This window comes from Phenylobacterium sp. (assembly GCF_965284355.1).
Lineage (GTDB): Bacteria > Pseudomonadota > Alphaproteobacteria > Caulobacterales > Caulobacteraceae > Phenylobacterium.
Genome location: NZ_OZ260078.1, coordinates 830839 through 880000 on the forward strand (window position 1 = coordinate 830839; position 49162 = coordinate 880000).

41 protein-coding genes and 1 pseudogene (2 of these 42 running past the window's edge) are annotated in these 49162 nt (G+C 68.8%); 21 read left to right on the top strand and 21 right to left on the bottom strand.

The genetic code is table 11. From position 1 onward, the window contains the following. Positions 1-519, top strand: partial view of an SDR family oxidoreductase gene (locus ACQ66R_RS04155; RefSeq protein WP_430419495.1) — the 3' portion only. Its footprint begins 570 nt before the window's first position; 519 of the gene's 1089 nt are visible here — the last part of the coding sequence; its start codon lies beyond the left edge, outside the window; its stop codon occupies positions 517-519. Here the strand turns inward: ACQ66R_RS04155 and ppk2 are convergent. Next, positions 510-1604, bottom strand: a complete 1095-nt coding sequence (ppk2, locus tag ACQ66R_RS04160; RefSeq protein WP_430419497.1) for a polyphosphate kinase 2 — start codon at positions 1602-1604, stop codon at positions 510-512. The two genes, ACQ66R_RS04155 and ppk2, sit on opposite strands and share 10 nt — an antisense overlap. Before the next feature lie 161 nt (positions 1605-1765). Between ppk2 and ACQ66R_RS04165 the strand changes: the two genes are divergently transcribed. Continuing rightward, the gene (locus ACQ66R_RS04165; protein WP_430419499.1) at positions 1766-2578 is read left to right on the top strand and encodes an enoyl-CoA hydratase/isomerase family protein; all 813 of its coding nucleotides are present in this window, start codon (positions 1766-1768) and stop codon (positions 2576-2578) included. Between the two features lie 5 nt (positions 2579-2583). After that, complete coding sequence (locus tag ACQ66R_RS04170) at positions 2584-3348, top strand: SDR family NAD(P)-dependent oxidoreductase (protein ID WP_430419501.1); 765 nt, start codon at positions 2584-2586, stop codon at positions 3346-3348. Positions 3349-3359: 11 nt separating this feature from the next. Here the strand turns inward: ACQ66R_RS04170 and ACQ66R_RS04175 are convergent, their stop codons facing one another. Further along, a complete protein-coding gene (locus tag ACQ66R_RS04175) occupies positions 3360-4151 on the bottom strand; it encodes a PEPxxWA-CTERM sorting domain-containing protein (RefSeq protein ID WP_430419503.1) in 792 nt (263 codons plus the stop codon). A gap of 225 nt (positions 4152-4376) precedes the next feature. Here ACQ66R_RS04175 and ACQ66R_RS04180 point away from each other — a divergent pair, with 225 nt between their 5' ends. Genes ACQ66R_RS04180 through ACQ66R_RS04190 form a run of 3 tightly spaced genes read left to right on the top strand, consistent with a single transcriptional unit; the run spans position 4377 to position 7717 of the window. Further along, positions 4377-6071 carry a sensor histidine kinase gene (locus ACQ66R_RS04180; protein WP_430419505.1) on the top strand — a complete coding sequence of 565 codons (1695 nt, stop codon included), beginning with the start codon at positions 4377-4379 and terminating at the stop codon, positions 6069-6071. Then, complete coding sequence (locus ACQ66R_RS04185; RefSeq protein ID WP_430419507.1) at positions 6068-6685, top strand: LuxR C-terminal-related transcriptional regulator; 618 nt, start codon at positions 6068-6070, stop codon at positions 6683-6685. The genes ACQ66R_RS04180 and ACQ66R_RS04185 overlap by 4 nt, the downstream gene beginning before the upstream one ends. A 39-nt stretch (positions 6686-6724) precedes the next feature. After that, positions 6725-7717 (top strand): hypothetical protein, encoded by a 993-nt coding sequence (locus tag ACQ66R_RS04190; protein ID WP_430419508.1) that lies wholly within the window; start codon positions 6725-6727, stop codon positions 7715-7717. Here the strand turns inward: ACQ66R_RS04190 and ACQ66R_RS04195 are convergent. From ACQ66R_RS04195 to ACQ66R_RS04215, 5 genes are all read right to left on the bottom strand, one after another. Next, a complete protein-coding gene (locus ACQ66R_RS04195) occupies positions 7714-8208 on the bottom strand; it encodes a GNAT family N-acetyltransferase (RefSeq protein WP_430419509.1) in 495 nt (164 codons plus the stop codon). The genes ACQ66R_RS04190 and ACQ66R_RS04195 overlap by 4 nt on opposite strands. Next, on the bottom strand, positions 8208-9017 hold the full coding sequence (locus ACQ66R_RS04200; RefSeq protein ID WP_430419511.1) for an enoyl-CoA hydratase/isomerase family protein: 810 nt from the start codon (positions 9015-9017) through the stop codon (positions 8208-8210). The genes ACQ66R_RS04195 and ACQ66R_RS04200 overlap by 1 nt, the downstream gene beginning before the upstream one ends. Positions 9018-9281: 264 nt before the next feature. Next, positions 9282-9893: a hypothetical protein gene (locus tag ACQ66R_RS04205; protein WP_430419513.1), complete on the bottom strand. Its 612-nt coding sequence runs from the start codon at positions 9891-9893 to the stop codon at positions 9282-9284. Positions 9894-10086: 193 nt separating this feature from the next. After that, positions 10087-12738: a phosphoenolpyruvate carboxylase gene (gene ppc, locus ACQ66R_RS04210; protein WP_430419515.1), complete on the bottom strand. Its 2652-nt coding sequence runs from the start codon at positions 12736-12738 to the stop codon at positions 10087-10089. Next, positions 12738-13724 (bottom strand): DUF885 family protein, encoded by a 987-nt coding sequence (locus tag ACQ66R_RS04215; RefSeq protein ID WP_430419516.1) that lies wholly within the window; start codon positions 13722-13724, stop codon positions 12738-12740. Before ACQ66R_RS04215 ends, ppc begins: the two co-directional genes overlap by 1 nt. A gap of 47 nt (positions 13725-13771) precedes the next feature. Between ACQ66R_RS04215 and ACQ66R_RS04220 the strand changes: the two genes are divergently transcribed. Continuing rightward, on the top strand, positions 13772-14746 hold the full coding sequence (locus ACQ66R_RS04220) for an alpha/beta hydrolase (protein ID WP_430419518.1): 975 nt from the start codon (positions 13772-13774) through the stop codon (positions 14744-14746). Here ACQ66R_RS04220 and ACQ66R_RS04225 read toward each other — a convergent pair. The 3 genes from ACQ66R_RS04225 to ACQ66R_RS04235 all read right to left on the bottom strand — a co-directional run bounded on the left by ACQ66R_RS04225 (position 14733) and on the right by ACQ66R_RS04235 (position 17717). Further along, positions 14733-15446, bottom strand: a complete 714-nt coding sequence (locus ACQ66R_RS04225) for a class I SAM-dependent methyltransferase (RefSeq protein WP_430419519.1) — start codon at positions 15444-15446, stop codon at positions 14733-14735. The genes ACQ66R_RS04220 and ACQ66R_RS04225 overlap by 14 nt on opposite strands. A gap of 24 nt (positions 15447-15470) precedes the next feature. Next, positions 15471-15896 (bottom strand): hypothetical protein, encoded by a 426-nt coding sequence (locus tag ACQ66R_RS04230; protein WP_430419520.1) that lies wholly within the window; start codon positions 15894-15896, stop codon positions 15471-15473. Positions 15897-16094: 198 nt separating this feature from the next. Beyond that, positions 16095-17717, bottom strand: coding sequence for a pectate lyase (locus ACQ66R_RS04235; RefSeq protein WP_430419522.1), 1623 nt, complete (start codon positions 17715-17717; stop codon positions 16095-16097). Between the two features lie 117 nt (positions 17718-17834). Between ACQ66R_RS04235 and ACQ66R_RS04240 the strand changes: the two genes are divergently transcribed. The 4 genes from ACQ66R_RS04240 (at position 17835) to ACQ66R_RS04255 (ending at position 21266) form a co-directional block, all read left to right on the top strand. Next, the gene (locus ACQ66R_RS04240; RefSeq protein WP_430419524.1) at positions 17835-19373 is read left to right on the top strand and encodes a carboxylesterase/lipase family protein; all 1539 of its coding nucleotides are present in this window, start codon (positions 17835-17837) and stop codon (positions 19371-19373) included. 253 nt (positions 19374-19626) lie between these two features. After that, positions 19627-19794, top strand: coding sequence for a YdcH family protein (locus tag ACQ66R_RS04245; protein WP_430419526.1), 168 nt, complete (start codon positions 19627-19629; stop codon positions 19792-19794). Between the two features lie 299 nt (positions 19795-20093). Beyond that, the gene (locus ACQ66R_RS04250) at positions 20094-20597 is read left to right on the top strand and encodes a hypothetical protein (RefSeq protein WP_430419528.1); all 504 of its coding nucleotides are present in this window, start codon (positions 20094-20096) and stop codon (positions 20595-20597) included. Positions 20598-20804: 207 nt separating this feature from the next. Further along, on the top strand, positions 20805-21266 hold the full coding sequence (locus ACQ66R_RS04255) for a hypothetical protein (RefSeq protein ID WP_430419530.1): 462 nt from the start codon (positions 20805-20807) through the stop codon (positions 21264-21266). A gap of 57 nt (positions 21267-21323) precedes the next feature. Here ACQ66R_RS04255 and ACQ66R_RS04260 read toward each other — a convergent pair whose 3' ends face one another. From ACQ66R_RS04260 to uxaC, 5 genes are read right to left on the bottom strand one after another with little or no spacing between them, the layout of a single operon-like run. Continuing rightward, complete coding sequence (locus tag ACQ66R_RS04260; RefSeq protein ID WP_430419532.1) at positions 21324-22436, bottom strand: PfkB family carbohydrate kinase; 1113 nt, start codon at positions 22434-22436, stop codon at positions 21324-21326. A gap of 5 nt (positions 22437-22441) precedes the next feature. Further along, complete coding sequence (locus ACQ66R_RS04265) at positions 22442-23113, bottom strand: bifunctional 4-hydroxy-2-oxoglutarate aldolase/2-dehydro-3-deoxy-phosphogluconate aldolase (protein ID WP_430419534.1); 672 nt, start codon at positions 23111-23113, stop codon at positions 22442-22444. A 33-nt stretch (positions 23114-23146) separates the two neighbouring features. Continuing rightward, complete coding sequence (gene kduD / locus ACQ66R_RS04270; RefSeq protein ID WP_430419536.1) at positions 23147-23905, bottom strand: 2-dehydro-3-deoxy-D-gluconate 5-dehydrogenase KduD; 759 nt, start codon at positions 23903-23905, stop codon at positions 23147-23149. Beyond that, the gene (kduI, locus tag ACQ66R_RS04275; protein ID WP_293365117.1) at positions 23906-24742 is read right to left on the bottom strand and encodes a 5-dehydro-4-deoxy-D-glucuronate isomerase; all 837 of its coding nucleotides are present in this window, start codon (positions 24740-24742) and stop codon (positions 23906-23908) included. It lies immediately after the preceding gene. 13 nt (positions 24743-24755) lie between these two features. Further along, positions 24756-26204 (bottom strand): glucuronate isomerase, encoded by a 1449-nt coding sequence (gene uxaC / locus ACQ66R_RS04280; protein WP_430419538.1) that lies wholly within the window; start codon positions 26202-26204, stop codon positions 24756-24758. A 225-nt stretch (positions 26205-26429) separates the two neighbouring features. Between uxaC and ACQ66R_RS04285 the strand changes: the two genes are divergently transcribed. Both ACQ66R_RS04285 and ACQ66R_RS04290 read left to right on the top strand, forming a co-directional pair. Then, a complete protein-coding gene (locus ACQ66R_RS04285) occupies positions 26430-27272 on the top strand; it encodes a 2-keto-4-pentenoate hydratase (protein WP_430419540.1) in 843 nt (280 codons plus the stop codon). A gap of 6 nt (positions 27273-27278) precedes the next feature. Further along, positions 27279-28559 (top strand): MFS transporter, encoded by a 1281-nt coding sequence (locus tag ACQ66R_RS04290; RefSeq protein WP_430419541.1) that lies wholly within the window; start codon positions 27279-27281, stop codon positions 28557-28559. Between the two features lie 154 nt (positions 28560-28713). Here ACQ66R_RS04290 and ACQ66R_RS04295 read toward each other — a convergent pair whose 3' ends face one another. Then, positions 28714-30723 carry a hypothetical protein gene (locus tag ACQ66R_RS04295; protein WP_430419543.1) on the bottom strand — a complete coding sequence of 670 codons (2010 nt, stop codon included), beginning with the start codon at positions 30721-30723 and terminating at the stop codon, positions 28714-28716. Positions 30724-30855: 132 nt separating this feature from the next. On the opposite strand from ACQ66R_RS04295, the gene ACQ66R_RS04300 reads away from it, so the two are divergent. After that, the gene (locus tag ACQ66R_RS04300; protein WP_430419545.1) at positions 30856-31446 is read left to right on the top strand and encodes a TetR/AcrR family transcriptional regulator; all 591 of its coding nucleotides are present in this window, start codon (positions 30856-30858) and stop codon (positions 31444-31446) included. 4 nt (positions 31447-31450) lie between these two features. Here the strand turns inward: ACQ66R_RS04300 and ACQ66R_RS04305 are convergent, their stop codons facing one another. After that, positions 31451-32506, bottom strand: coding sequence for a LacI family DNA-binding transcriptional regulator (locus tag ACQ66R_RS04305; RefSeq protein WP_430419547.1), 1056 nt, complete (start codon positions 32504-32506; stop codon positions 31451-31453). A gap of 156 nt (positions 32507-32662) precedes the next feature. On the opposite strand from ACQ66R_RS04305, the gene ACQ66R_RS04310 reads away from it, so the two are divergent. Then, positions 32663-34102 carry a mannitol dehydrogenase family protein gene (locus ACQ66R_RS04310; protein ID WP_430419549.1) on the top strand — a complete coding sequence of 480 codons (1440 nt, stop codon included), beginning with the start codon at positions 32663-32665 and terminating at the stop codon, positions 34100-34102. 77 nt (positions 34103-34179) lie between these two features. Beyond that, positions 34180-34934 (top strand): annotated as a pseudogene (locus ACQ66R_RS04315) (IS5 family transposase). A gap of 56 nt (positions 34935-34990) precedes the next feature. On the opposite strand, the gene ACQ66R_RS04320 reads toward ACQ66R_RS04315, so the two are convergent. After that, complete coding sequence (locus ACQ66R_RS04320; RefSeq protein ID WP_430419551.1) at positions 34991-35311, bottom strand: helix-turn-helix domain-containing protein; 321 nt, start codon at positions 35309-35311, stop codon at positions 34991-34993. 132 nt (positions 35312-35443) lie between these two features. Here ACQ66R_RS04320 and ACQ66R_RS04325 point away from each other — a divergent pair, with 132 nt between their 5' ends. The 4 genes from ACQ66R_RS04325 to ACQ66R_RS04340 all read left to right on the top strand — a co-directional run bounded on the left by ACQ66R_RS04325 (position 35444) and on the right by ACQ66R_RS04340 (position 44489). Beyond that, entirely contained in the window at positions 35444-38239 is a 2796-nt protein-coding gene (locus ACQ66R_RS04325; protein WP_430419553.1) for a TonB-dependent receptor, read from the top strand. Positions 38240-38244: 5 nt separating this feature from the next. Next, positions 38245-39828, top strand: coding sequence for a family 43 glycosylhydrolase (locus ACQ66R_RS04330; protein ID WP_430419555.1), 1584 nt, complete (start codon positions 38245-38247; stop codon positions 39826-39828). Positions 39829-40006: 178 nt separating this feature from the next. Further along, the gene (locus ACQ66R_RS04335; RefSeq protein ID WP_430419557.1) at positions 40007-42985 is read left to right on the top strand and encodes a TonB-dependent receptor; all 2979 of its coding nucleotides are present in this window, start codon (positions 40007-40009) and stop codon (positions 42983-42985) included. 82 nt (positions 42986-43067) lie between these two features. Then, on the top strand, positions 43068-44489 hold the full coding sequence (locus tag ACQ66R_RS04340) for a glycoside hydrolase family 28 protein (RefSeq protein ID WP_430419559.1): 1422 nt from the start codon (positions 43068-43070) through the stop codon (positions 44487-44489). On the opposite strand, the gene ACQ66R_RS04345 is transcribed toward ACQ66R_RS04340, so the two are convergent. The 3 genes from ACQ66R_RS04345 to ACQ66R_RS04355 all read right to left on the bottom strand — a co-directional run bounded on the left by ACQ66R_RS04345 (position 44486) and on the right by ACQ66R_RS04355 (position 48066). Further along, entirely contained in the window at positions 44486-45670 is a 1185-nt protein-coding gene (locus ACQ66R_RS04345; protein WP_430419560.1) for a CaiB/BaiF CoA transferase family protein, read from the bottom strand. The genes ACQ66R_RS04340 and ACQ66R_RS04345 overlap by 4 nt on opposite strands. A 105-nt stretch (positions 45671-45775) precedes the next feature. Further along, positions 45776-47590: a transglycosylase domain-containing protein gene (locus ACQ66R_RS04350; RefSeq protein WP_430419561.1), complete on the bottom strand. Its 1815-nt coding sequence runs from the start codon at positions 47588-47590 to the stop codon at positions 45776-45778. A gap of 122 nt (positions 47591-47712) precedes the next feature. Then, positions 47713-48066 (bottom strand): DUF1428 domain-containing protein, encoded by a 354-nt coding sequence (locus tag ACQ66R_RS04355; RefSeq protein ID WP_430419563.1) that lies wholly within the window; start codon positions 48064-48066, stop codon positions 47713-47715. Positions 48067-48239: 173 nt separating this feature from the next. Between ACQ66R_RS04355 and pyk the strand changes: the two genes are divergently transcribed. Then, on the top strand, positions 48240-49162 hold the 5' portion of the coding sequence (pyk, locus tag ACQ66R_RS04360; RefSeq protein ID WP_430419564.1) for a pyruvate kinase. The gene runs 505 nt beyond the window's last position; the window shows 923 of its 1428 coding nt (coding positions 1-923); the start codon lies at positions 48240-48242; its stop codon lies beyond the right edge, outside the window.

Consider the following 49162-nt stretch of genomic DNA (forward strand, 5'->3'; position numbering starts at 1 on the left):
GCCGCCGTGCGCCGGGAGCAGGGCCTCCCGCTCCCCTACCCCGGCGGCGCGCCGCAGGTAATGGAGCTGGTCGATCCTCGCCTCCTGGGCGAAGCTTTCCTCTGGGCCGCCGAAGCCCCGACGGCTGCGAACGAGACGTTCAACATCACCAACGGCGACGTGTTCGCGTGGCCCGAAGTGTGGCCCGCCATCGTCGACGCGCTGGGGATGGAACCCGGCCCGGCCGAACCCATGCGCCTCGCGCCCATCCTGGCGGAGAGCGCCGACGACTGGACCCGTCTCGCCGCGAAGCACGCTCTGCGCCCCATCCCGCTGCCGGCGCTGCTGGGCGAGAGCCACCACTACGCCGATGCGCTGTTGCGGCCCGGCGTCGAAGCCATCGCCCTGCCGATCCTGGTCAGCACCGTGAAGCTGCGGCAGGCCGGTTTCGCCGCCTGCTACGACAGCGAGGACACCCTGCGTCACTGGCTGCAGGTCATGGTCGAGCGGCAGCTGCTTCCGCCGTCAGATCAAACGTAGCGCCCCGACTTGAGGTCGTGCTCGCCGCGTTCGTGGATGATGTTGGCGCGCCCCACCAGAAGGTCGTCGACCGGTCCGATCCGGTCGGCATCCTTGCCCGCGTAGGGCAGCGAGTGCAGCACGTAGCGCATGGCGTTCAGCCGGGCGCGCTTCTTGTCGTCCGACTTCACCACCGTCCAGGGCGAGTCCGCGGTGTCGGTGTGGAAGAACATCGCTTCCTTGGCGCGCGTGTAATCGTCCCACTTGTCGAGTGAGGCCAGGTCGACCGGCGACAGCTTCCACTGCTTCAGCGGGTGCACCTGGCGTTCCTTAAAGCGCCGACGCTGCTCGTCCCGGCTGACCGAGAACCAGAACTTGATCAGGTGGATCCCGCTGCGCACCAGGTTGCGCTCGAACTCCGGCGCCTGGCGCAGAAACTCGTCGTACTCGGCCGGCGTGCAGAAGCCCATGACGCGCTCGACGCCGGCGCGGTTGTACCAACTGCGGTCGAACAGCACGATCTCGCCGGCCGTCGGCAGGTGCTGCACGTAGCGCTGGAAGTACCACTGGCCGCGCTCGACCTCGCTGGGCTTTTCGAGGGCCACCACGCGCGCGCCACGCGGGTTGAGATGCTCCATCACGCGCTTGATCGCGCCGCCTTTCCCCGCCGCGTCGCGGCCCTCGAACAGGATCACCACCCGCTGGCGCGACGTCTTCACCCAGGCCTGCAGCTTGAGGAGTTCGGTCTGGAGAACGAACTTCTGCTCCTCGTAGTCCCGGCGCAGCATCTTGTATTTGTAGGGATAACCCCCGCGCCGCCAATCCTCGGCCAGGTCGTCGCGGGTGCTGCGCGGGACCTTGGCCTTCGCCGGCAGGTCCAGCGCCCTGCGCAGCTTCGCCGCATCGTCCGGCGAGTCGCCGTCCAGGATCGACGCGACAGCGTCGCCGGCCGCGCCGATCGATCGCAGCGCCACAAGCTCGGCCTCCTGTGCGGCGTCGACCGCCTCGGACACCGTGATCCGGGCCACGTCGTCCGCGGTGAGCTCCGCCACCGGCGCGATGTGGGTCGGCGACCCGCCTGCAACGGCTCTCCGAGTGCTGGTCATTGATGCGGCCCTCCTCGCTCCCGAATGAACTCGTTTGCCGTCCTGCGAGCCTGGCTTCCTTGATCTGGATCATGATCCGGACGCCCGGCGGTGACGGGGCGTCACCGTTGACCTGCTCCTCCCCCAGGCGAACAGTCGCCGCCCAAAAGGGAGGAGCGCCCATGGTCTCGCTGGCCGAAAAGAGCGCCGCGTTCGAACACACGCTGGTGACGGTGGAGGACCACGTCGCCACCATCACGCTGAACCGGCCACACCGTCGCAACGCGTTGAACTACCCGGCTTACGACGAGCTGGAACAGAGCCTGCGGACGGCCGCCGCCGACCCCGACGTGCGCTGCGTGATCCTCACCGGCGCCGACCCCGCCTTCTGCTCGGGCGACGACGTCGGCGAGATCATGGCCGGTCCCAAGCCCGTGTCGCGCGCCCCGATGCCGGTGACCTTCAGCGCCACGCCCGCGGCGATCGCGGCCCTGGAGTGCGACAAGCCGATCATCGCCGCGGTCAACGGCGCGGCCGTCGGCTGGGGCATGGAGCTGGCGCTGTTCGCCGACATCCGCCTGGCGTCCGAGAAGGCGAAGTTCGGCGAGCTGTTCGTCAAGCGCGGCCTGGTCTGCGACGTGGGCGGCTTCTACCGGCTGCCGGCCATTGTGGGCCCCGCCAAGGCCGCCGAACTCCTGTTCACCGGCGATATCTTCGACGCCGCCGAGGCGCTGCGCATCGGCCTCGTCAGCCAGGTGACCGCCCACGGCGACCTGTTGCCCAAGGCCCGCGATCTGGCCGGCCGTATCGCCGCCAATCCGCCGCTGGCCGTACGCCACCTGAAGGCGGGCCTCAGCAAGTACGCCTACGGCGACCCGCGCGAGATCGGGGCCTGGGCCATCGAGAAGATCCGCCTCCTGATGCAGACCGAAGACCACAAGGAAGGCGTCGCCAGCTTCCTCGAGAAGCGCCAACCCGTGTTCCAGGGACGTTGAAGATCATGACCACCCGATCCGTCGCCGGCTCCGTCGTCCTGGTCACCGGGGCCGCCTCCGGCATGGGCCGCGCCACCGCCGAGGTGTTCGCCGCCGAAGGGGCGCATGTGGCCGTGACCGACCTCAAGCTCGAGACCTGCGGCCCCGTCGCCGAGGCCATCCGCCAGTCCGGCGGCAGCGCCGAGGCGTGGGCGCTGGATGTCTCGGACCCCCAGGCGATCCAGGACGTCGTCGACTCCGTCGCCCTGAAGTTCGGCCGCCTCGACGCCATCGTGAACAACGCCGGCATTTCCGCCTTTTCGCCCATCGATTCAGAGAATTACGACGAGGTCTGGAGCCGCGCCATGAGCGTGCTGGTGACCTCGCACCAGCGGATCATCCGCGCCGCGTTGCCCTACCTGCGCCAGTCGCCGGCCGGCCGCATCGTCAACATCGCCTCGACCGAAGCCCTGGGCGCCACCAGCCGCGACAGCCCGTATTCGGCGGCCAAGGCGGCAGTCACCGGCCTCACGCGGGCGCTGGCGGTCGAGTTGGGCCCGGAGGGGATCACGGTGAACTGCATCTGCCCGGGTCCGATCCTCACCGGGATGACCGACGCCATCCCCGACGCCGACAAGCAGACCTACGCGCGGCGGCGCACCGCCATGCGCCGCTACGGCCGACCCGAGGAGGTCGCGCACATGACGCTCAGCCTGTGCCTGCCCGCGGCGTCCTACATCACCGGCGTCACGATCCCGGTGGACGGCGGCCTGATGGCGCGGAACGCCTGAGGTCGCGCCCCTTACGCCGCGGCGAGGGCGCCGCGGCGACGCAGGATCGCGCCGGCCGCGCCGAAGCCCACGATCATCAGCGCCCAGCTGGTCGGCTCCGGCACCGCCGTGGCCGAGAAGTTGGCGCCGGAAGAGGCGCGGAAGTCCCGCAGCTGGCGCGTGCCGTTCGATCCGGTGATCGCCGCTTGCTGCGACAGGCCCGAGAACGAGAAGCCCAGGTCCCCGTCGATCAGCTTGTTCATCGGGATGACGCTGGACGCCAGCGTCACGGTCCCGCCGGTCAGGCCGTACGAGTCGGCGAAGCCGCCCGAAGAGCCGCCCACCGAGAGCCAGCCGTTCGTAAACGTCCCGCTCAGCAGATTCGCGCCGGTATTGAACGTGGTCCCGTAGGCCGTCACCGGGCCGGCGCCGGTGTACTTGAAGGCGAACGAACCGTTCAGACCGCTCTGGCGGATCGGAACGCTGGCGGTCAGTTGCGTCGCCGGGCCCGTGGGCGCCGTCGCGTTGAACAGCAGCTGCCCCTGAAGGCCCATGACGCCGGCGTCGTTGAAATTGAAGATGACGTTGACCCACTGGGCGCTGGCCGCGCCGATCTGCGCGGCCGAGGCGTTGGCCGCTAGGGTCGAGTTCGTGAACAGCCGGCCGCCATTCCCGCCGACGCCGTCCCAGGCGAAGGTCTTGCCGCCGCCCACCTGCGTGTAGCTCGCGATCTGGACCACCGTCGCGGCGTTCGCGCCCGCTGCGAAACCGCCAACCGAAGCCAGCACCGCGGCGGCGACCATCGCCTTCATCATCGCACCCATCACTAACCCCTTTCGGCCGCTAAGGGCCGTGAAACTGTCAGGAGACGGGTGCGCTCCCGGGGCCGTTCGCCACGGGACAGAACGCCGCCTCCCCTTGGTTGCGAGTATGTGCGACGCAGCAAAGCGAACAATCTGGCGTGACGGTGGGGGCCGACCCCTAACTTTCGATCAGGATGGGCACGCCGCGGCGCCTGCTCCAGACTGCGCCCGAACGAGGGGACAGGCTTGAGCGGCAGGGGACTCTTCTACGTCAGAAGCACGCGGCTGGTGGCCGGCGCCCGCGCCGTCCTGGTGGGGTTCCTGGCCGTGGGCGTCATGTTCGGCCCAGACGCGCCCAGCCTTGAAGGCGACCTGGTGCGCCCCCTCATCGGCGGATACCTCGCCTATAGCCTCATCGTGCTGGCCGTCTCGCGCAGCCGGCGCTTCGCCTACCGGGTCCTGCGCCAGCCCCTGATCCCGACCGTGATCGACCTGGGGGTCTTCACCGCGCTCTTCTACATGACGACCGGCGCGGAGAGCCCGTTCTTCAGCCCGCTGGTCTTTCTGATCGTCAGCGCCACGATCCAGTGGGGGTCGCGCGGCGCGCTGTTGATGAGCCTGACGATCCTGGCAGTGTTCCTGCCGGCCGGTTGGTCGGCGGCTCTGGGCGCGAACCACGACGACGCCGCCGCCCTCTCATGGATCGTCCGGCTCGGCTACATCGTGATGGTGACGGTCCTCCTCACCGGCTTCGGCCATCACTTCGAACGATTGGTCGAAGAGCTCTCGCGCATGGCCAATCCGGTGGACACAGGCTTCGACGAGGCCGGGCCGCCCACCCGAGAGGCGCTGGACCATGCGCTCGATCTCTTCCGCACCCGCCGCGGCATGGTCCTGTGGACCGAAGGCGACGAGCCCTATCTGAACGTGATCGAGGCCGATGCCGGCCAGTACGCCAAACGTGTCCTGCCGCCCGGGGGCGACGACTGGCTGGTGGCGCCGCGGCTGGAGGGCTCGGTGTTCCTTTATGATCGCGCCAGCGACATGGCGATCACCCGGCCGGACGGCCGATCCCGCATCGTGAGGGGCCCGCCGGTCGCGCCGTCGCTACTGGAGACCCTGTCGTTCGAGAGGATGCTGGTGCTGCCGATCCGCGCCGATCCGATCGACGGCGTGATCCTGGTGCTGGACCAGGAAGAACCGGCCACCGAGGACCTGGCGTTCGGCACGATGGTCAGCGCCCAGATCTCGGTCGGCCTACAGCGCTGGCACGCCCAGATGACCCATCGCGCCACCGCCGCCAACGCCGAGCGGGTGCGACTGTCGCGCGACCTGCATGATGGCGTGCTCCAGTTCCTCGCGGGGGCCGCGCTGCAGCTCGAGGGCCTGCTGCGCGCCGGCAACCTTCCGGTGGCGGCCAAGGTACGGCTGCTGGGCCTGCGACAGGCCCTGACCGAGGAACAGCGCGAGCTACGGACCTTCATCACCGCCATGCGCCCGGCCCGGTCCGGAGAGCCGCCGAAGCCGATCGACCTGCGGGAGGAGCTGGAGGAACTGGCCGATCATCTCTCGCGCTACTGGAACATCTGCGTGCTGGCTGAACTGGCGTCGGATAGCCCGATGGTGTCGACCCAGGTCGCGTACGACATCGGCCGCATCGTTCGCGAGGCGGTGGCCAACGCCGTGCGCCACGGACTGGCCCGCAACGTCACGATCAAGACCAAGACCGCGCACGGCCGCCTCGATCTGGAGATCATCGACGACGGTCAGGGCTTCGGGTTCCAGGGCGAGATGATGGACGAGGATCTCAGGAAAGCCGCCGTCGGGCCGCGTTCGCTCCAGGAGCGCGCCAGGGCCATGGGCGGGCGCGTGCGGTTGGCCAGCACCCCGCGCGGCGCCCGCGTCGGCATCGACCTGCCGCTGGAGAAGATGGCCGCATGACCACCCTGCTGATCGCCGACGATCACCCCCTGATGCGCGACGCCGTGGCAGGTCTCTTCGGTGCGCCCTACGAGGTCGTGGAGCGCTGCTCGGACGGGCTTCAGGCTCAGGCGGCGATCCTGGCCCTGCAACCCGATGTCGCGATCCTGGACGTCCAGATGCCGGCGCTCACCGGCTTGGACCTGTTGCGCCAGGCCCGGGCCGAGGGTTGGCGCTGCAAGATCATCCTCCTCACCGCCGGGCTCGAGCCCAAGCCCCTGGTCGAAGCGGTGAAACTGAAGGTCGATGGCCTGGTCCTGAAGGACGCCGGGGGCGAGATGCTGCTGCGCTGCGTCGAGGCCGTGCTCGGCGGCGGCCAGTGGATCGACAAGGAGGCCATGAAGCAGGTGATGACCATGCTCGCGCAGTCGCCGGCGCCGACCGCCGACCTGACCCCCCGCGAGCGCGATGTGGTGCGCCAGGTGGCCCAGGGTCAGCGGAACAAGGAGATCGCCCGTAGCCTGGGGATCTCGGAGGGCACCGTGAAGATGCACCTGCATAACCTCTACGAGAAGCTGGGGGTGTCCTCCCGCACCGAGCTCGCGCTTCTGGCCAAGGAGCAGGGCCTCGATTGAGCCGTTGACGGCCACGCTGCGTCGCGTAACGCGTTAGCCATGCTGCGTCTCGCCCCCCTCACGGTCTGCCTCGTCCTGGCCCTGGCGTCATCGGCCTGCGCTCAGACCTACAAGACGCCCCGCACCGCCCTGGGCCAGCCCGACCTCCAGGGACTGTGGGACAACGACAGCATGACCCGGCTGCAGCGGCCCAAGGCGTTCAAGGCCCTCGTCGCCACGCCGGATGAGGTCGCCGCGTTCGAGGGCAAGGGCTTCGCGCGCTTCGACAAGGTGATCGCCCCCGTCAGCCCCGACGAACCGCCTCCACCGCCGGACGGCGTCACCGACGACGACCGCTTCGAGCGCCCGCAGGGGCTGGCCCGCGTGCGCGGCGAGGCGCGCAGCTCGCAGATCGTCGACCCCGCCGACGGCCGCCTGCCCTACACGCCCGCCGCCAAGGCCGCCGCCGACAAGGCGCTGGCCGACGAGGAAGTCTACGATCACCCCGAGGCGCGGCCCTTCGACGAGCGCTGCCTGCTGGGCGGCGGCGGCGGGGTCGCGGCCCCGATCATCAACCGCCATCACATCCTGATCGTGCAGACCGCCGAGCACGTCGTGCTGTTCGGCGAGCAGAACCACGAGGCCCGCATCGTGCGGATGATGGACCGCAAGCCGCTGCCCGCCGCCATGGCCCCCTGGATGGGCGATTCCGTGGGCCGCTGGGACGGCGACACCCTGGTGGTGGAAACGACGGGTCTCAGCCCCAACGACCGCTGGCGCTGGAATTCGGGCGACTGGATCATGCTGACGACCCGCGCGAAGATCGTCGAGCGCTTCCGGCGCATCGCCCCGGACGAGATCCTCTACACCTTCGAGGTCGACGATCCCGGCGCCTACACCCAGGTCTGGCGCGGCGAGCACCCTATGCGCGCCACCAGCGTCCCGATCTTCGAGTACGCCTGCCACGAGGGGAACTACGCGCTCACCAACATCCTGGCGGGCGGCCGCGTGAAGGACCGCGAGGCCGCGGCCACGCCGGCCGCCGCCCGTTAGGCGTCCAGGCGGAAATAGACGCTGTCGCACCATTCTCCGCCGACGCACCACGTCCGCTGTGCCCGACCCGTCTCTCGGAACCCCGCCCCCGCCAACAGCGCCAGGCTGGCCGTGTTGCGCGGATCGACGTCGGCGGTGAGGTGGTCGGTCCGGTTCGCGAAGGCGTAGCTCACGAACGCCCCCAGGGCCTCGCGCGCATAGCCCTGGCCCCAGTGCGGGCGGCCGATCAGATAGCCGATCTCGGGCAGCCGCCAGGCCCCTAGCTTGCCGATGGCCTCGCCGTCCTTCTCGACGATGAAGTCGTCGCTGGTCTCGGGCGGCGCGGCGATCATGCCGTCGAGCCAGTCACGGGTGGTCGCCAGGTCCGCGTGCGGCGGCGTGGACCAGAACCGCATGGTCTCAGCGTCCGACATCATGGCGTGCAGGGCCGCCAGGTCGTCGGGCCGCGCCTTGCGCAGCACCAGCCGCTCGGTGCGCAGGACGACGCTCATCAGCTCCCCGTGAACTTGCCCGGCCGCTTCTCGCGGAAGGCGGCGAGGCCCTCACGGTAGTCCTGGCTGGACGTCGCCAGCAGGAACTGGTCGCGGTCCATGTAGATCGAGGCCTGGGCGGTGGCCTGGGTGATTGCGTTGACCGCCTCCTTGGTCATCCGGATCGGCAGGGGCGGCAGGGCGGCCACCTTGTCGGCCCAGCGGCGGGCGGCCACGACGGCCTCGCCCTTCCCCACGCCCTCGTCGGCGAAACCCCAGTTCAGGCAGGTCGCGGTGTCCACCGCCTCGCCGAACATCACGAACTGCTTGGCCCGTGACGGCCCCACCAGCGCCGCGATCTTGGGGATGGAGCGCCAGCTCATGTTCATGCCCAGCGGCACCTCCGGCAGACGCAGGTACGCGCCCTCGCCCATCACCCGGAAGTCGCAGCTGATCACCAGCGCCGCCCCGCCGCCGATGCAGTAGCCCTCGATGGCCGCGATGGTCACCGCCTCGATCTCGCTCCACGCGCGGCACATGTCGGGCCCGGCCATCACCGCGCGGCGGCTTTCGATCAGGCTCAGCGACGTCCGCTGCTGGCTGGCGTTGAGGTCGGCGCCGGCCGAGAAGTAGTTGTCGGCGCCCTTCAGGATCACCGCCCGTACGTCGGTCCGCAGCCGCAGCAGCCCCGCCGCCTCGGTCAGCTCCTCCATGAGCTCGCCGTTCAGGGCGTTGCGCGCCTCGGGGCGGTTCAGGGCCACCTCGACGATGTGCTCCCGCCGCTCGACGCGGATCGTCCGCCACGGATGATCGAACAGCCTGTCGGTCACACTCGCCTCCCTCGATTTGGCCCCATCTTGGAACGGAGCCGCCCCTGGGCGGTAGCCCCAATGACCAGGGCCTGACGCGCGATCTCGGGCGCCCCATCAACTGGAACGTCATGGCCGGGCTTGTCCCGGCCACCCAGAAGCGCCGTCGTCTGCCAGGAAAGCGACGGCGGCCAGGCCGAACAACCCTGCTGCAAGCGCCTCGTATCTGGGTGGCCGGGACAAGCCCGGCCATGACGTTCGAGAAAGAATGAGAGACGGGAAAGCTCAGTCCTTCTTCCCCAGCCCCAGACGGCTGCGGAGGCTCTTCTTCGTCTTCTTCGGCGGAGGCGGGTCGAGGGTGGCGATGTCGGACCGGGTCGCTTCGGCCTTCGGCGCCTCGGCTGCCGTCTCGGTCCCCGGCGTCGGAGCGTTGGCCGCGATCTGCTGGACGCCCAGGTCGCGATCACAGCGCTGGTCGCGCGCCTTGGCCTCGAACACGGTCGCGGTCAGCACCGGCTGGCGTCCCGGCTTCGACGTGCTCACGAACACCGCCAGCGCGCGACGGCCCGGGATGTTGCAATAGGTCTCGCGCGTCGCCCACTCGCCCGGCGTCCAGGCGCTCCTGGCCAGGGAGAAGATCTCGGCGCGACGCTTCATCGCCACCTGCACCGCGTCTCGGATGAGAACCGGTTCGCCCGCCGTGACCCGCACCGTGCAGCTGACCGGATCCTGGCCGCGCCGGATCGAAACGTCGTCGCCGTCGATGTCCTCCACCGGCGCCCCGTCGATCACCGCCGCCAGACAGGCCGCCGTCGCCGACCGCGCCTCCTGCACCGGGTCGGCATGGGCCGCGGCGGCGGGAAGGGTCAGGAAAGCGGCGAGGATCAGTGTGCGCATGGCGCCCCGTTCGCCCAGCAAGTGGGCGGCGATATGGCAATCAAACCCAACGCCCCCTCCACCACTTCGTGGTCCCCCTCCCCCATTGGCATGGGGGAGGAACTTGTGCGGATCGATTGGCCCCAGTTCCTCACCCGCTTGCGGGGGAGGGGGACCGCGAAGCGGTGGAGGGGGCGCTGCCACAGCACAGCGCTCACCCCGTGTTCCGCAGGCCCGACGCCACGCCTGCCACCGTCAGCTGGATGGCCAGCTTCAGCTGCGGGTCGTCATCGCCCGCCCTCCGCCGCGCCAGCAGCTCGACCTGCAGGTGGTTCAGCGGATCCACCACCTCGGCGGCCAGGGCCACGGACTCGGCCATCTCCAGGTGATTGTCCAACAGCCGCGTCCCGCCGCGGATCGCCAGCACCAGCTCGATCGCCGCGTCATGCTCGGCGCGGATCTTCTCGAAGATCGGCTTACCCCGGGGATGCAGCGCCGCGTACTTGGCCGCGATCGCCATGTCGGACTGCGCCAGCGCCACTTCCATGTTCGAGACCATGGTGGCGAACACGTTGTCCTCGGCCAGGGCTTTCAGGTCGGCCGCCGTTAGACCCGCCCTCGCCGCCCCACCGGCGAAGCCGAACCAGGCCGGCAGCATGAAGCGCGCCTGCGACCACGAGAACACCCACGGGATCGCCCGCAGATCCTCGATCCGACGGCTGGGCGTGCGTGAAGCCGGGCGGCTGCCGATGTTCAGCCCGACGATCTCGGAAATCGGCGTGGCGTTCCAGAAGAAGTCCTCGAACCCCGGATCGTCGTAGACCAGCGCCCGATAGGCCGCGAACGAGGCCGCCGACAGCGTCTCCAGCATCGGCGAGGCCGGCGCGCCCTCGTCGGGCCGCGCGCTTGCCATCAGCACCGAGGCCGCCAGGCTCTCCAGGTTACGCCGCGCCGTCGGCTGGTCGCCGAACCGCCGCGAGATCATCTCGCCCTGTTCGGTCAGGCGCAGGCGGCCCTTCACCGTGCCCGGAGGCTGCGCCAGCACGGCCTGGGCCGCCGGCCCGCCGCCCCGGCCCACCGAGCCGCCACGGCCGTGGAAGTACCAGAGGTCGTAGCCCTCGGTCCGCGCCTGGGCCGACAGCGTCTGGGCCGCCTTGGCCACATTGTGCCGCGAGGCCACGTAGCCGCCGTCCTTGTTGGAGTCGGAATAGCCCAGCATCACCTCGCGCCAGCCGGCCTCGCCGAACAGCGCCGGCGGCAGGTCCAGCGCCAGCCACTGGCGCAGCAGTTCGGGTCCGAACTCGAGGTCGCCGATGGTCTCCAGCAGCGGCGTGATGCGGATCGCGCTGCGGCCCTTGTCGCCGCCCTGCACCAGCCCCGCCTGCTTCAGCAGCACCAGCGGCTCCAGCACGTCGGACAGCGTGGCGGTCTTCGAGATGATGTAGCTGGACAGCGCCTTCTCGCCGTACAGCCGAACGACCTCGGCCGCCGCGTCCAGCGTGCCCAGCTCGCGCATGGTCTCTTCGGAATAGTCCAGGAACGGCGAGCGCAGCGGCCGGTCGTGGCTGAGTTCCTTGGTGAGCACCCGCACCCGCTCGGCCTCGTCCGAACCCAGGTAGTCGATATTCACCGATGCGCGGACGTACAGCTCGTGGATGATCCGCTCGTGCACGTCGGCGTTCTGGCGCAGGTCCAGCGACAGCAGGTGGAAGCCGCACGCGCGCGCCACCGCGATGAGGGTGCGCAGCCGCGCCCCGATCACCCGATCGCCCAGGTGCTTGCGGATCGATTGGCGGATGGTCTCCAGGTCGGCCACGAACTCCGCCGCGCTGGCGTAGGGCGCCGAGCGGCTGCCCCAGTTGGTGTCGGCCAGCTTGTCGGTCGTGGCCGAGAGGCGGTTCGAGATTTCCTGCAGCGCCTGGCGGTACGGCTCGTCCTGGCGATGCACCGAGTGGTCGGTCGACGCCCCCGCCAGCGCCAGCACGCCCAGACTAGCCGGCGCCAGGTCGGACGTGACGGCCAGGTCGAACCACAGCTTCCGGACCTCGTCGAAATAGTGGTTCAGGATCAGCCGCGCCTGCGAGCGCAGGGCCAGCTTGAGGGTCTCGCCGCTGACGCCGGGGTGCCCGTCCCGGTCGCCGCCCAGCCACGACCCCAGCGTCAGCGGGGTCGCCGTCTCGAACCGCTCGCTCCAGCCGTCGTACAGCTCGACCAGCGCCGGCAGGATCGAGCGGCGCACGATGGCCAGCGAGTTGCGGATCTCGTCGGCGGGCGTCAGCCGCTCGGGCCGATGCATCCGCGCCTTCCACAGCAAGGCCACCTCGCGGAACAGGTCCTCGCGCAGGCGCTTCTCCACGTGCGGCGGCAGCCGATGGGTGCGCAGCGACATCAGCCGCGAGATCTCGGCCTCGCGCTCCACCACCGCGCGGCGGCGCACCTCGGTGGGGTGCGCTGTCAGCACGGGCGCCACGGCCATGCGCGGGATCAGTCGGCCCGCGGCGCGCTCGCCCACCCGATCGGCGGCCTCTGCCAGGGTGCGCGGCAGTTCGCCCGGCAGTTCCTCGGCCTCGATCAGCCGCCGACGACCGGCGACGTCCTCGCCCAGGTTCGACAGCATCGAGGCGCAGGTGAAGGCCCGCGCCAGGTACACCGCCTGATCCGGCCGCAGGCTGGAAAACAGCGCCTCCAGCGCCTCCTCGTCGTCCTGGCGCGCCACGTCGCGGGCGCGTTTGACCAGGGCCGCGGCCTCGTCGCCGTCGAGATAGTCGATCACCTCCTCGAGGACGTCCTCGAGATAGTGGACCGCCTCGCCCGCGCCGCGCGGCAGGGCCTGACCCAACTGAGGGGGCGCCAACTTCATATCCATCAGCGACTCCAACCCTTCGCAACGGCAGCAAGCATAGCGCACGGCCAGGGACCGTCAGCCAGGATCGCGCGATGGAACGCCGGCCAGCGCGCGGTGTCCCGCGGCCGAAGCCGGGCGATCTCCAGGGCCCCCAGACCTTGCGCGGCGAACACGCCCGGCTGGGCCCGCATCCGCGCCGCATCGGCCGCGATGGCGGCGAACGCGATGTCGCGGCCCTGCAGCTCACGCATCTCGACCGCCGCCCGCTCGACACTCCAGCCCAGAGCCCCCTGCCCCGTGTCGGCGATCACCCGGGCCAGCCGGAATAGCCGCCAGTGCAGCGACCCGATCTCGCCCCGCGGATCGTCGGCATAGACGCCCAGGTCCGCCGCCAGTTGCTCGGCATAGGTCGCCCAGGCCTCGGAATAGACGCCGAACCACCGCTGCCGGGCCGGATCGGCCGACTGCAGCGACGCCTGCAGCGCATGGCCGGGCGCGGTCTCGTGGAACGCGACGCTGGGCAGGGTCCAGGACGGCCGCTCGCGGATCGCTTTCAGATCGACATAGTAGGCCGGCGGCTCGCGATACCCGCCCCGGCCCTTGGCCTCGTCGTCGCGCGACATCCGGCGCACCTCAGCGGGCGGGATCGCCAGGCCACCGAACGCGATGGCCAGCCTGGGCCGCAACGTCGCCAGGCTGCGGTTCATGTCGGCCACCGCCCGGTCGCGGCCGGCGTCGTCGTCCGGGTAGAGGTCGCGCGGGTCCGCCGCCAGTTCGCGCAGGCGTTCGGCGACCGTTCCGCGCCTCAGGCCTTCCCGGCGCAGCAGCACGTCCGCGCTGCGTTGCAGCCGAACCGCCTCCGCCTTTGCCCGAGCGTGCGCCTCCAGGGGATCCAGCGACCCGCCCCACGCCTCGGACAGCGCCTTGGCGTAGCCGCCATCGGCCTTCGCCGTACCCGTGGCGGTCAGCGCGGCAGCGGAGGCGATCACGGTTCGACGGCTCAGCATCACGCTCCATCTAGCCCCCTGAAATCACGAATGCTACCGGTGTCATTATGCAAATCGACCGCAGATCGCTGATTTCGCTCGCCTCGGCGGCCGCCGCGACGCCCGCGCTGGCGCAGACCTCGGACCCCACCGAGATCGTGAAGCTGTGGCCGCGTCGCCCGCCCGGCGCGCCCCCCGTCCTGCCCGTCACAAAGATCACCGATCGCATCGCGACCACCGGCTGGCAGGACCGCTACGCCACCGACATCGGCGAGCCGCTGATGACCGTCTTCCGCCCCGCCCGGCCCAACGGCGCGGCCGCCCTGATCGCCCCCGGCGGCGGCTACATCCGCGTGGTGATCGACAAGGAGGGCTTCGAGGTCGCCCGCCGCCTCGCCGAAGCCGGGGTCACCTGCTTCGTCCTGCGCTACCGGCTGCCGAAGGAAGGCTGGGTCGACGCCTCCGACGCGCCCCTCCAGGACGCCCAGCGCGCCATCCGCCTCATCCGAGCCCAAAGCTTCAGGCGTGTTCTGGCCCTCGGCTGCTCGGCCGGCGGCCACGTCGCCGCCTCGCTGGCCACCGGGTTCGCCCGCCCCGTCTACGCCCCCATCGACGCCGCCGACGGCCAGTCGGCGCGGCCCGACCTCTCGGCGCTGCTCTACCCCGTGATCGACATGGCGAGGCCCTTCGCGCACGTCGGCTCCCGCGCGGCGCTGCTGGGCCCCTCCCCCACCCCCGAAGCCGAAGCGAAGTACTCACCGCACCGCCAAGTGACGGCCGAGACCCCGCCCACGTTCCTGGTCCACGCCGCTGACGACACATCCGTGCCCGTCGAGAACGCGCTCAACTACCTGGCGGCGCTTCGGACGGCCAAGGTCCGCGCCGAGGCCCACATCTTCGAGGAAGGCGGCCACGGCTTCGGCATCCGCCTGGCCCAGGGCAGACCCGCGGCCGCCTGGCCCGACCTGCTGGTGAGCTGGCTCGGGCGGCGGGGATTCCTCTGGCGCGCGGTCGCTGACGCCCCGGGCGTCACCCCGGCTTGACCGCAAGATAGACGTGCAGAGACGGCGGCATCGCCATGCCGTCGTAGCCGGGCAGTTCCTCCACGCGGAACCCGCAGGAGACCAGCTGCGTCATCACCTCCGCCACCGGCCACAATCGCAGGCGATGCTCTTCATATGAGCGGCTCCAGACGCCGTCGCCGGCGTCCCGGAACGTGGTGATCTTCCGCACCAGTTCGTCGCCGCTTTCCTCGGCGATGAGGCCGACGGCCCAGGACGCCGCTTCCGTGAAGCCCCTTCCCGCGCCCACGCGCCCGGGCCCAGCCAGGTCGAAGAGGAACACGCCCTCGGGCTCCAACGCGTCGAACACCCGCCGAAACACGCGAGACAACCCGTCGGCCTGCCGCGCGGTCGCATAGTTGAACACTTCGCCCGCCGCGGCGACCGCCACAGCCTGCGGAAACTCCGCCTCAAGCACGGAGCCACAGTGGAACTCGGCCTGTGGCATCCGCTTGCGCGCCAACGCGATCAAGGCCGGCGACAGGTCAAGCCCCCAGGTGGAGAATCCCCTGGCTCCGAGCCGCTGGCTCAGCGGGCCCGCGCCGCAGCCGAGATCGAGAACCCGCTTCGAGGGCGCGCCTACGGGCAGGACCTTCAACAAGGTCTCAGACGCCGCTGCGGCGAGCGCCTCGAAGGCGTCCGCGTGGATGTCGGCGAGGTCTTGTTCGTAGAAGCCGTTCATGCAGGCCGTCGGGCGATCAAGGGGCTACTGCGGCCTAGGAACCGGCGGGATGTAGGTCTTGTGGCAGCCGTTGCAGCTGTCGTAGAGCCGCCCGCCGATCTCGAACGCCTTCTCGGCGTCCTTGGCTCTGGCCGCGGCCTCGCCTTCCTTCGACACGTCGATCATCATCTGGGCGAACTCGTTCCATCGGCCCGGCCGGCTGTACTGCTTCAGCGCCTCGCCCTGCGCCTGCATGACCTGAGCGCCCTTGACCGCCTCGTCCCAGCGGGCGGCGGCCTCGGCCTTGCTCTCGTTCTCGGGCGGATCGTTGCCCCCGGCCCAGAACGCCAGCGCCCCGGGGTTCACCGCCGTCGCCATGATCGCCTGTACCGGCAGGTCGTGGTTCATCACCTGGGCCACAGCCGCGCCGCCGAACAGGGCCAGGCCGAGAGCGATCAATCGGACGCGCATGTTGGAATCTCCGGTACGGCCCGGAAGGTAGTCGGAACACCCCCCACCTTAAAGCTCGTCATGGCCGGGCATGTCCCGGCCACCCAGATACGAGGCGATGGCAGCAGGGCGCACGGCATGGCCGCCGCGCTCCATCACAAACGGCGGCGCTTCTGGGTGGCCGGGACAAGCCCGGCCATGACGTTCAGGGGGTAGGCCCTACTTCGCCCGGTCCAGCCAGTCGATCAGCGTGGTCATGTTCTGGATGTACGCCCCGGTCGAGATCCCCATCGCCGGCTTGTCGGTCGGATACGGCGAGGTGTCGGTCGCGTCGCCCACATGGGTCGTCGCATAGTCCCCATCGTGCGTCGCCGGCGGCTTGGCGCCCGTGTAGGGGTTGCTCGTCGCCATCAGCGGGGTCGGCCAGTAGCCCTCGCGGTTCAGCCCGCTCACCAGCTTCTGCGCCTGCCCGCCGTCGACCGTCTTGCCGGCCGGCGCCTTCAGGTTCAGGTCTGAGGTCTCCAGGTCCCGCGTCGCGAAAAACTTCGGCAGCGGAACGAGATTGCGCGCCATCAGCGGCGAGTCCTTCGTCACCTTCGCCGGGTCCGACGCGCGCAGCTTCTCCAGCCGCGCCCGCATCTTCGCCACGTCGATCTTCCGGTAGGCGCCGTAGTGCGCCAGCGTCCGCTCGCGGCTGTAGTCGACGTAGTATTCCCCGTTCTCCACGTTCGACCCCCGCCGGTGCACGTAGAGCGGCCGATCGGTCCCGATCTCTATGAAGGTGGGGTGCGTGCGCCCGTCCGCCGTCGGCTGGTCCAGCTTCACCTTCTCCAGCCAGTCCAGCCCCTCGCCCACACGGGCCAGATACTTCGTCTCGCCGGTCAACTCGTAGAAGGTCATCAGCTGGCTGAGGTTGTTGGCGGTCGTGTGCGTCGCGAACGCCTTGGGCTCATAGCTGCGCGCCGCCGCCGGCTTCAGGTCGTCCACCGTGTGCTGCAGGCCCCACGCCGGCTGCGGTTGGCCCTGCTGGGTCACCAGGAAGCTGCCCATCGCCCGGCTCACCGCCGCCAGGGCCCGGGCATCGCCCAGCGCCTGATACACCATCACCAGGAACTTGATGTTCTCGCCGGCCACGTCGTCGTTGAAGGTGATGTAGCTGGTGTAGTCCGCCCGCCCGTGGTGCACGAACTCGTGCTGCAGGGGATAGCGCTGGGGCCAACCGCCCACCGGGTACTGGCTCTTCAGGACGAAATCGATCGCCTTCTCCAGCGCCGGACGCCACTTGGGATCACGCTTCTCCACATAGAGCCGCAGCAGGAACTGCATCGCCTCCGACGTGCCCGCGTCGTCGAAGGTGGCGTTGCCCCAGTAGTGCTGGAATTCCTCCATCCGCCAGGCGTTGCGGCCATAGGTGGCGTACCAGTCCTTCATCGAGGCCTCGCCGCCGAAGTCGATCATGTAGTGCCAGCCGCCGCTCGCATGCTGACCCCAGATCAGCGCCTCGGCGGCCTTTTCGGCGGCGCGGTAGTAATACTCGTCCCCCGTGGCGTGATAGGCGTCGAGGAAGACATGGCCCATCGTGCCGGTCCCCGGCGGCTGCACCCAGATCATGCTGGGCTTGGCTTCCAGCTCGCCCCAGCGGCGCGACAGGTCTGCCGTGTACGACCACACATAGCCGCCGTTCGTGGACACCTTCTCGACCATGAAGGTGGTCGCCGTCTTCATGGCCGCCAGCGTCTGGGCCCGGCCGGGCGCGCCCTTTGCCGGCGATTGCGCCACGGCCGACCCGGCCAGAACCATTGCCACGGCGCCGATTACGCCGGCCAGCACGCTCCGCAACATACGCGTTTCCTTCCGCTTTGATTGCGGTGTAGCGCGAATTGCTACCGGTGTCATAGTGTCGGAACAGCAGAAAACAGAGCGGATTCCATGGCAGCCGAGCTTACCCGGCGAAACGCGATGGCGGCAGGGGTTGGTCTGGCCAGCCTGTCCTGGAGCGCCCGCGCCGCCCAGCCACAGGCCTCGCCGGTCGCCGCCACCGCCCATGGCCGTGTGCGGGGTTACATCGACGACGGGGTCCTGGCGTTCCGCGGCGTGCGCTACGGCGCCGACACCGGCCCGCGCCGCTTCCAGCCCCCCGCCCCGCCCGCGCCTTGGAAGGGTGTGCTCGAGACCACCGCCTATGGCGCAGCCTCTCCCCAACGTGGCCGCAGCGACGAGCCACGCAGCGAGGACTGCCTGTTCCTCAACGTCTGGACGCCGGCCCTGACCGGCGCGCGCCCGGTCATGGTCTACGTCCACGGCGGCGCCTACTCCTCAGGCTCGGGCTCGGCCCCGCTCTACGACGGCGTGCGGCTTTGCAGGCGCGGCGACGTGGTGGTGGTGACCGTGAACCACCGCCTGAACGCCTTCGGCTACGCCTACCTCGCCCGCCTGGTCCCCGAGCTGGCCGACAGCGGCAACGCGGGCCAGCTCGACCTGATCCTCGCCCTCGACTGGGTGAAGGCGAACATCGCCAACTTCGGGGGTGACCCGTCCAAGGTCATGGTGTTCGGCCAGTCGGGCGGCGGCGCCAAGATCGCCACCCTCATGGCCACGCCCAAGGCCGCCGGTCTCTTCCACCGCGCCGCCACCATGAGCGGCCAGCAGGTCACCGCGTCAGGCCCCGGCAACGCGCACCGCCGCACCCTGGCCCTCCTCGACGCGCTGAAGCTCAAGCCCGAGCAGGCGGGCGAACTCGCCGCTCTCCCCGCCGAACGCGTTGTGGAAGGCCTCGCCGCCGAGGATCCCGTCCTGGGCTTCGGCGGCCTCTACTTCGGCCCCGTGCTCGACGAGCGCAGCCTGAAGCGCCACCCCTTCTACCCGGACGCCCCCGCCCAATCGGCGGCGATCCCCATGATCATCGGCAACACCCACGACGAGACCCGCGCCTTCCTCGGCGGCGACCACGGCAACTTCACCGTCGGCTGGGACGGCCTGCCCGCCAAGCTCACCCAGGCCAACATGCGCGTCGATATCGACCCGGCCACGGTGATCGCCGCGTACCGACGCCTCTACCCCGACTATTCGCCCAGCGACGTCCTGTTCGCCGCCACCACCGCCGCCCGCTCGTGGCGCGCCGCGATCATCGAGGCCGAGGAGCGCGCCAGGGCCGGGACTCCGGCCTTCGTCTACCAGTTCGACTACCCCGCGAACGGCGAGCGCCTGCGCGCCGGCCACGCCAGCGACATCCAGATGGTCTTCGACAATCTGGCCAAACCCGGCGCGACCGCGAAGGGCCCCGACGCCCAGGCCATGGCGGACCAGATGAGCGACGCCTTCCTGGCCTTCGCAAAGGCCGGCGACCCGAACTGCCCGGCGATCCCGACGTGGGAGCCCTACGATCTCCAGCGCCGCCAAACGATGGTGTTCAACACGCCCTCCGCGCTCGCCGACGATCCGCGCGGCGCCGAGCGAAAGCTGTTCGAAAAGGTCCCGTTCGTCCAAGCCGGAACCTAACTCCCCCTCCGCACCCGCAGGGGGAGGGGGACCGCCCGAAGGGCGGTGGAGGGGGAGCGATGTCAGACTCCGAGCTTGGGCGCACCGCGTCCACCATGCTGCGCATGGTCCCCCTCCCCCTACGGGTGAGGAGAACGGGCAGCCTCTGCGAGCACATTCCCGTGATCTTTACCAATGCCTCGGGAATCCCTGCCCAAATGCATGAGACCGGCGTCCGCGACACTGCCGTCGCGCTCCGGCGAGGACATCGCGCATGAGCCGCCAACACCTGCTGCAGCTGACCCGCAAGCATCAGGACCTGGACGCTAAGATCTCCCTCGAAGCCCGCAGCCCGAGCTCCGACGATCTCGCCGTCCGCGCGCTCAAGCGACAGAAACTCAGGCTCAAGGAACAAATCGTCCAGGCCGAGCAGGCGCTGTAGCCGACCGCGGCCCCCACCGAGAAAGCCCTCTCCCCCTTGCGGGGAGAGGGTTGGGAGTGGGGGTGTCAGCTTTCAGCCCGAAATTTCGCACCCTCACCGCCGCCCCCTCACCGCGAGGGTGTTCGACCTACGCGCCCAAAATCATCACACTCGACCTGTCACGGATGTCTCCGAACACCCGTCACGGATCTCTCCGGCCTGAACAAGGAGGGAGGGGCAAATGGCACGAGCCATATCCAATGGCCCTGTAACGGGCGCGAGGCTTGACTTCCCCTACGATCTATGTTCTTATTTTGTTCATGGGCGCCGCCGCCGACACCTCCGCCGAACAGGCCCTCCTCCTGGAGCTCGCCCAGCTCGGCCTGGACATGGCTCGCCAGGTGCATGCCGCCGCGCTCGCCACCACCGACACCGAACCCCTCGTCGCCCTGGCCCGTGCCTACACGAAGATCGGCCGCGGGATCCGCCAGTCGCTGGCGCTCCGCGCTCGCTTCGCCGCCGGAACCGTCGCGCCTGAACGCCCGGCGCGCGCCCCATCCACTGACGTCCGCGCGCCCCGTCACGACGACGAACGCGCCGACTGGACCGAACGACCCGACTGGAACGAGCGCTTCGCCACCGGCGTCGAGCGCCTCCACGACGACCCCCAGGTCTGCAAGGCCCGTATCGCCCGCGACCTCACCGTCGTCTCCCGAACGCCGGCCCTGGCCGCCATCCCGGCCCTCCAGGCCCCCGCCGCGCACCTCGCCGGCCGCGCCGCCCTCCTCACCGGCGCCACGCTCCGCGTCGTCAACACGTCCTGAGGCCCGTCATCCCGGGCGCAGCGCTCGCAGAGCGCGCAGACCCGGGACCCAGCCACGCCGGCCTCAGAGCGCCCTCCGACACGAATGACTTGCTCGAACCTCCCCCCGCGATGCGGTGGGAGGACAAGGCGCGTGGCAACGTCGCCCCTGAGGCGACGTTTGGCCCTACCGCTTGTGCTTCGTCCCCTGACCTGTGAAATCCGCCAGATGGTTCTCCACGATGCGCCATCGGAAGCGCTGTTCGCCGCGGCTTTCGACGCAGGTAGATTTCCGTACGACGATGCGGCGGCCGCCTCCGCGCTGATCGAACGCGGATGGTCGATCTCTCTCAACGCGGCTTGCTGCGTGTTGAACGAGATATGCAGACCACCGTTCGTGGATGACCGTCCCAGGGAAGGTCGGCTCCGCGAGCTTCTGGCGGAGTGGTGTGCGGGTCCGAACCACCCGTTGAAACCTGCTCTCATCCAATGTGCCGAAGCACTCATTGCCGATGCCCCTCTTGCCTGGGAAGAAGGCTTGCGACTGATGTGGACGATCAGTGCGTATGAGGCCCAACGCGCGGCGCTGCTGCTTGCCTACTCTGCCTCCGACTGCTCGGACGATGATGCAGACGCCCTTGAGGCGGCGCGGCAGAAGATCGAGGGCGCGTGGGCGAAGGCGCACGTCTAACCAACGTCCGCCACCAACCGCTCAGCGAACCGCAGGACGTTCGCTCGGCGCCACCGCCTACCGGATGACCCGCGCGCCCTTCGACTTGATCGCGGTCTCCACCTCGGCCGCCCGCACCATCGACGTATCCCCCGGCGTCGTCATAGCCAGCGCCCCGTGCGCCGCGCCGTACTCCACAGCCATCTGCGGGCCCAGGCCCTCCAGGAACCCATAGGCCAGGCCCGAGGCGAAGCCGTCGCCGCCGCCGACGCGGTCGTAGATCTCGAGGTTCTCGCGGGTGCGCGACTGGTAGAACTCGCCGCCCGCCCAGATCACCGCCGACCAGTCGTTGACGCTGGCGGTCTTGGCGTTGCGCAGCGTGGTCGCCGCCACCTTGAAGTTGGTGAAGTGGTTCGTGCAGGCCCGGATCATCGCCTTGAAGTTGGCCGGGTCGATGTCGCTGATGTGCTCGTCCAGCCCCTCGACCTCGAAGCCCAGGCAGGCAGTGAAATCCTCTTCGTTGCCGATCATCACGTCGACGTACTGGGCGATGTGGCGGTTGACCTTCTGGGCCGCCTCCTTGCCGCCCTGGCTCTTCCAGAGCGAGGCGCGATAGTTCAGGTCGTAGGACACGATCGTCCCGTACTTCCGCGCGACCTCGACCGCCTCGATCACCGCCTCGGCCGTGTTCGACGCCAGCGCCGCGAAGATGCCGCCCGTGTGGAACCAGCGCACGCCCTCCTCGCCGAACAGCCTCTCCCAGTTCACCTCGCCGGGGCGGATCTGCGACGCCGCCGAGTGGCCGCGGTCCGACGTGCCCAGCGCCGGCCGGATGCCGAAGCCCTTCTCGGTGAAGTTCAGGCCAACGCGGGTGTTGCGGCCGATGCCGTCGAAGTCGCGCCAGATCAGGTGCGACTGGTCCACGCCGCCCTGCATCATCAGGTCCTCGACCAGCCAGCCGAGGTCGTTGTTCGGCAGCGCCGTGACGTGGGTGGCGCGCTTGCCCCAGCACTTGCGCATGGCGCGGGCCACGTTGTACTCGCCGCCGCCTTCCCAGACCTGGAACTGGCGGGCGTTGCGCACACGGCCGTGGCCCGGATCGAAGCGCAGCATGACCTCGCCGAACGCGGCGCAGTCCCACTTGCACTCGTCAGCCGACCGGATGTTCAGCACGTCGCCCGCAGTCGCCATGGTCCTCAGTTCCCCTTGATCTTCCTGATGAGCTGCACCGTCTCGCGCACGCGCGTCTCGATGCCGTCGTAGTCCTGCGCGTCGAGCAGGGCCTTGGTGATGAGGTTCGAGCCGATGCCGCAGGCGACGATGCCCGCGCCGAACCAGGCCTTCAGCGACTCCTCGGTCGCCTCGACCCCGCCCGTCGGCATGATCTTGGTCCAGGGCATGGGGCCCAGGACGTTCTTCACGAACTCGGGCCCGCCGACCGACCCGCCCGGGAACACCTTGACGATCTCGACGCCCAGCTCCTGGGCCTCGCTGATCTCGGTGGCCGAGCCGCAGCCGGGCGAGTACGCGATGCCCCGGCGGTTGCAGAGCCGCGCCACCTCGGCGTTGGTCATCGGGCCCACGACGAAGTTCGCGCCGTTGGCGATGTAGATCCCGGCGGTCGGCGCATCGACGATCGAGCCCACGCCCATGATCACGCTGGGGTCGGCCTTGGCGAAGTGGCGGGTGACCTCCAGGAACACGTGGGCGGCGAAGTCGCCGCGATTGGTGAACTCGATGCACTTGGCCCCGCCGTTGGCGCAGGCCTGGATCACCTTCGAGCAGACCTCCACGTCCGGGTGGTAGAAGACCGGGATCACCCCCTGGTCGATCATCGCGGACAGGACTTTCAGGCGGTCACGAGCCATCAGGCGTACTCCTTGAGATGCGCGGGCCGCGCGTCAGCGCGCCAGCCAGCCGCCGTCCACGGGGACGATGGCGCCGTGCATGTAATCCGCCGCCCGGCTCGCCAGGAAGACCGCAGCGCCGGCCAGGTCCTCGGGCGTGCCCCAGCGGCCCGCCGGGATGCGCTCCAGGATCTGCCGGTTGCGCACCTCGTCGGCCTGCAGCTGGGCGGTGTTGTTGGTGGCGAAGTAGCCGGGGGCCAGGCCGTTGACGTTGATGCCCTTGGCCGCCCACTCGTTGCACAGCGTCTTGGTGATCCCCGCCAGCCCGCTCTTCGAGGCCGTGTACGAGGGCACCCGCAGCCCGCCCTGGAAGCTCAGCATCGAGACGACGTTGATGATCTTGCCGCCGCGGTTGTCCGCGACCCAACGCCTCGCCACCGCCTGGCTGAGGAAGAACACCGTCTTGAGGTTGGTGTTCACCACCGCGTCCCAGTCCTCTTCGGTGAAATCCAGGCTGTCGGCTCGGCGGATGATGCCGGCGTTGTTGACCAGGATGTCCAGGCGGCCCGCCGCGGCATAGGCCTCGAACACGACCCGCTCGATCGGCTCGGTCGTCGAGAGGTCGGCCTTCACCTGGAACAGCCTGCGGCCCGCGGCTTCCACCAGGGTCGCCGTCTCGTCCGACGCGCTGCGCCCCACGGCCACGATATCCGCGCCCGCCTGCGCCAGACCGACGGCGATCGCCTGACCCAGGCCCGTGTTGGCGCCGGTGACCAGAGCGACCTGGCCGGTGAGATCGAAAGGGCTGGTCATCTACTTCAGCTGGCAGATGTCGAGGACGTTCATGTCGGTGTAGTCGAGGTTCTCGCCGCCCATGGCCCAGATGAAGGCGTAGTTCGACGTGCCCGAGCCCATGTGGATCGACCACGGCGGCGACATCACCGCCTCCTCGTTGGCCATGACGATGTGTCGCGCGTTGTCCGGCTCGCCCATGAAGTGGAAGACCCGGTCGTTCTCGCCCAGCCCGAAGTAGAAGTAGATCTCGCTGCGACGGTCATGCAGGTGCGGCGGCATGGTGTTCCACACGCTGCCGGTGTTGAGGATCGTGAGCCCCAGCAGCAGCTGCGCCGACTTGCAGGTCTGCGGCACCACCAGCTGATAGATCGTCCGCTCGTTGGACGTCTCCAGCGCGCCGCGCTCCAGCGGCACCGCATCGGCCAGCGCCAGCTTCTTGGTCTCGAACGCCGCATGCGCCGGCGTCGACACCAGGTAGAAGCGCGCGCCCTCGCCCTCGAAGGTCACGTCCTTGGCGCCCATGGTCACATACAGGCAGTCGCGCGGCGCCAGCGCGTGCGCCGTCCCGTCGACCGTCACCACGCCAGCGACGTCCGAGACGTTGATAATCCCCATCTCACGGCGTTCCAGGAACGGATGGCCCTTGGCGCTCTCGGGCTCGGTCTGGTCGGGCAGCTTGATGGCGGTCTTCGCCGGGGCGGCGCCGCCGATCACGAAGCGCTCGTAGTGGGTGTAGTTCAGCACCACCTCGCCGGCGGTGAACAGGTCCTGCACCAGGTAGCGCTGGCGGAGGGTCTCGTTGTCAACGCCCTCCATCATGTCCGGATGGGTCGCGTGGTAGATGCGCTTGAACAAGGTCGTCCTCCCGTCAGACCAGCTCTGAGGCGGGCTTGGCCGCCGGCTCGTCGAGTTTGTAGGCCCGCTTGGGCAGGTTGTAGGCGAGGTCGACGACGGTCTCGGCCGCGTCGTCCTCAGAGATGCGATGCTCGACGACGAGGCGCGCGAGGAAGCTCGCGTCGACCCGCCGGGCCACGTCATGGCGGGCCGGGATCGACAGGAAGGCCCGCGTGTCGTCGTTGAAACCGACGGTGTTGTAGAAGCCCGCCGTCTCGGTGGTCTGCTCGCGGAACCGGCGCATGCCCTCCGGGCTGTCGTGGAACCACCAGGCCGGCCCCAGTTTCAGGCACGGATAGTGCCCGGCCAGCGGGGCCAGCTCGCGCGCATAGCTGCTCTCGTCCAGCGTGAAGACGATGATCGACAGCCGCGGATCGTTGCCCAGCTTGTCCAGCAGCGGCTTCAGCGCGCGGACGTAGTCGGTGCGGGTGGGGATGTCGGCGCCCTTGTCGCGGCCGAAGGTCCCGTGGAGCCAGCGGTTGTGGTTGCGGAAGCTGCCGGGGTGGACCTGCATGACCAGCCCGTCGTCGAGGCTCATCTTGGCCATCTCGGTCAGCATCTGCGCCCGGAACAGCTCGGCCTCGGCCGGCGTGAACACGCCGCTCAGCACCTTGCGGAACAGGTCGTGAACATCTACATTTGACAGGTCGGCGGTCATCGCCGTCGGATGGCCGTGGTCGGTGGACGTAGCGCCCATTTCCATGAACGCGGCGCGGCGGATGCGATGAGCTTCGAGGTAACCCTTCCACGAGTGCACGTCCTGCCCGGTCATCTCGCCGAACCGCTCGATCTCGTGGGTGAAATCCTCGTGCTCCGGGTCCAGCACCGGATCGGGGCGATAGGCGGTGACCACCCGGCCCTTCCAGCCCGACGCCCGCGTCGCCTTGTGGTGCTTCAGCGGATCGGTCGGCGACTCGGTGGTGGCCAGCAGCTCGATGTTGAACCGCTCGAACAGCGCCCGCGGCCGGAAGCCCGGCGTCGTCAGCGCCTCGTTGATGCGGTCGAAGTAGAGGTCGGCGGTGGCGCTCTCCAGCGCGACGTCGAAGCCGAACACCTCGGCGAACACATGGCCCAGCCACATGGCCGACGGCGTGCCGCGGAACAGGTGCTGGTTGGCGGCGAAGATGCGCCAGGCGGCCCGCGGGTCAGCGCCGGACGGCCCCTTGCGCGACGGCACGCCCAGGCTCTCCAGCGAGACGCCCTGCGAATAGAGCATGCGGTAGAGGTAGTGGTCGGGCGCCAGCAGAAGCTCGGCGGCGTTCGCGAACGGCGCGTCCCCCGCGAACCACTCCGGATCGGTGTGCCCGTGAGGGCTGATGATCGGCAGGGTCTTCACGGCGGCATACAGGCGGCGCGCCACGGCCCGGGTCGCGGGCTCAGCAGGGAACAGCCGGTCCGGATTGAGCTGTAGGGGCCTTGTCATCCGGCCGTTTCCTCCTCGATCCGAGTTAGGTAACCGGTGTCATTTCCCGGCGCAAGCCATTTGCGCCAAGCCTGACCGACTAGCGCATGACGGCCGGATTGTCGCGTTCGGAGTAAATTGACACCGGTTACCTTCTGCCACAATGTGCGCTCGACCCGGCCGGACAGCGGCCCAACGACAATGCCGCGCGCCTGGTGACAAGGCCCGGCCGGAGGACGACAACTCGTGACCGTTCCCGCGGCGACGCCCGCGACCGCGTTTGATCCGGCCCAGATCGCCCGCCAGTTGGTGGATGCGCGCCGGGCCGCGCGCGCCCTCCCCGGCTTCCCGGGCGACCTGCCGGCCGGCATGGCCGAAGGCTACCGCGTCCAGGAGGCCGCCATCGAACTCTGGCCCGAGCCTGTGGTCGGCTGGAAGGTCGGCCGCATACCCCTGGAGCTGCAGGCCGAGCTTGCGGCCGAGCGTGTGATGGGTCCGGTGTTCGCCGGCCATGTCTGGACCGCCGACCCCGCCGCCCCCACGCCGCTGCCTGTGATCGCGGGGGGATTCGCCGCCGTGGAGGCCGAATACATCTACCGCATGGGGCGCGACGCCCCGGCCGGCAAGCTGGACTGGACGCCCGAGGAAGCCCTCGACTATGTGGGCGATCTTCTGGTGGGCGTGGAGTTCGCCGGCAGCCCGCTGGCGACCATCAACATCCTGGGGCCGCGCGTCGTGGCGTCGGACTTCGGCAACAACGCCGGCTTGATCCTGGGGCGCGTGGTTCCGAACTGGCGCGAACGGGCCGACGAGGTTCCGCCGTGCCACGCCTGGGTCGAGGGCCAGCTGGTGGGCGAAGGCACGCCCGCCTCCATCCCCGGCGGCCCCCCCGCCTCGCTCGCATTCCTGATGGCGGCTTGCGCCGGGCGCGGCCGCCCGCTGAAGGCCGGACAGCTGGTGACCACCGGCGCCGCCAGCGGCATCCATGACATCGAGGCCGGACAAACGGCCCGCATCACCTTCGGCGACCTTGAGGAGATCCGCTGCGTTGCGGTTCCGGCCAGGCCCGCCGGAGCCCGGGAGGAGTAGACCGAAATGACCGCCGAAGACGCCCCGCGCCCCGGCCCCTCCGCCGCAACCGGCCGATATCGCTGGGTCGTCGTGGCCCTGTTGTTCACCGCGATGGTGATCAACTACGTCGATCGTCAGGCCCTGGGCCTGCTCAAGGCCGACCTCACGGCCGAGTTCGGCTGGAGCGAGACGAACTACGCCGACCTCGTCTTCTGGTTCCAGTGCGCCTACGCCATCGCCTACCTCGCCTGGGGTCGGATCATCGACAAGATCGGCGCCCGTTTCGGCTTCGGCATCGCGTTTGCGATCTGGCAGGTCGGCCATATGGCTACGGCGGCGGCCAGCTCCTTCGGCGGCTTCATCGCCTCGCGCGTGATCCTGGGCCTGGGTGAAGGCGGCGCCTTCCCGGCCGGCATCAAGGCCGTAGCTGAGTGGTTCCCCAAGAAGGAACGCGCGTTCGCGACGGGGATCTTCAACGCCGGCACCAACATCGGCGCCATCGTCACCCCGCTGCTCATCCCGGCGCTGACCCTGGCTTTCGGCTGGCAGATGACCTTCATCATCACGGGCCTGATGGGGCTCGTCTGGCTGCCGATCTGGCTCCTGCTCTACCGCCGCCCGCGCGAGCATAAGAAGGTCTCGACCGCCGAACTCGCGCACATCGAGAGCGACCCGGCCGACCCCGCCGAGAAGGTTCCGTGGATCAAGCTGCTCGGCTACCGCGAGACCTGGGCCTACGCGATCGGCAAGTTCCTGATCGACCCGATCTGGTGGATGTTCCTCTTCTGGCTGCCCGACTTCCTGGGCAAGCGCCACGGGCTCGACCTGAAGACCTTCGGCCCGCCGCTGGTGGCCATCTACCTGCTGTCGGACGTCGGCAGCGTCGGCGGCGGCTGGCTGTCGTCGCGGTTCATGAAGATGGGCTGGTCGATCAACCGGGCGCGCAAGGTCACGATGCTGATCTGCGCCCTGCTGGCCGTGCCGGTCGCTGGCGCGGCTCTGGCCTCGAACCTCTGGGTCGCGGTCCTGATCATCGGTGTCGCCACCGCCGCCCACCAGGGCTTCTCGGCCAACCTCTACACCCTCCCCAGCGACGTGTTCCCTCGGTCGGCCGTGGGCTCGGTCGTCGGCATCGGCGGCATGGTGGGCGCTGTTGGGGGGATGGTGTTCTCGAAGTACATCGGCGCCGTCCTCGAGGACCTCGGCACCTACACGCCGATCTTCGTCATCGCCGCCTCGGCCTACCTGCTGGCCCTGCTGGTCGTGCACATCCTCACGCCCAGGATGGAGCCGGTGAAGATCTAGCTTTCAACCAAGATCGTCATCCCCGGGCTTGTCCCGGGGACCCAGAAGCGCCGGCTTTGCGGGATGATCCGCGACGCTGGCGCTTTTCGTTTCACACGCCTCGTATCTGGGTGGCCGGGACAAGCCCGGCCATGACGTCCAGAGGTATGTAGATTTACTGCCCGCCCGGGACCCCGCCCGCCGGGGTGGGCGTCGCGCTGGCGGTGGGCGCCGCGCCGCGACGACCGCGCGGCATCATCTTCAGCGCCGCGTCCAGCTCCTTCTGGTCGACGCCGCCGTCCTTGTTGGCGTCGATCATGGCGAAGTACTTGTTGATGTTCTCGCCCAGGTTCCCCTTGAGCTCGGCCGGCGTCAGCTTGGCGTTCATGTCGTCGTCCATGACGCCCATCATCAGCCCGGCCTGCATCAGCTTGTCGTTGTCGGGCTTCTGATTGGCGACGGTCTCGTCCGTCCACCGGTAGTGGAGATAAAGCGCCAGCATCTCTTCAGAGGACTGCTCGCCCCAGGTGACCCGCTTGGTGGGATCGGGGTTGGACGGGTTGCGAGTCGAGTTGTCGAAAGTCCAGCGGGTGACCACCTTCGAGCCCGCCGGGATCTTCAGCGGGTCCTTCAGGAAGTACTCGTACTGCCACTCGAACTCGTAGCGCGGCAGGGACAGCAGCTTCTGCTCCTTGCCGTCAGGATAGATCACCGCGACCTGCACCGAGCCGCCGCGATGGTGGGCGTGCGGGGTCAGCCCGTACAGCACCATCTCCTTGGGCACGGCGATGTACGCGCTCTCCTGATGCCACTCCTCGCCCGGCGGGATCACCAGCGAGAAGTCGAAGATGCCGAAGGTGCGCAGCACGTACGTCGGCTCCTGCCCCTTCGGGTAGAAGTAGAGGCCCATCTGGGTCTTCTCGACCGTCTCCCTGCCGTAGGGCGTGTAGTGGTTCTGGAAGGCGATGCCGCCCGACGGCGGCACCCAGGTGCCGGTTCCAGGGGGCGAAATGTTCGAGCCACGGCCCGGGCCGTAGCCGCCCAGCGACGCGCCCCACTGCGATTCCGTGGCTGTGGCGCCGGGCTTCTGCTCGCCGTCGACCACGCCGGTCAGGATGTGGTGCACCACCTGGCGGTCGGTGACGCGGAAGGTGGTGGCCTTCATCCAGCGGCCTTCGGTGAGCACGCTGGGCACCACCGGCCGCTGGTATTCCATGACGCCGGTCGCCGGGATCTTGGCTTCCGGAATCTCGACGATGACGTCGGGCTTGCCCAGGGGCCAGTCGGGCGCCTCGAACTTGATCTTGGCCAGCGGGTCGTCGCCCTTGCCGCGCGGCGCACCGGCTTCGACCCAGTGGACCAGGGTCTTGATCTCGGCCGCGGTCAGCCGGTCGTCATGGGCGAAGGCGCCCACGGTGGGATCGGCCAGGTAGGGCGGCATGCGCTTGGTGCGGATCACCTCGCGGATCATCGGCGAGAAGCCCTTCACCTGCTCGTAGCTGTTGAGCGGCATGGGCCCGATGCCGCCCGGCTGGTGGCAGGTGGCGCACTTCTTCTCGACGATCGGAGCGATGGTCGCGGTGTAGCTGATCTTCTCGTGCGCCCGGCCCCGCTCGGGGAAGGCGATGGCGCCGCCGGTCGCCGCGCGCACCACCAGCGAGGGCTTGTTCCCGGCCACCAGGGCGTCGAGCGCGACGGCCGCGCCGTCCACCGGGCCTCGATAGGCCACGGTCCACGATTTCGGGTCGACGACGATCACCTCGGCGGCGCGGGTGACGTTCAGGCCCTCGCCGATCAGCTGGTCGTAGTCGAACAGGATGGGCATGGAGATCCCGAGCGCCTTGGCCTCGGGCGCCACCTTCTCGCGGGTCTCGCCCAGCTTCGAGGCCAGCATCATGACCTCCACGCCCTTGGCCTTGTAGGCGGCCTTCAGCGCCTCATAGGCCCCGGCCTCCTTGCGCACGGTCGCGTCGCCCGAGGCGTAGGTGATCAACACCACCGCCTTGGCGTCGCCCATCCGGTAGAGCTGACGGGCCAGGTAGTGCTGGTCGGGCAGGACGAAGTCGTCCACCGCCTGCGCCGCCGGGCCCTGCGCCGTCGCGCCACCGGCCAGCATGGCGCCCATCGCCGCCGTCGCCAGCAAGGCGGCCAGCCCGGCTCGCGTCATGTTCTTCGAAATGGCCATGGACGGCTCCCCCAGCGGTTCTTCCCCGTGCTCCGCGCCCGGACCTGCCTTAAGTCTCATCGCGCTGACGGCTTGACGCCGTCACGAAGCACTTACGATATACACTGGATCATAACGGGCCGCAGCCGCTTCATGTCAATCGCCCTCGACGCCCGGATCGTCCGCACCAGAGCCGCACTGCGGCAGGCCATGGTCGACATGGCCACCGAGAGTTCGCTGGACGAGATCACCGTGCGCGCCATCGCCGCCCGCGCCGGCGTCGGGTACGCCACCTTCTTCCGGCATTACGCGGACAAGGAAGCCCTGCTGGCCGACGTGGCCGACGCGCTGACCGGCGACTTCCTCACCCAGGTCCGGCCGCTCCTGCTGCAGAAGGACCGCCGGGGCGCCGCCCGCTCGCTCTGCGCCTTCGTCCAGGACAACCTGCCGATCCACCGCGCCCTCATCGCCGGCGGCGCCGGAGAGACGGTGCGCGCCGGCATGCTGCGCCAGACCCTCGAGACCCTGGGCCGCGCCCGCTCGTCAGCGTCGCACGACCCGCTGGACGAGCTGCTGCTGTTCCACATCACCTCGTCGATCCTGAACCTGCTGGCCTGGTGGCTCCGCAACCTCGACCGCGTCGACGCCGAGACCATGTCCGAGATCATCGAGCGGACCGTGCTGACGCCAGTGGGGGCGCTCAGACGTCAGCCGCCCGAAGGCCTGGGCCAGGGCTGCGGCTGACGGCTCAGGTCTTCGGAGGCGGCGCCGTCGACTCGCGCACCACCAGCGAGGGAAGGCGGCTCTTCGGGTCGCGGGTGTCGTCCTCACGGCCCATCAGGCGTTCCACGGCCAGGCGGCCGATCTCGCGGGTGGGGGTCCGCACAGTGGTCAGGGTGGGCCATAGCCGGGACGCGATCTGGAAGTCGTCGAAGCCCACCACCGAGACATCCTCCGGCACGCGGACGCCCAGCTGCCGGGCGGCTTGCAGGACGCCGGCGGCCATCTCGTCGTTGCCGGCGAAGATCGCCGTGGGCCGGTCGGCCATCTGGAGCAGCGCACGCCCGCACTCGACGCCGGAGTCGTAGGTGTAGGCGCCCTCCGCCACGTACGACTTGGCCAGCGACAGGCCGCGCTCGTTCAGCGCCTCCTCGAAGCCCGAGCGCCGCTCGTGTGAGGAGCGGAACGTCGGCGGGCCGGAGAGGAACGCGATCTTCGTGTGGCCCAGCTCGGCCAGGTGGGCCGCGGCCTCGCGTCCGCCCAGGCGGTCGCGGGTCTCGATCATGTGGTCGGGTGTGTCCAGGGTCACCGAGGCCACGCGGACGTAGGCGCAGCCGATGTCGGCCATCAGCTTGGCCGCCCGCTCGTCCTCGGACACCGACGGCGTCAGCACCACGCCGTACAGGCGCTGGCGTTCGATGAAAGCCCGCAGGTCGTCCAGGAACGTGGGGCTGGAGCGGTCGCAGGGGTGCACCACCAGCTCGAAGCCGGAATTGCGCATGCCGTCCAGCAGGCCCAGCTGCATGTTCACGACGTACTGCGGATTGGGGTTGTCGTAGACGAGGCCGATCAGGAACGCGCGGCCGTAGGCCAGCCCCCGCGCCTGCGGGTCGGGCGCGAAGCCCAGTTCGGCGATGACGGCCTGGATCCGCTCGCGCGTGTCGTCGCGGACGAACGGCGACGCGTTGATCACCCGCGACACGGTCTTCTTGGAGACGCCGGCTAGGCGGGCGATGTCGTTGATCGTGGGGCGTCGCCGCAGGCCTTCTGAGGCCCCCTCTTCGGGCGTGGGCGTCTTGCTCATCGGAGACTTCACGGGGGGTGTGACCGATCCTTCGGGCCGACTGTTAGCCCTCATATCCCCTGCGCCGCGCCGGGCCGCAACCACAAGCCCGCCCTTCCCTTGCAGAATAGGTGACACCGGTTACCATCCGCGGATGCTCCGGCACGGCCTTCCGCGTTGACGCGTCTGTCCAATTCCACGCTCGCCCAGGTGGGTCCGCCCGTCGGCCTCCCGGCCTACGACCGCGACCTGGTCCGGATCGGCGTGGTGCATTTCGGGCCCGGCGCGTTCCATCGCGCGCATCAGGCCTGGTACTTCGACCGGATGCTGTCGCGCCGGCCCGACATGGGGGTCTGCGCCGTCTCTCTGCGCACGCCCGACGTCCGCGACGCCCTGGCGCCGCAGGACGGGCTGTACACCCTGGTGGAGAAGGAAGCCGAGCCGGCGCTGCAGGTGGTGGGCTCGATCCTCCAGGTGATCGTCGCGCCCGAGGACCCGAGCCTGGTCTTCCGCCGCCTGCTCGAGGCCCGCTACGTGACCGCAACGGTGACCGAGAAGGGCTATTGCCTGACCACCGCCGGTGACCTCGACCTGGACCACGCCGACATCCGCCGCGACCTGGAACGGCGAGAGCACCCCTCCAGCCTGATCGGCTGGATCGCCGAGGGCCTGTCGCGACGGCGCCGTCACGATCTGCCCGCCTTCACGACCATCAGCTGCGACAACCTCTCGGACAACGGCCTGAAGCTGCGCCGCGCCGTGATCGCCTTCTGCGAGGCGCGCGGCGACCGCGAGTTGGCCCGCTGGATCGAGAGCGAAGCCCCCTTCCCCTCCAGCATGGTCGACTCGATCACGCCGGCCACCGACGACGCCCTACTCCAGCAGGTGCGCAGCGCCCTTGGGCTGGAAGACGCCTGGCCAATCCAGCGTGAGCGGTTCGTACAGTGGGTGGTCGAGGATCAGTTGGGCGCCGACGCCGATCTTTTTCGCGAAGCGGGCGTCACCGTCGCCAAGGCTGTCGCCCCGTTCGAGCGCGCCAAGCTGCGGCTGCTGAACGGCGCGCACTCCACCCTGGCCTACGCGGGCCTGGGGCTTGGCTGCGCGACGGTCTTCGACGCGATGAACGACCCGCGGCTGGCCGGCTTCGTCGAGGCGATGATGCGCGAGGACATCGCCGCCAGCCTGGACGCCCCCGAACTCGACGTTCCCGAATACATCGGCAAGGTCCTGGCTCGCTTCCGCAATCCAGCCATCGTCCACAAGCTGTCGCAGATCGCCTGGGACGGCTCGCAGAAGCTGCGCTTCCGGCTGCTGGAGACGATCGCCGAAGCGCTAGGAGCCGGTCGGCGGGTCGACCGACTGGTCGTCGGCGTCGCTGCGTGGATGCGCTTTGTGGTGCGCCAGACCCGGGCAGGCGCCGCCCTCACCGATCCGCTGGCCGAGGCGCTGGCCGCCGTCGGGCGAAGCTGTGACGACGGCGAAGACGATATCGACCGCTTCCTGGCCCTGTCGGAGGTGTTCCCGCCTGCGCTCGCCGCCGACGCGACGTTCCGCGCTGCGGTGGCGCAGGCCTATCGGGGTCTCGGTTCGGATCCAAACGTGGTGCTCGCGGCCTAGGAGCTGTGGACTCTTAGGATTCACGCTGGGTCCGAAGCGTGATTCAAGACTGCTTTTTGGAGGCGGTCTTGGGTGTGATGGATCGACTGGTGCTGAGCGATGAGCAGTGGGAGCGGATCGCGCCGCTGACCATCGGGCGGCCGGATCAGAAGGGCTCGACGGGTCGGGACAACCGGATGTTCGTCGAGGGCGTGCTCTGGATCGTCAGGACGGGTTCGCCCTGGCGTGACCTGCACGAGGTGTTCGGGGACTGGAACACGGTCTTTCGGCGCTTCAGCCGCTGGAGCGCCAAAGGGGTCTGGTGGCGCATCTTCGAGGCGCTCTCGGACGATCCGGACTTCGAGTACCTGATCGTCGACTCGACCATCGTGCGCGCCCACCAGCATGCGGCGGGCGCGAAAAAGGGGGGTCTGAAGATCAGGCCCTTGGCCGCTCCCGCGGCGGCCTGAGCACCAAGATCCACATGGCGGTCAGAGGCCTGGGCTGTCCTGTCCGGTTCAGCCTCACCGCCGGCCATCGTGGCGACGCACCCCAGGCCGAACCCTTGATCGAAGGCTTGGCCGCCGACGTAGTGATGGCCGATACCGCCTACGACTCAGATCGCCTGCGCCAGAAGATCGCTGAGAAGGGCGCGATCGCCGTCATACCGAACAACCCATCCCGCGCGATCAAGCACCCCCTCGACGCCCAGCTCTATGCTCAGCGCCACCTGGTCGAGTGCTGCTTCTCAAGGCTCAAGCAGTTCCGCCGCGTCGCCACCCGCTTCGAGAAGACCGCCCGCAACTACCTCGCCATCGTCACCCTCGCCGCCATCGTCTTGTGGCTACGATAAGTGTCCACAGGACCTAGGTCTCTCCTCCCCCTACGGGTAAGGAGGGCGCTCCCCATTCAGGCCGCGGCGCGTAACGCGCAGAGCTGGGTGGTGATCCGCCCCACGAGAGCATCTGGCGACAAGCCCAGGCTCTCGGCGATCCGGCAGAATTCCAGCAGGTCCACGCGCCGCTGGCCGCGCTCGATCATCGCCACGTGCGAGCCGGTCTTGCCCAGTCTGGCCGCCAGCGCCCGCTGACTCAGCCCGGCCTCACGCCGCGCCCCGATCAGCACGTCGCGGACCACGCCATACTCGTCCGAGAAGACGGGGTTTGGCCGGCGGGCCATCCGGCCATGCTGAAGCGTCACGTTGTTGACACCGGTGTCAGCGACAGACATGTTCCCTCCAGCGTTCTGGCGTTCGCCTCCTTTGGAAGCGAGTCCCAGGGTAATATGACACCGGTGTCATTGCAACATGCGCCGGTTGGGGACCACTAAGCCGCGATACAGTGGCGCTCGGGGAGTGAGACGATGACTGCGACGACGACGCGGCTGCGCATGCTGGCCTGCGGGGCTTCGACCCTGATCCTCGCCGGCCTGGCCGGCCCGGCCCTCGCCCAGACCAGCGAAGACGAAGTGCAGGAAGTAGTGGTCACGGGCTTCCGCGCAAGCCTGGCCAGCGCGATCTCGGTCAAGAAGGCCGAGACCGACATCGTCGACGTCATCAACGCCGAGGACATCGCCGACTTCCCCGACCTGAACCTGGCCGAAAGCCTGCAGCGCATCCCCGGCGTCGCCATCGACCGTGACGGCGGCGAAGGCCGCACCATCACCGTCCGCGGCCTCTCTTCGGACTTCACCCGCGTCCGCCTGAACGGCCTGGAGGCGCTGGCCACCACCGGCGGCAAGGACGGATCGGGCGGCGCCAACCGCGGCCGCTCGTTCGACTTCAACATCTTCGCCTCGGAACTCTTCAACCGTCTGACGGTGCGCAAGTCGCAATCCGCCGAGGTGGAAGAGGGTTCACTGGGCGCGACCGTCGACCTGCGCACCGCCAAGCCGTTCGACTATGGCGAAGGCGTCGTCGCCGTCGGCGGCCAGTACGGCTACAACGACCTCTCCAAGAAGTGGGACCCGCGCGGCACCCTGCTGCTCAGCGACACCTGGTTCGACGGCAAGCTGGGCGCCCTGTTCTCGCTGGCCTACGCCAAGCGCACGACCCTGGAAGAAGGCTCGTCCACCGGCCGCTGGGAGAACCCCAGCGTACTCACCAACTCGGCCGGCTGCTTCCAGACGCCCGGGCCCTGCAACGTGCCGGTGGGGACCTATTCGAACGTCAACTCGTCCTGGCACCCGCGCATCCCGCGCTACGGACGGCTGACCTACGACTGGGAACGCACGGGCGCCACCGGGGCGATCCAGTTCAAGCCCGTCGACAGCACCACCTTCACCCTCGACGGGCTCTACGCCCTGCTCGACGGCAGCCGGCGTGAGAACTACCTGGAGGTGATCTCGTTCAGCCGGTCGGGCCAGGGCAACCCGCAGACCGACGTGCGCAACCCGGTCTTCGATTCCAAGGGCCATCTGGTCTCAGCCACTTTCGACGACGTCGATGTCCGCACCGAGGATCGCTACGATCGGCTGAAGACCGAGTTCAACCAGATCGCCCTGCAGATCGACCACGAGTTCAACGACCGCTTCCGCGGCTCGCTGCTGATCGGACGGTCCACCTCGATCCAGAACAACCCGGTCCAGACGACCATCTCGTTCGATCGCTACGACAGCGACGGCTATCAGTACGACTACTCGCAGAGCCTGAAGCAGCCCGGCTTCAACTACGGGTTCGACGTCACCAATCCGGCGTCCTGGAGCTTCGGCACGACCCTGGCGCTGGGCGACGCCTCGCTGATCCGCATGCGGCCGAACAAGACGGTCAATGTGCTCAAGAACGTGCGCGCCGACCTCGAGTTCGACGTCAACGACGTGTTCCAGCTGAAGGGCGGCCTGCTCTACAAGGAGTACGACTTCCGCACCCAGGAGCAGCGCCGCTTCGTGATCGGCGGCGTCACCGAGGGCGCCGTGGCCCTGCCTCCGGGCGTCACCATCGCCACCCTGTCCAAGCTGGTCACCGGGTTCGGCAAGGGCCTGAACCTGCCCGCCGGCACGCCCACCTCGTGGCTCTCGCCCGACCTGGAGAAGGTGGCCGACGCCCTGGGCATCAACTGCAACTGCATCAACCAGTTCGGCGACTTCCGACTGTCCGGCGACAATCAGCGCGGCGCTAATCGTGACGTCGAGGAGCGTGACTTCTCGGTCTACATGCAGGCCGACTTCGACACCGAGATCGGCGGCATGCCGGTGCGCGGCAACATCGGCATCCGCCACGCCCGCACCGACCAGGAAGCCCGCGGCTTCGTGGGCGTGAACTACGTCAACGTCGCGCGCAGCTACAAGGACACCCTGCCCTCGCTGAACCTGGTGATCGAGCCGATCGACGACGTGATGGTTCGTTTCTCCGCGACGAAGGTCATGTCGCGGCCACAGCTGCCGAACCTGACCCCCGGCGGCACGATCAACAACACCGCGCGCACGCTCAGCATCGGCAACCCGCTGCTGGAGCCGATCCGGGCCGACACCTTCGACCTGTCGTTCGAGTGGTATCCCGACAGCGAGACCCAGTTCACGCTCGGGTTCTTCTACAAGGACCTGAAGAGCTACATTCAGAGCGCGGCTTCGACGATCCCGTTCTCGGAAACCGGTCTGCCGCCCAGCCTGCTGTCCAACGGCAACACGCCGGAGACGATCTTCACGGTCACGCAGCAGCAGAACACCGACGGCGGTTCGCTGAAGGGCCTCGAGGCCAGCATCCAGCGGCCCTTTACGTTCCTGCCCGGGCCGTTCGACCGCTTCGGGGGCATCGTGAACTTCACCTACGTGAAGTCCGACATCGAATACATCACCAACGCGGCCTCCAACCCGCCGACGACGGTTGTCCAGCCGCTGGTGGGCCTGTCGCCCTACTCGTTCAACGCAACGCTCTACTACGAGTACGAGAAGATGAAGGCCCGGGTCTCGGCCTCGTACCGCGACGGCTATCTCAGCACGGTCCCGGGCGGCAACGGCAACGACGTGCGCGGCAAGTTCTCCACCCTGAACTTCGACGCCTCGGCCAGCTACGAGATCACCGACAAGCTCACGCTGTCGGTCGAGGGCATCAACCTCACCGACGAGTTTGACGACCGCTGGATCTCGTCCGAGCGCAAGAGCTCGGAGGAATATGTCCATACCGGCCGGCAGTTCTACGTGGGCGTCCGCTACAAGTTCTGACGCCCATGGCGCAGCTGACCCGCCGCACGGCCTTCGGCGTCTTCGGCGCGGCCGCCGCCTTCCCGGAAGCGGCCGCCCCCTCTTCTCGAACGGCAGGTCCAACCTGGCGACGCGGTGTCGAGGGGCAGCGCACCGCCGACCTGGGCGACGGGACGTTCCTGAACCCCATCTTCGCCGGCGACCGTCCGGATCCCACGATTCTCAAGGACGGCGCCGACTACTACATGACGTTCTCGTCCTTCGAGGCCTATCCCGGCGTGGTGATCTGGCATTCGCAGGACCTGGTGAACTGGGCCCCGATCACCTCGGCGCTCAGGACGCCGATCGGCTCGGTCTGGGCCTGCGAACTGATCAAGCATCAGGGTCGTTACTACATCTACATCCCGGCCCGGTATCCGGACCGCCGCTCGATCTACGTCATCTGGGCCGACGACATTCGCGGCCCCTGGAGCGAGCCGATCGACCTGAAGCTGCCGGCCCACATCGATCCTGGCCATGCGGTCGGCGAGGACGGCAGGCGCTACCTGTTCCTGTCGGGTGGAGACCGCGTGCGGCTGAGCGACGACGGGCTCTCCACCGACGGCCCGGTCGAGCACGTCTACGATCCGTGGCGCTATCCGGCCGACTGGGACGTCGAGGGCTTCGCGCCCGAGGGACCGAAGATCACGCGGCGCGGCGAGTGGTTCTATCAGATCACCGCAGTCGGCGGCACGGCGGGACCGCCCACCGGCCACATGGTCATCGTCGCCCGCTCGCGCTCGATCCATGGCCCCTGGGAGAACTGCCCGCACAACCCCGTCGTGCGCACCGTCTCGGCCGCCGAGACGTGGTGGTCCCGAGGTCATGCCACCCTGGTCGAGGGGCCGGCCGGCGACTGGTGGATGGTCTACCACGGCTATGAGAACGGCTTCTGGACCCTGGGCCGCCAGTGCCTGCTGGACCCGATCGAATGGACCGCCGACGGCTGGTTCCGCGCCAGGGGCGGCGACCTGTCGAAACCCCTCAGGAAGCCCAAGGGCGGCAAGCCGGGTCAGCACGGCCTGGCCCTTTCCGACGACTTCGCCGTCTCCAAACTGGGCGTGCAATGGGGGTTCGCCGACCCGGCGCCGGACGAGCTCAGGCGGGTGCGCTTCGACAACGCGCTGGTTCTGACCGCGCGCGGGACGGCGCCCAAGGACTCCCCGCCCCTCACCTTCATCGCGCCCGACCAGGCCTATGAGGTCGAGGTCGATATCGAAATCCCCGCCGACGGCTCGGCCGGGATCCTGCTGTTCTACGACAAGCAGCTCTATTGCGGCCTGTCGTTCAACCCGACGACCTTCGTCACCCACCAGTACGGGATCGAGCGCGGCCGCCCCGCCAATCCGAACGGGCGGCGCATGCACATCCGCATGAAGAACGACCGCCACATCGTCACCTTCCACACAAGCCCGGACGGCCGGACGTGGACCAAGTTCGATCGGCAGATGGAAGTCTCGGGCTATCACCACAACGTCCGCGGCGGCTTCATGGCTCTGCGCCCCGCCCTGTTCGCAGCGGGCCGCGGCGAGGCCCGGTTCAGGCGTCTGATCTATCGCGCGTTGCCGTAGTCGAAACGGAAACCGCGCCACTGTGGCGCCTGCGCCATTGCATTTCGACACGGTTTGGCTACCCTACATGACACCGGTGTCACTAAGGGCGCCACCGGTGGCAAAGCCGACCATTCGGCGACGGCCGGGAAAACACCGGCGCATGGGGAGGGTTAAGCTTATGGTCCGAACGGGCGAAATGCGTCTGCGCCAACTGGTCTGCGGCGCGTCCATGCTGGCCCTGGGCCTGGGCCTCGCGAGCCAGGCTTCCGCTCAGGCCGCGACGGCCCCTGACGAGGTCGAAGAAGTCGTCGTCACCGGCTTCCGCGCGGCCATTGAAAACGCCATCGCGATCAAGAAGAGCGAGGCCGGCGTCGTCGACGCCATCAAGGCCGAGGACATCGCGAAGTTCCCCGACAACAACCTCGCCGAGTCGCTGCAGCGCATCCCCGGCGTGGCCATTACCCGCTCGGCCGGCGAAGGTCGCAACATCACCGTCCGTGGCCTGGGCCCCGGCTCGACGCGCGTGCGCATCAACGGCATGGAAGGCCTGACCACCACGGGCGGCTCCGACGCCGACGGCGGCGCCAACCGCGCCCGCTCCTTCGACTTCAACGTCTTCGCGTCTGAGCTCTTCAACCAGCTGGCGGTGCGCAAGACCTCCTCGGCCAGCGTCGAGGAAGGCTCGCTGGGCGCGACCGTCGACCTCACCACTTCGCGCCCGCTCGACTTCAGCGACGATCGCGTGATCAGCGTCTCGGGCCAGTACGGCTACAACGACCTTTCCAAGAAGTGGGACCCGCGCTTCGCCGGCCTCATCTCGCAGAAGTTCCTGGACGGGACGCTCGGCGTCCTGGTCTCGGCGGCCTACTCCGAGCGCCGGGTTCGGGAAGAGGGCTACAACACCGTGCGGTGGGCCGAGGGCTCGTCGAACGGCGGCTGGTGCAGCCCCGTCGGCTTCGACACCAACGCCACGACCTCTGGCCAGCAGTTCAATCCCGGGGCGAACGCCACGGTCGGCTCCGACGCCAACAACTGCTTCGCCGGAAACCCGCGCCTGCCCGGCACGGCCGAGAACATCGCCGCCTTCCAGCGCGCCTCGGATCCCGGCAGCTGGACGCCCCGCATTCCGCGCTTCGCCCGCCTCGACTACGAACAGGAACGTCTGGGCATCACCGGATCGGTCCAGTGGAAGCCCACCGACCGCACCAAGTTCTCGTTCGACTACCTCTACTCCGACTTCAAGTCGCACCGGACCGAGAACTACCTGGAGGGAATCTCATTCAGCCGCGGCGCCGCCTCGCCCGAGTTCGGCAAGCCCTACATGATCCCCCGGGTGTTCGAGACCGACTCGTTCGGCACGCTGAATTACGGCGTGTTCGACAACGTCGACATCCGCATCGAGAGCCGCGAGGACCGCCTGCGGACGATCTTCAGCCAGTACTCGTTCTCAGGCAGCCACGAGTTCTCAGACAGCTTCCGCGTGAGCGGTATGGTGGGCACATCGAAGTCCAGCTTCAAGAACCCGATCCAGACCACGATCACCTTCGACCGCGCCAACCAGGACGGCTGGGTCTACGACGCCCGCGAGAACCCGCGGGCGCCCAACATCACCTGGGGCTTCGACGTCACCGATCCCAACGCCTTCACGTTCTCCAACGCCAACACCAACGGCACGGCGCGTCCGTCGGAAGTCCGCCTGCGTCCGCAGTACGTGCAGAACAGCTTCGACATCGTGTCGGGCGACGGCGCCTGGGACATCAATGACACCTTCACGGTACGCTTTGGCGGCACGTGGAAGAAGTACAACAACTCCAGCCAGGAATACCGCCGCGCCACCGAGTTCGCGATCCCCGCGATGCCGGCCGGCACGACGATGGCCACCATCTCCGAGCAACTGACAGGCTTCGGCCGCCACTTCGGCGGAACCAACATCCCGACCAGCTGGGTCATCCCGAACTTCGACGCGGTCGCAACCGCCTACGGCATCTACTCCGGCGTGGGCACGTTCGCACTCCAGGGCATCGAGAACACCAACGCCCGCGGCAACTGGCGCGACATCACCGAAGAGAGCACCGCCGGCTACGTCCAGGTCGACTTCGACACCGATGTGCTGCCCTGGCGCCTGCGCGGCGACTTCGGCCTCCGCTACGTCGACACCGACCTGACGGCCGAGGGCTACACCTTCGCCGCCGGCGCCCCCGTGCTGCTGACGGTCAAGAACAGCTATGACAACTGGCTGCCGGCCGCGAACGTGGTGGCCGAGGTCACCCCCGACATCCTGGTCCGCGCCGCGGCGGCCAAGGTGATGGTGCGTCCGGGTCTGGGCGCTCTGAACCCCGGCGGTACGCTCAACACCACCGGCAACCTGACCATCACCGCCGGCAACCCGAACCTGGCGCCGCAGAAGGCGACCACCTACGACCTGTCGTTCGAGTGGTACCCGGGCGGCAAGTCGCTGGTGGCCGTCGGCTTCTTCCTGAAGGATTTCAAGACCGACTTCACGACGGTCCGCCTGACGGGCCCCTATTCCTCGTTCGGCTTCCCGCCCGAGCTGCTGGCCGGCACGGGTCGCACCGTGAACGACGACACCCAGTTCACGACCACGATCAACACCAAGGGCGGCGACCCGCTGAAGGGCTTCGAGGTCAACATCCAGCAGCCGTTCACGCCGCTGGTCGAGGCCTTCAACCTGCCGGACTGGGTCGGCAACTTCGGGACTCTGCTGAACTACACCTATGTGAAGGGCAGCCAGAAATTCTGCGCCGGCACGCCGGTCAACGGCGTCTGCCCGGCCGGTCTTGAGCTGGAGAACCGCCCGACCAACGTGTCCAAGAACGCCTACAACGCGACGCTGTATTACGAGGACGCCAAGTTCTCGGCGCGTGTCTCGCTCTCCCACCGGTCGAACTACCTGTTCGCCGTTCCGTCCGGCAACCAGGGCAGCCTGATCACCGGCCGCCGGCAGGACTACCAGGACGCCGACTGGGTGCCGTCGACGACGACCATCGACGCCAACGTCAGCTACCAGCTGACCGAAAAGCTGAAGCTGACCATCGAGGGCCTCAACCTGACCGACGAAGACAGCCAGCAGCGCAACGACACCGACGCCAGCCGGACCTGGACCAATCACCACTTCGGCCGCCAGCTCTACATCGGCGCCCGCTACAGCTTCTGACGCGCCTTCGCGACCGGGCTGCCCGAACAGCCGCCCGGCTCGCCTGTCTCAGATCGAGCCCTCTGACATTGGGAGCTTCGGCATGTTGAGCCGCCGGGACCTTTTCCTCTCCGGCGCGGCCATGGCGCTCGCGCCCGGCCTGGCCCGGGCCGATGCCCCTGCGACGGACGATTGGGCCATGGCCCGCGAGATCCTCGCCCGCATCAAGCCGCCGACCTTCCCCGACCGCGACTTCCGGCTCGCCGACTTCGGTGGCGATCCCGACGCCGTCGACGACTCGACCGAGGCCTTCCGAAAGGCCATCGCCGCCTGTCACGCCGCCGGCGGCGGCCGGGTGGTGGTGACGCCCGGCAGCTGGCTCACCGGCCCGATCCACCTGAAAAGCAACGTGAACCTGCACGTCCAGGCGGGCGCGACGATCCTCTTCAAGACCGACCCCAAAGCCTATCTCCCGCTGGTCTTCACGCGGTGGGAGGGCGTGGAGCTCATGAACTACTCGCCGTTCGTCTATGCGATCGACTGCGAGAACATCGCCATCACCGGCAAGGGCTCGTTGGACGGCCAGTGCAGCCGCGAGCACTGGTGGACCTGGAAAGGCCCCTGGAAACAGAACCAGCACGGCTGGGCCGACGGCATGCCCGATCAGCGCCCGGCGCGCGCGCGCCTGTTCCAGATGGCCGAGGACCGCACGCCGGTGGCCGAGCGGCTGTACGGCGAAGGCAGCTACCTGCGCCCGCCGTTCCTTCAGCCCTACCGCTGCAGGAACGTCCTGATCGAAGGGGTCAGTCTGCGTCGTTCTCCCTTCTGGCAGGTCCACCCGGTACTCTGCACCAACGTCACCGTCCGCGGCCTGGACATCGACAGCCACGGCCCGAACAACGATGGCTGCGATCCCGAGTCCTGCACCGACGTCCTGATCGAGGGCTGCCGCTTCGCCACCGGCGATGACTGCATCGCGCTCAATTCGGGCCGCAACGAGGATGGACGCCGCGTGGGCGTGCCCTGCCAGAACGTGGTCATCCGCAACTGCCGCATGGCCGACGGACACGGCGGTATCACCATCGGCAGCCAGATCTCAGGCCATGTCCGCAACGTGTTCGCGGAAGGCTGCAAGCTCGACAGCCCCAACCTCGACCACGCGATCCGCTTCAAGAACAATGCGCTCCGCGGCGGGATCGTCGAGCATGTCCGCTACCGCAACCTCGAGGTCGGAGAGGTGCGTCGCGCGGTCGTGACCGTGGATTTCAACTACGAGGAAGGCGCCGAGGGACGCTTCACGCCGGTCCTGCGCGACGTGGTGATCGAGCGTGTCCGCAGCGCCAGGAGCCGGCGCGCCGTCGACCTGCAGGGGCTGCCCAAGGCGCCGGTCGAGACCTTCACGGTCCGCAACTGCGACTTCCAGGGTGTCGGCGAGCCCTCGATCGTCAGGCACGTGAAGGGGCTGAAGCTGCAGAACGTCCGGGTGAACGGCCGCCCGACCAGCGATCTCACCGCGACGACCTAGCTCGTAAGCGCCTCGATCTCGGCCGGCGAACAGCCCAGTTCGGCCAGGAGCTCGCGGGTGTGCTGGCCGATGTCCGGCGCCATGCGCGGGGGCAGCTTGGCCTCGCCCTGAACCTGGAACGGGCTGTCGACGGTCCGCAGCCAATGGTCCGAGAACTCGGGGAACAGGCCGTTCGCCTCGATCTGGCCGTCGGTGAAGTGGTCGTAGATCGTCGCCACAACGCCGAAGGTGACGTCGCCCTCGGACAGGATCTTCGCCCAGTGCTCGTAGGGGTGCTCGGCGAACGTCGCGTCGAACCTGGCGACCAGGTCCGGCCCGTTCAGCAGGCGGGCTTCCGGGGTCGCGAACAGCGGGTCCTCCAGCCATTCTGCATGCCCGACCGCCTTGGCCAGGAGCGGCCAGTCGCGGGCCGGATTGGTGCTGGCGATGATGAAGTGGCGGTCGTCGCTGGCGCGATACATCTCGTTCAGCGCGCCCCGGTCGCCGCGCTTCGGCCGCGGCGCCAACTCGTAGCCGCACAGCGCGGCCTGGACCTGGCAGCCGTTGGCCCACAGCCCGTTCGCCAGCAGCGAGGTGCTGACTTCCGAGCCCTCGCCGGTCAGCTGGCGCTTGTAGAGCGCGGTCAGGATCGCACCGTACATCGCCATCGCCGTGGGGTGATCGCCCATCCCCGGCATCGAGATCGCGGGCTCGGCGCCGGCGGTCGGGCGGACCAGGTCCATCAGCCCCGAGCGGGCCCACCAGACGGTGGCGTCGAACCCGGTGCGGTCGCGCTCAGGCCCGTGCTCTCCGTAGGGCGTGAGCGACGCATAGATCAGCCGCGAATTGAGCGGCATCAGGTCCTGGGCGCGCACGCCCAGCCGCTCGCGCGCAGGGAATGGGATGTTGGTGATGAAGACGTCGGCCTTGCCGACCAGCGTCCGCAGCACGGCCTGGGCCTCGGGCCTGTGCAGATCCAGCGCCAGGCTCTCCTTGTTGCGACTGTCGAGCGCCCAGAAGTAATCCACGTCGTCGGGCGTGCCGCGCAGGCGGAAGAGGTTGCGATAGGCGTCGCCGATCCCCGGCGGCTCGATCTTGATCACCCGCGCGCCGAAGTCGCTCAGCACCGTCGCCGCCGCCGGCCCCGCAATGAAGCTCGCGCAGTCCACGACCAACAGGTCGCTGAATAGGCCCGTCGACATCGGCCCGCCTCCCCGAGTTCAGGTCGCGTCTCTGTGAATGGCGCGCGACTCCCCGGCATTACTTCGGCATGCCCGGGCGTCAGTCCAGGGGGCGCGGCGACCAGCTCAGTCGGTCGGAGGTTCTTCCGCGGCCTGGTCGGCATCATCGGCCGTCTGCTGGCTCGCCACCTGAACCGGCGGCGCGGGGGTCGGCGCAGCGGGCCCCATGGGGATGGCCTGGGTCGGGACCCGCTTCAGCGCCGTGCTCATGAACTGGCGCCACATCTCGGCCGGCGCCGTGGCGCCGCTGATCCGCCCCATCGGCTTGGCGTCATCCCGCCCCATCCAGGTGCAGCTGGCGAGGTAGCCGGTGTAGCCGCAGAACCAGGCGTCCTTGTAGTCCGAGGTGGTGCCCGTCTTGCCGGCGAGGTCGTAGCCCGGCACAGCCGCGCGGCCGCCGGTGCCGCCCACCATGACGGTGCGCATCATCTGGTTCAGCTCGCTGAGCGCCGGGTTGGCGATGGCCGGGACCGGCGCGAGGGGCCGCTTCTGATAGATGACCTGACCGCCCGAACGGATCCGCTCGATGCCGTAGGCCTGCACGCGGTTGCCGCCGTTCGAAAAGGCGGCATACGCCTGGGTCATCTCCAGCGGCGAGACCAGCGTGGTGCCCAGCGCCATCGCCGGGTCGGTGTTGACCGTGGACTGAATCCCGATCCGCCGCGCGGTTGCGGCGATGTTCGGGCGGCCCACCTCGTCGGCCAGACGCGCTGCGACGGTGTTCACCGACTTGGCCAGCGCCAGCTCCAGGGTGATCGGCCCCAGATAGCTGCCGGCGTCGTAGTTGCTGGGCGACCAGCCATTGATCGTCACCGGCTCGTCGATCACCTCGGTCGCGGGCGTCCGCCCCTGCTCCAGGGCGGTCAGGTAGACGAACGGCTTCCACGCCGATCCCGCCTGCCGCCGCGCGTTGACGGCGCGGTTGTAGGGCGCGGCGGCGTGATCGGTCCCGCCCACCAAGGCGCGCACACGCCCCTGCCCGTCGATGGCCACGATTGCGGCCTGGTCGGTGGCCTGGGCCTTGTGGCGGGCCACGACCGCCTTGGCCGCCTCGCCTGCCGCGCGCTCCATCGCCTGGTCCAGCGTGGTCTCGACGATCAGGTCGCGATTGGGCTTGGGGACCATGCGGCGGACCTCGCCGTCCACCCAGTCCACGAAGTACTGCGCCGCCCCATTTGGCGAGGTCTTCCAAACCCGGGGCTTCTGCTTCTTGGCCTTGTCGCGCTCGGCGCCGGTGATGACCCCGTTCTCGACCATCACGTCCAGCACCAGGTTCGCCCGCTCCAGGCAGGCGTCGTACTGGTTGATCGGGTCGTAGTTCACCGGCGACTTCAGGACGCCCGCCAGCATGGCGGCTTCCTTGATCGACAGCTTCGCCGCCGACTTGTTGAAGTAGCGCTGAGCCGCAGCCTCATAGCCGTAGGCGCCCGCGCCGAAGTAGGCGCGGCTCATGTACATGCCGAGGATCTGGGCCTTGGAGTAGGTCTTCTCCAGCTCGACGGCATAGACCAGCTCGATCGCCTTGCGCTCCAGCGTGCGGTCCTGGTTCAGGAACAGCAACCGCGCGGTCTGTTGGGTGATGGTGGATGCGCCGCGCATGCGCCCGCCGGTCAGGCCGCCGACGACGGCGCTGGCCATGCCGCGCGGATCGAACCCGGTATGCTCATAGAAGCGGCGATCCTCGATCGCGACGATCGCGCCCGGTACGTGCTTGGGCAGCCGGTTCACGTCGACCGGCGGCGCATAGCGACCACCCCGCACACCGATTACGGCGCCGCTGCGGTCGACATAGGTGATCTGAGGCTGTCGCTGGATGGCCGGCATGCGCGGCAGCTCGGGGCCCTGCGCGGCCAGGGCCAGCGCGGCGAGTTCGGAGATCAAGGCAAGCGGCTCCAGGTACGCGTCCCGGGCCTTCTCTCCCCCGCGCCGCGCTCAGGGCCAACATAAATCGCGGTAATGCGACCCTGTTGCGCGGCATCGGGACCGCATCTGCACGGGTTCTGCTAGCGAGTGAGAAAGCTCTCGAAGCCCCCGAAGATCATCCGCTTGCCATCGAACGGCATGTTGTCGGGCGAGCCCCTCATCCGCGGGTCGGCCATCACCTTGGCGTTGACCTCGTCGCGCTTCGCCCGGCTCTCGTAGGTGATCCAGGAGAAAACCACGACCTCGTCGTCTTTCGCCTGCACGGCGCGGGGGAACGACGTGAGTTCGCCCATCGGGACGTCGTCGCCGATGCACTCGACGTAGCTGAGCGCGCCGTGGTCCATCCACACCTCGCCGCCAATGCGCGCCATCTCCTTGTACGCCTCGAGGTTCGCCTTCGGCACCGCCAGCACGAACCCGTCCACGTAGGGCATGGAACCCTCCTTCATCCGTCTCATGGACCTAGGACGTTGGGCCCCAGGCCATTCCGACAATGGAAACCGGATCATTGGCGTGACGGTTGCTTGCTGGCGAGCCCCATGACCGTCAAATTCGGGCGTCAGGGGTCGCTCCGATTCCCGGACCGTTCTGCAAGGAGACCACCCGCGTGGCTGAAGGCATCCGGCGCCGCCGGCGGGTGAAAATCGTGGCCACCATCGGCCCTGCCTCGTCGAGCCTCGAGCGGCTGGAGGAACTGTTCCGTACCGGCGCAGACGTCTTCCGGCTGAACTTCAGCCACGGCAGCCAGGATGGCCACGCCGAGGTCGTCGATCGCATCCGCAAGGTGGAAAAGAAGACAGGGCGCCCGATCGGCATCCTCGCCGACCTCCAGGGCCCAAAGCTCCGGGTCGGTCGCTTCGCCGGCGGCGGGGTCGTGCTCCAATGGGGCCGGACCCTGCGCCTCGATCTGCAGGAACGCCCCGGCGACGGCCAGCGTGTGCAGCTGCCTCACCCCGAGATCATGGCTGCGGCGTCGCCAGGCTCGGTGCTGCTGCTCGACGACGGCAAGGTGCGCCTCGAAGTCACTCGCCAGACGCCGGACTTCCTTGAGACCCGCGTGATCGTGGGCGGCCGCCTCAGCGACCACAAGGGCGTCAACCTTCCTGGGCTGACTCTTCCGATTCCGGCGCTGACCTCCAAGGACCGCTCCGACCTGGCGTTCGCACTGGAGCACGGCTGCGACTACATCGGCCTGTCGTTCGTGCAGCGCCCGGAGGACGTGGAGGAAGCCCGCGAGCTGGTGGGCGACCGCGCCTTCATTCTCTCCAAGATCGAGAAACCTGGCGCGCTGCAATCGATCGATGAGGTGATGCGGCTGTCCGACGCCATCATGGTGGCCCGGGGCGACCTGGGCGTGGAGCTGCCGGCCGAGGACGTGCCGCTGATCCAGAAGCGCCTGATCCGCGCCGCTCATCGTCACGGAAAGCCGGTCATCGTCGCGACCCAGATGATGGAGAGCATGATCGAGAACCCGGCCCCCACGCGGGCCGAAGCCTCCGATGTGGCCACTGCGGTGTTCGACGGCGCCGA

What these genes read in the sequence shown, in the direction of transcription:
- ACQ66R_RS04355 (WP_430419563.1), bottom strand. Translation starts at nt 48,066, where the DNA reads ATGCCCTACGTGGACGGGTTCGTGCTGGCGGTGCCGAAGGCGAACCTC.
- ppk2 (WP_430419497.1), bottom strand. Translation starts at nt 1,604, where the DNA reads ATGACCAGCACTCGGAGAGCCGTTGCAGGCGGGTCGCCGACCCACATC.
- ACQ66R_RS04225 (WP_430419519.1), bottom strand. Translation starts at nt 15,446, where the DNA reads ATGAACGGCTTCTACGAACAAGACCTCGCCGACATCCACGCGGACGCC.
- ACQ66R_RS04230 (WP_430419520.1), bottom strand. Translation starts at nt 15,896, where the DNA reads ATGCGCGTCCGATTGATCGCTCTCGGCCTGGCCCTGTTCGGCGGCGCG.
- ACQ66R_RS04170 (WP_430419501.1), top strand. Translation starts at nt 2,584, where the DNA reads ATGACCACCCGATCCGTCGCCGGCTCCGTCGTCCTGGTCACCGGGGCC.
- ppc (WP_430419515.1), bottom strand. Translation starts at nt 12,738, where the DNA reads ATGGATATGAAGTTGGCGCCCCCTCAGTTGGGTCAGGCCCTGCCGCGC.
- ACQ66R_RS04320 (WP_430419551.1), bottom strand. Translation starts at nt 35,311, where the DNA reads ATGTCTGTCGCTGACACCGGTGTCAACAACGTGACGCTTCAGCATGGC.
- ACQ66R_RS04335 (WP_430419557.1), top strand. Translation starts at nt 40,007, where the DNA reads ATGCGTCTGCGCCAACTGGTCTGCGGCGCGTCCATGCTGGCCCTGGGC.
- ACQ66R_RS04250 (WP_430419528.1), top strand. Translation starts at nt 20,094, where the DNA reads ATGGGCGCCGCCGCCGACACCTCCGCCGAACAGGCCCTCCTCCTGGAG.
- ACQ66R_RS04305 (WP_430419547.1), bottom strand. Translation starts at nt 32,506, where the DNA reads ATGAGCAAGACGCCCACGCCCGAAGAGGGGGCCTCAGAAGGCCTGCGG.
- ACQ66R_RS04300 (WP_430419545.1), top strand. Translation starts at nt 30,856, where the DNA reads ATGTCAATCGCCCTCGACGCCCGGATCGTCCGCACCAGAGCCGCACTG.
- ACQ66R_RS04325 (WP_430419553.1), top strand. Translation starts at nt 35,444, where the DNA reads ATGACTGCGACGACGACGCGGCTGCGCATGCTGGCCTGCGGGGCTTCG.
- ACQ66R_RS04345 (WP_430419560.1), bottom strand. Translation starts at nt 45,670, where the DNA reads ATGTCGACGGGCCTATTCAGCGACCTGTTGGTCGTGGACTGCGCGAGC.
- ACQ66R_RS04330 (WP_430419555.1), top strand. Translation starts at nt 38,245, where the DNA reads ATGGCGCAGCTGACCCGCCGCACGGCCTTCGGCGTCTTCGGCGCGGCC.
- ACQ66R_RS04295 (WP_430419543.1), bottom strand. Translation starts at nt 30,723, where the DNA reads ATGGCCATTTCGAAGAACATGACGCGAGCCGGGCTGGCCGCCTTGCTG.
- ACQ66R_RS04245 (WP_430419526.1), top strand. Translation starts at nt 19,627, where the DNA reads ATGAGCCGCCAACACCTGCTGCAGCTGACCCGCAAGCATCAGGACCTG.
- ACQ66R_RS04290 (WP_430419541.1), top strand. Translation starts at nt 27,279, where the DNA reads ATGACCGCCGAAGACGCCCCGCGCCCCGGCCCCTCCGCCGCAACCGGC.
- ACQ66R_RS04240 (WP_430419524.1), top strand. Translation starts at nt 17,835, where the DNA reads ATGGCGGCAGGGGTTGGTCTGGCCAGCCTGTCCTGGAGCGCCCGCGCC.
- ACQ66R_RS04260 (WP_430419532.1), bottom strand. Translation starts at nt 22,436, where the DNA reads ATGGCGACTGCGGGCGACGTGCTGAACATCCGGTCGGCTGACGAGTGC.
- uxaC (WP_430419538.1), bottom strand. Translation starts at nt 26,204, where the DNA reads ATGACAAGGCCCCTACAGCTCAATCCGGACCGGCTGTTCCCTGCTGAG.
- ACQ66R_RS04235 (WP_430419522.1), bottom strand. Translation starts at nt 17,717, where the DNA reads ATGTTGCGGAGCGTGCTGGCCGGCGTAATCGGCGCCGTGGCAATGGTT.
- ACQ66R_RS04265 (WP_430419534.1), bottom strand. Translation starts at nt 23,113, where the DNA reads ATGGCTCGTGACCGCCTGAAAGTCCTGTCCGCGATGATCGACCAGGGG.
- ACQ66R_RS04185 (WP_430419507.1), top strand. Translation starts at nt 6,068, where the DNA reads ATGACCACCCTGCTGATCGCCGACGATCACCCCCTGATGCGCGACGCC.
- ACQ66R_RS04220 (WP_430419518.1), top strand. Translation starts at nt 13,772, where the DNA reads ATGCAAATCGACCGCAGATCGCTGATTTCGCTCGCCTCGGCGGCCGCC.
- ACQ66R_RS04195 (WP_430419509.1), bottom strand. Translation starts at nt 8,208, where the DNA reads ATGAGCGTCGTCCTGCGCACCGAGCGGCTGGTGCTGCGCAAGGCGCGG.
- ACQ66R_RS04205 (WP_430419513.1), bottom strand. Translation starts at nt 9,893, where the DNA reads ATGCGCACACTGATCCTCGCCGCTTTCCTGACCCTTCCCGCCGCCGCG.
- ACQ66R_RS04215 (WP_430419516.1), bottom strand. Translation starts at nt 13,724, where the DNA reads ATGCTGAGCCGTCGAACCGTGATCGCCTCCGCTGCCGCGCTGACCGCC.
- ACQ66R_RS04175 (WP_430419503.1), bottom strand. Translation starts at nt 4,151, where the DNA reads ATGGGTGCGATGATGAAGGCGATGGTCGCCGCCGCGGTGCTGGCTTCG.
- ACQ66R_RS04165 (WP_430419499.1), top strand. Translation starts at nt 1,766, where the DNA reads ATGGTCTCGCTGGCCGAAAAGAGCGCCGCGTTCGAACACACGCTGGTG.
- ACQ66R_RS04255 (WP_430419530.1), top strand. Translation starts at nt 20,805, where the DNA reads ATGGTTCTCCACGATGCGCCATCGGAAGCGCTGTTCGCCGCGGCTTTC.
- ACQ66R_RS04340 (WP_430419559.1), top strand. Translation starts at nt 43,068, where the DNA reads ATGTTGAGCCGCCGGGACCTTTTCCTCTCCGGCGCGGCCATGGCGCTC.
- ACQ66R_RS04190 (WP_430419508.1), top strand. Translation starts at nt 6,725, where the DNA reads ATGCTGCGTCTCGCCCCCCTCACGGTCTGCCTCGTCCTGGCCCTGGCG.
- kduD (WP_430419536.1), bottom strand. Translation starts at nt 23,905, where the DNA reads ATGACCAGCCCTTTCGATCTCACCGGCCAGGTCGCTCTGGTCACCGGC.